The organism is Psittacicella hinzii, from assembly GCF_003585885.1.
In the GTDB taxonomy this organism is placed as follows: Bacteria; Pseudomonadota; Gammaproteobacteria; order Enterobacterales; family Psittacicellaceae; genus Psittacicella.
In genome coordinates this window covers 1-49,801 of sequence record NZ_NRHC01000030.1, presented here as the reverse complement: position 1 = coordinate 49,801, position 49,801 = coordinate 1, and the positions used below count along the sequence as shown (strand labels likewise).

Sequence of the window (49,801 nt, the reverse complement as noted above, 5' to 3'; positions counted from 1 at the left end):
AAAATTTCGGGAGAATAGGTAATATTAAAAATTTAGGATGCAAAACTTAACTAATAAATAAGAGCCTAAGTCTTAATTGACTCAGGCTCTTATTTATTAACGTAAATTCGTATTTTTCATAATACGTTGCTTTTGGATTTGCCATTCTCTGTCTTTAACTGTTTCGCGCTTATCGTGGAGTTTTTTACCACGTGCTAAACCTAGTTTAGCTTTAACATAAGAGCGTTGCCAGTAAAGTTCTAAACATACGAGAGTGTAACCTGCGCGATTTACTTTACCAAAGAGATTATCAATTTCTTTGCGATGTAAAAGGAGCTTACGCGTACGCGTAGGGTCGTTTAGAACATGGCTAGAAGCTTGATTTAAAGGCTGGATAGTTGCTCCAAATAAATAAGCTTCACCATTTTTAAAAGTTACATAAGAATCGGCAATATTAACTTTACCTTGGCGGAGAGATTTAACTTCCCAACCTTGTAAAGATAGTCCAGCTTCAACAGTTTCTTCAATAAAGTACTCAAAACGAGCGCGTTTATTTTGAGCAATTGAAGCGGATCCGGGTTTTTTATTTGCCATAGAGATACTTATCTTTTTCTTTAAATTCACAAAGATCTGCTACAGGGCAAACTTGGCACTTTGGCTTACGTGCTTGGCAAGTATACCTACCATGCAAGATTAACCAATGATGTACGTTGTACAAGTATTCTTTTGGCACTACCTTAAGTAATTTTGCTTCAACTTCATCAACATTTTTACCTGGAGCAAAATTCATACGGTTAGATACTCGAAAAATATGAGTATCTACCGCAACAGTAGGGTGCCCAAAGGCTGTATTACGTACCACGTTTGCAGTTTTATGTCCAACCCCTGGAAGAGACTCTAGAATAGCTTGATCATCAGGAACCTCACCATGATATTTAGTGGCTAGGATCTCGCTAGTCTTAATAACATTTTTAGCTTTATTGCGAAAAAAGTTTAAAGTTTTTATATACTCTCTTACTTTTTCTTCACCAAGCTCCCACATAGCTTGTGGGGTATTAGCTACAGCAAAAAGAGGAGCGGTAGCCTTATTAACTGAAGCATCTGTAGCTTGAGCAGAGAGAAGAACCGCAATTAGCAATTCAAAGTTATTGGAAAAGTTTAATTCCGTGGTTGGATTAGGATTTTGCTCAGCAAATCTTCGTAGAATTTCGGTTCGTTTTTCTTTATTCACTATTTGCTTAGGGTAATACGTTTAAATTTACGTTTACCTACTTGGTAAACTGCAGTAGTACCAGCAACTACACGTTGTTTCTTGTCAGTTACTTTAACGCCATCTACAGACACACCATTACCTTCAATGTTACGGTAAGCTTCTGAAGTTGAAGCAACCATACCAGCATCTTTAAGTAGGTTTGCTAATGGGTAATCTTCTTCACCAGCAGGTAAAGTAATAGTTAATTCCTCTAAGTCTGTAGGTAATTGACCTTTAGCAAAGCGGTTAGTAAATTCATCTTTAGCAGCTAAAGCTTGCTCTTGGCTATGGAAACGCGCAGTAATTTCTAAAGCTAATTCAACTTTAGCATCACGTGGATTCATACCGTTAGCTACTTTTTCTTTTAAAGCTGCAATTTCTTCTAAAGATTTAAATGATAGTAATGTGTACCAATCCCACATTAAATCATCAGAAATCGCCATTACTTTACCGTACATTTCATTAGGCTCATCAGTAACCCCGATGTAGTTACCTAAAGATTTAGACATTTTTTTCTCACCGTCTAAACCTACAAGTAAAGGTAAAGTAATACAAACTTGTTGTGGTTGGTTGTAAGCTTTTTGTAATTCACGACCCATTAAAAGGTTGAAAGTTTGGTCAGTACCACCTAACTCAATGTCTGCTTTCATAGCAACAGAATCGTAACCTTGGAATAATGGGTATAAGAATTCGTGAATAGCAATAGGTTGGTTATTGCTGTAACGTTTACTAAAGTCATCACGTTCAAGCATACGAGCTACCGTTGATTGTGAAGCTAAACGTAAAACGCCGTCAGTACCTAATGCACCTAACCAATCAGAGTTAAACTTGATCGTAGTTTTATTAGGATCTAAGATTTTAAAAATTTGTTCTTGGTAAGTTTTTGCGTTAGATAAAACTTGTTCACGAGTTAATGGAGGACGTGTTGCAGAACGACCAGAAGGATCACCAACTGTTGCAGTGTAGTCACCGATTAAGAAGTGTACATGGTGACCAAAGTTTTGTAAAGTACGTAATTTATTTAAAACAACTGTGTGACCTAAGTGAATATCTGGAGCTGTTGGGTCTGCACCTAATTTTACAATTAGAGGACGTTTTTCTAATAATTTTTTAATTAAATCTTGTTCTGAATAGATAGCTTCAGTTCCACGACGAATTTCTTCAAGCTGTTGTTGTAATTCAGGTGGTAAACTTAAAATATCAGTAGACATAATATAGTTCCTATAAATTTATAGTCGAAATTAAAAATTATCTTTGATTTTCTTAGCAAAGGCAGTAACATCCTGCCAATCAGTATAAACTTTATTAGTTTTTGGATCAGTATCACCCTTAGTTAGGAGCATAATAAAACGAATAATATTACGATCCCAAAAACTTAAAATACTATAGTTAAGCGCCCCTGCAAAAACGGCAGCTTCTTTAGGTTGCCAAGGAGATTTTTGCAAGAATTTTTGCATATAAAGGTTATTTTCTATACTACGCTTATTTTCTTTTCTTGCGGTTAAACAAACGCCAAAGAAGTAACTTGGAATCTCTTGTAGCTTTTGCAGATGTTTAGCAATAAAACTATAGAGTTCTTTCGGAAAATAACCGTAATGAATAGAAGCCCCAATTACTATAGCATGGTATGGGCTTAAGTCAAGTTGAGAATTATAAGCTTGGTTTAGGCTTAGATGATCAATTTCAACTTGTCCTAATTGTTGACCAATAAACTCATTAATTTTATGAGTATGACCTTCTCTTGAACCAGAGATTAATAGAATTCTTTTCATAAAGTGGATAAAGTAGCGACTAGGTCGCTACTTCTTTTTTTACATGTTGTCAAGATCACCAGTAAAGTTAACTAGTTGCTCTTCTTGAAGCATTACATTGTCTTCAACACGGATACCACCGTAAGGTTTTAAGCTAGCAATTAGTTCATTGTTTAAGAAAGAGCTAGTAGCACTATCTTCACTTAATTTATTAAGTAATTGATCAATGAAGTATAGTCCAGGCTCAACAGTCCAAACATTACCAACAGTTAAAGTATGAGTTGCACGTAAACCAGGAACTTGTGGAGTTTTTACACGACCACGTACGTCATGAGTGTTAATCCCTAAAGAGTGACCAAAACCATGTGGAACAAAGTGTTGTGGGATTTTTAACTCAAAAGCTTGCTCAATACTTACGCCTTTAATAATTTCTGCGTCTAAAAGTAATTCTGTTGTTTTATTTAACATTACTTCTTGTAAAGAAGCAGTTGAAATACCTGGACGAATGTTAGCAATAATTTCGTCTTTGATATTTACCACGCCAAGAATTAGATCAGAGAATAATTGGTTATCATCAAGACTATAAGTACGAGAGATATCAGCTTGGTAACCTTTGTATACCGCACCAGCGTCAATTAAAAAAGAGCGACGCTCTTTTGGAGCAACAAAATCTAGCTTATTGTAGTGAAGAATTGCTGCGTTTTCGTTAAATGCTAAAATGCTTGAGTAACCTTGAGCGTCATAAGGCATTTCTGCATTTTGCAGGTAAACACCTAATAATTGATTTTCTGAAAGGTTAGTTGAAGTAACAGCTGCTTTAATTGCACGATGAGCTTTAATAGCTAAGTATTGTGCTTGACAAAGCATTTCGTATTCATACTCAGTTTTACATAGACGTAAATCTTGTAAATCTAACACTAACTCTTCTTCGTTAATGTCTTGAGCATTAAAGCCAAGCTGTAAGTATTTTTGAGTATTAGGACCAATAACTACTGACGAGCTAGCTTCTGATTTAACTTTTGCTTCTAAGTCTTGTTCAAAGTCATAGAAGTCTACAACTTGGATTAAACCTGTGTTAGCAAAGAATGAAAAATCAATTGTTGTTGGTACATTCCAGAAACCATTGTCGATAAAGTTATATAAAGTAACTTCACCGTCTTTAGCAATACGAATGTAAGAACCTACTGCATTAGGTTCGTTAATTAAATGTACAGCATATGGATTTGCACGGAAAGCGATTTCTTGATCATCATCAAAATAAATTGAATGATCACCGTAATGTAACCAAGCCGCTGTTTTGTTATTTTTAGTTAAATAATCTGTATAGTAGTCAACTAAGCGCTTAAAGTGCTTAGTGTAGAGTTCTGTTAGCGACATATATCTATCCTTATAATTTATCTACCTTATTATACCTTAAGTTAGGTATTAGGTTCGTTTTTACTTTTTATTGTATTTACAACTTGTTGAGCTATAGATTTACTTAAGCCGGTTAAACTTGGACGGTGCTTTTTACTAAACGGTAAAGGACGACTAAATTCTAAACATTTAATCCCAAAACGAGCACTTAAAAAGCCCAGACTAATTCCTTGAGCGGTTTTAGTAGAAAGTTTAGCCAGAAGATTCGAAGAAATAAATGAACTTAAATCAAGATATTGATCTAAACTTTCAGTAATGCCGGCAACAAAAAGATTTAGTAAGAGGTGTTTAAACATTTTGAAGCGAGCATAGTAACCTAATTTAATGCCGTAGATTTTAGTAATCTCGGTCATTAAATTTAAATTGCGCCAAGTTATAAAGAAAAGATCGAGTAGCACAAAATGTGAAAAAGCAATAACTAAAGCATCAGTTGAAGCTCGTTTGTGAATTAGCTTAATCACTTCTTGATCAAAAGGCTCAAGTACGTAAAAAGAGAATAATTGTAGTACTTGCCCCGGAGACATATAGTTGTTTACTGCATTTTGCCAATGACTAATTGCTGGATGGTTCGGATTAATTTGCATTAGTTGAATTTGTGCTTGGCACCAGTCAATTGCTTCTTGGGCATTGCTAAAGAAAACTTTTCCGTGGTGATGAGTTAAAGAAGCTGAGCCATTTGTTGCTTCCTCCACTTGAGCATAAGAGCTTAGAACAATCTCCGCTTGCTTTTGTTTTTCAGCATGCTCTTGTAAGGCTTTAATGCTTTTGTACTCACGGCGTAGGAGGTAGATAATACCTCCAAACAGGAGAAGTAAACCAGACTGTACAGTTAACGAGGTTAAATGACTAATTAAGCTGGTAAAACTAAAGTCAGTTAGGTTAAAGAGTAAATAGACAATTGAACCTAATTGATAAAGAGTATTTAGCCCTAAAGCAAAGATAAATAAACTAAAGATTGTTAGAACTGCTTTAAAGAAAAAACCTGGAGTTAGATTAAAGCTTTTATCAGTTTGATAACTTAGTAAAGGAGTGGTTACCTCTTCTTGGTAAGCGCTTTCTTTACTTTCTTTAGCGCTATTAAGCTCTTGCTCACTAAAGTTAAATTCCTGTTTTGGGATAAAATCTTGTTCTTTAGTTTTTAAATCTTGGGGATCAAAAGTTTGTTTTTCTTGCATATTATTTAAACTTATCTCCTAATAAAATTTCAAAAACTCTATCCATTCCGAGAGAGGAAATCTTGCCTTGTGGAGAAATCGGTAAAGGAGCAAATTCTTCAAAAGCAAAGGTATGATTTTGCCAGAAGCTAGCTTCAGGTAAGTAAGGAGGTACTGAACCAGGGTAAATATACTTAAGTTCGTTATTCTCTTTACTTTTACCTTGTAATACTTTATAAACCTTGCCATCTTTTTCCACTTCAAGTTGCTGAGTAGCTCTAATAGAGGCTACAGGAACAAAATCGGTGGTAATGTTTTGATAAGAAGCTTGACGGTTATTATTTTGAGTAAGTTGTTTTAAAAGACTAGTTAAATTAGCCACTTGATCACTGGTAACGTGATCTGTTTTACTTGCAGCAAATACCAGTTTATCTATTTGTGGAGAAAATAGTCTGTTCCATAAGTTACGCGAACCATATTGGAAGTTCTGGAAAATTTGCTCAAGCGCTAGCTGGGTTTCATTGAAAGCTTGAGCTGAATGGTTTAAAGGAGTTAAACAATCAATTAAGATGATTTGACGATCAAAGCGCTCAAAGTGTTCTTTGTAAAAGTCTTTTACAAAAGTTTGTACATAAGTTTGATAGCGCTTTTGTAGAACCGCAATTGCTGATTCTGGATTATTGCGAGCAAATTTATTTAATTCTTGCCATTGTTCAGCTGTGTAGTTAACTAAAGGAAAGAATTGTAAAATAGGAGCATTTTGATAACTCCCAGGCAGAACAAAACGTCCAGGCTGGATGTACTCTAGACCTTGGGCTTTGCAAGCATGTAGAAAGTTTGTAAACTCTTTAGTAATCTGACGAATTTGTTCTTCGTCAGCCTTGGCTTTGGGATCAAAGTTCGCAAGAGCTTGTAGCCAGTCTTGAGCTAAAGTTTTACGTTGCTCACTTGCTACGAAGTAAGAGCTTGATGACCAAGCGTCATAACTTAGATTAAGTAAAGGTAAATCTAATAACCATTCTCCTGGGTAGTCAACAATATCAACGTAGAGGGTTTCTATATCTTTAAAGTTTATATCTTTAACACGATCCCATAAACTACGAGGCAATTGATATTTTATTGCTAGACGAATGGTACTAATATCAGTAGTTGCTTTTGGCCAAACTGGTGTTTGTCCTTTAAGGGAGTTAATATTTTCTAAATAAGGGAACGTAGGAACGGTTAGATCTTTTTGTGGGACAATTGCCACTCCTTTAATCCAGCCTTTAGCGGCTGGAGTAAAAAATGGTAATTGACTTTTATCACCGTCAAGAGTTAGAAGTTGATTGATAAAACTAGTTATAAAAGCAGTTTTACCACTACGACTAAGTCCAGTTACGGCAATACGTAACTGTTGGTCAAAAACTTGTTCGTACTTGTCTTGTAAATGATGAAATAAACTAGCCATGGGCATTTTTAGTTTGTTGAGTGAGAAAATAAACTTAGTAATTAAGTTACTAACTGAATGCAAATTGTAGTTAGAAATTCGGTAATTTACGCTTACCGCGCTCTTATCTATATAATACGGATTTAAAACGTAAATATCTACTTAAAAGTAGTTAATTTACTCATTTATTATTGATAAAAGTTAACAACTTTGCCATTTCTTGATTATTTTGTTATTTTCCTTATTTGGCAACAAGTATTTAATTTTTAATCAAAAATTTGCTAAGAAAAATATTTTTTCTCTAAAAGAACTCTATTTTTGTTAATAAATAATGTAAAGTTGTGATTTTTTCGAAGCTAAAGCTTATAATGAAAAAATCTTTTTTTCTTTTTTATAACTTTTGTTAGACAATTTTTATGTTTTTTGTTCACTTTGCTGTAGTGCTCTTATGTATTCTAGTGGGGGCACGTATAGGCGGTATTGGTCTAGGAGTTATGGGTGGTCTTGGGTTATTTATTTTAACCTTCGGCTTTGGTTTAGCTCCTGCACATATACCAATTGATGTAATGTTGATGATTCTGGCAGTAGTATCAGCAGCTGCAGCTATGCAAGCAGCTGGTGGTTTAGACTATATGGTGAAAATCGCCACTAGAATTATTCGTCGTCATCCAAAATATATTACGTTTATCGCTCCAGCGGTAACCTATACCTTTACTATTTTTGCTGGTACTGGGCATGTAGCTTACTCTGTTCTCCCAGTTATTGCTGAAGTTAGTCGCAAAAACGGCATTCGTCCAGAGCGCCCTCTATCTATGGCAGTAATAGCTTCGCAATTTGCGATTGTTGCTAGCCCAATAGCGGCCGCGGTTTTAGTGGTAGTTAAGTACCTAGAACCAAATGGCATTACCGTTAGCGATGTATTAAAAGTTACTATCCCAGCTACTTTCATTGGGTTATTCTTAGCTTGTTTTATTGTTAATAAACTTGGTAAAGAATTAAAAGATGACCCAATTTATTTAGCACGTTTACAGGATCCTGAATACAGTGTAGAGCTAAACGATGTTGAAACAGAACAAGTTGAAGAAGTAAAAACTTCTTGGCGTGCGAAGTTATCAGTATTAATTTTCGTAGTATCTGCTGTTTATGTGGTTTTACTAGGGGCAAAACCAGAGTTACGTCCTTTAGTTGGTGATAAACCTTTAGGTATGGTAAGCGCGATTGAGATTATCATGCTGTCAGCAGGGGCATTAATTATCCTTACTTGTAAACCAGATTATAATTTAATTACACGTGGTTCGGTGTTCCATGCGGGGATGCGTGCGGTAATTGCAATCTTTGGTATTGCTTGGTTGGGCGATACTTTAATGTCTGCGCATATTGAAGAGGTTAAACAAGTAGTAGCTACTTTAGTTGAAACTGCTCCTTGGACTTTTGCCTTAGCTTTATTTGCGCTTTCGGTTCTAGTTAATAGTCAATCAGCAACGGTAATCGTTCTTTTCCCAATTGGGTTAAGTATTGGTTTACCACCTGAAATCTTAATCGCAACTTTTGTAGCAGTAAACGGTTACTTCTTTATTCCAAATTATGGTCCGATTATTGCTGCTTGTGATTTTGATATTACCGGAACAACTAGAATTGGTAAATTTATTTTCAACCACAGCTTTATGCTTCCTGGTTTAATTAGTATGATCTTTAGTTTAATCATTGGTTTTGTGATGATAGAAATTTATTTCTAGCTAAAGATAATTTTTTAAGAGATTTAAAGGAAACTTTAGATCTCTTTTTTTATAATTATAGACAAAGAGTTTCTTGCTTGAGCTTGTAGAGGATTGGAGCTACATACTTTACGCTTTAAGTAGGAGTAAGAATTATACTGGGTAAAAGAATTAGTATTCATCTATTCGAGGTGAAAGATTTAAGGAGAGAAAATGAGTTGGATAGCATATGCTTTACTTTCTGCGGTTTTTGCAGCTTGTACAGCCATTTTTGCCAAAATTGGTTTAGTAGGAATTAATAGTGATCTCGCAACTTTTATTCGTACCTGTTTTATCGTGGCAATTACAGCAACTTGGGTAAGCTACTTAGGGAAATGGGAAAGTGTTTCAAGTATTGGGCTTAAACAGTGGATTTTTCTTTTCCTTTCTGCTACTGCTACAGGTTTGTCTTGGTTATTCTATTTTAAAGCTTTGCAGTCAGGTCCTGCTGCCCATGTAGCCTCTCTAGATAAACTGTCAGTTGTTTTTGTTGGTGTATTTGCTTTTATTTTCTTGGGCGAGAAGTTAACTTTAAGAGAATGTATCGGTTTAGCTTTAATGGTAATTGGTATTTTAATATTAACCCTAAAACCTATGGCTAAGTAAAGAAGAAAGCTCCAGTGTAAAAAAGAAAGCTCCAGTTGTATGTTGTAACAACTGGAGCTTTCTTTGCTCTTAGTTTATTTTTCTCTAGTTTATTTTTCTCTTTAGCTCTTTGCTAGAGAAACTTGAGAATTTGAGTTAGTTGTCGTTTAACTCTAACTAAGTTTATTAACCTGTAAAGTCGCCTAGCATATCTAAAGACGGAACGAAAAATAATGTTCCCGTAACTGCCGTACTAAAATCTAATAGACGGTCATAGTTACCTTTAGGGTTGCCGATAAACATGTTGCTTAACATGCGACGTACAGTTTTAAAAGTATTAGCGTAACAAATGAAGTAAGTACCCATTTGATTTGCGCCCATGCTTCCAAATGGCATGTTATCACGGATTACTTTGTCATCACCAACATTTGCTAAAGCTGTGTGTGAGTTAGCTGGTTTTACATCATCACTCATTTCAATATCATCAGCTTTAGAACGACCAATTACTTTTTCTTGTTCACTTACAGGTAAAGCACGCCAAGCTTGCATATCGTGGATGTATTTTTGTACAAAAAGGTAGCTTCCACCTTGGTATTCAGGATCTTCTTCACCAACTAAAGCAAATTGACGACGTTCTTCACCTTGAGGGTTCTCAGTACCATCAACAAAGCCAAGAATGCTACGACCATCCCAGTAACGGAAGCCATGTACTTCTTCGACACAGTCTGCAACTTCAGTTAAAACGTCAGCTAAATTAGCTGCTGCATCGATACAGTAGCTGTGTTGATTACTACGGATATGTAAGTGTAAATCACCGCGAGTTGAAGGAGCTGTATGTTTGTCACCTTTAATTTCACGGAAAGGGGCTAATTCTTTTGGTAAAGGTTTAGGTAAGTCTAATAATTCCCACGCTTGAGCACCAATCCCTAAAGTAACGCTTGCTTTAGCTTCTGGAAAACGAATGTTAGCTGTGTTATTCAGGTTGATTACCAGACCACATAAACGTTGGAAAGCGCTGGTTGGATCTACGCCTTCTTTAAAGTTCCAAACCATAAATACTGTATTATGATTTGGTTCATCTAAAACATTTTGTTCACGAACTGACATACTTAAATACCCTTTTATACATTTTCAATGCCTATATTATACTTTAGCTTGGCACTTAGATTCGCTGAAGTTTGACAAATAAAAGCAAATTTAGCTTAAGCTTGAGAAATATGAGAGCAATTTACATAAAAAAGCAACAGGTTGATCCTGTTGCTTTTTTGCTCAAATAATAACTTTAAGCACGAATTGCTTGCACTACTCCGGAGATTTTGCTGATTGAAACTAGCACTTTATTCATAGTATCAATACTATTAAAATCTACCTCAAAACGCATAGTTGAAAGCATAGTTTTTTGGTTAAGCGACGAGTTAAAGCTAACAATTGTTGCTTTAAATGAACTTAAAACCGCTGAGATATCTCTTAGCATACCTACTCGGTCTAAACCAATAACTTGCAGTCTGGTTCTTACTGCTTGGTTGCCACCTTTGAAATTAGCATTCCAGCTACAATTAACTATACGACCAGGGTGAGCTTGCATTAAGTGAGCAACGTGTTGACAGTCTGCGCGGTGCACAGAAACACCTCTTCCTTTAGTAATATAACCAATAATTGGATCGCCAGGAATAGGTTGACAACAACGAGCTAATTGATACATTACACTCGAAGTACCTTCAATAGTAATTTGGTTTTGACGGCGAGATTTTGGTTGAGCTTGTTCAGGTTTGTCGTTAATTTCATTTAAGCGTTCGTGTAGGATTTCATCGACTTCTTTCGCGCGACTATTATCCGAACCTGCAACCTTATGATTTTCTAAGAAAGTAATCAGGTTGTTAGCTTTTAAAGTACCATTACCAAAATTTAAACAAAGCTCTTCAAAGTTTTTTGCAAGCTTATAGCGTTTTAATAATGTTGGCGTAATGTTTTTGAGATTGTGTTTGGTTTGGTTACACGCGTTCTCAATAATTTGTAAACCTTCTTTGATGTACTTGTCACGATCAAGTTTACCAAAGTAAGCCATAATTTTATTTTTGGCACGTGGGGTGCGAACAAAGTTAATCCAGTCACGAGAAATATTAGGTTCTTTCTGTCCTAGGATTTCAACTTTATCACCTGTCTGTAACTCGTAACTAAAGTTGACAATACGGTTATTAACTTTAGCACCAACACAGTGGTTACCGACTTCGGTATGGATACTATAGGCAAAATCTAAAGGTGTAGCTCCTTTAGGTAAGTCACGTACTTCACCTCGTGGAGTAAAAATGTAAACGCGATCATCAAGTAATTGCTTACGAATTTCTTCACCTTGTTTTGGATCTGAAGAAATATCATTTCTCCACTCTAAGAGTTTACGTAACCAAGCAATCTTGTCTGTAGCTTTATTTGAAGATTTTTTCCCTTCTTTATATTGCCAGTGAGCTGCAACTCCAACTTCAGCATGACGATGCATTTCTTCAGTACGAATTTGTAATTCGAGAGTTAAACGCTCGTTAAGACGGACAATAGTATGAATGGATTGATAACCATTTGGTTTGGTATTAACAATGTAGTCAGTAAATTCAGAAGGAATAGTTTCGTAGTCTGATTGGATCATCGAGAGTACGGCATAACATTCTGACACGTTATTTACAATAATACGAGCAGCTAGTAAATCATATAGCTGTTCAAATGGTAAGTTCTTTTTACGCATTTTATTGTAAATAGAGTAGATATGCTTTGGTCGACCGTAAACTTCAAAATGTTTAATCCCGCATTCCTTGCGGATGCGTTCTTTGATCTCGTTGGTAAAGTTATCTACAACTTTTAAACGATCCATGCGACGCATGCCTAGCTTTTTCACAATTGAGTAGTAGGCATCTGGATTTGTAATCTTTAAGCAAAGATCTTCAATTTCCCATTTTAATTGCCCGATGCCTAGACGATTAGCTAGTGAAGCGTAAACATCTAGAATATTTGAAGCTATTTTAACCTTTTCTTGACTATCAATATTTTTATTAGAATCTAACGATCTTAAGAAAAGAATGCGCTCAGCTAGTTTGATAATAATTGAGCGATAGTCGTCTGCCATGGTTAGGAGCAGATGACGGATACTATTAATTTGATCATTCTTACTTGAATTAAAATTAATAATATCTATTTGAGCCATATTTAATGTACCTTTAAGGATTCGGTACATTAGCGAGGTTATCTTATCTGTTAGTTCTTTTAATTCTATCTGACCATTAGAAATTAAAGGAAAAAGAAAAGCGACTAGAAGAGTTTCGTCATCTAGATTTAAGCTGTCAAGAATCTCAACCAGTTCACAACTATGACTAAAAATAGTTAGTTTTACCTCATCGCGTAAGTTTTGGTTATCGATAAGATGTTGACAATATAAGTCATAAATTTGGTCTAAGCGTTCTTTAAATTTCTCATTCTGTATATTTTCTAACCAAGAGTGTAGGTTATTCGGGTTGAGAGATTGAAGGTGAGAAAATCTAACCTTAACCATTTGTAACCTCTTTAGTTCATTTTTTTCTACTGAGAAGTAAGCCAAATTCTAGTTACTTTAGTAAAGTAACCTTTGAATATTATAAAACAATTTTGATTTTTCTTATTTAATTTATCTATCTTAACATAGCGAGAAAAAAGATACAATAAAAGACGACTTCAAGCTGAAATCGTCTTTTATTTTGGCTAATTGTTAGATAGCGTAACCAGAAGCGTAGAAAGCAACTAAAGCAATAGCAATAATTACTGTTCCAACATTTAATTGTTTAGTTTCGCCTGCAACAATACGTCCAATAACTAGAGTTGCAAAACCAATCATAATTCCTGTTACGATGTTAGCAGCAAGAATAATGAAGATAGCCGTTACTAAACCTGACATAGCGCCAACAAAGTCTTGGAAGTCAAGTTTAGTTACATTAGATAACATTAATAAACCAACATACATTAATGCAGGTGCTGTTGCATAGCTAGGAACAATTGTAGCTAGAGGTTGGAAGAAAATAATAGCTAAGAATAATAAACCAACAACTACAGCAGTTAAACCTGTTTTACCACCAGCAGCAGCTCCTGAAGCTGATTCGATATACACAGCTGCAGGTGCAGTACCTAGAAGACCAGCTAAGATAGTTGAAGCCGAGTCTGTAGTTAAAGCACGGTTACCATTAATAATTTGTCCATTTTTATCAACTAGGTTAGCTTGTCCTGCTACTGCACGGATAGTACCAGTTGCGTCAAAAACAGAAGTCATTACTAAAGCAAAGATAATTGGAATTACAGCAGTATTTGCTAAAGATGAAAAGTCCATAGCAAAAACTAAATTATTTTCCCCAAATGATGGAAGAGCAAAAACACCGTTGAATTTAATAGATGGATCAAAGATGATGCCTACTACTGTCAGAGCAACGATAACAATTAAAATGCTCCCCATTACACGACGTTTTTCTAGAGCAATAATTAAAGCTAAACCAATTAACGTCATTAATGAAGGGAATGCTGTAAAGTCACCAAAAGTCACTGGCACTGAAGAGCTTGTATTTGGTACTACTAACTTAACTCCACCAGCAGCAATAATAAGTAGGAATAAACCGATACCTATACCAGTACCATGAGCAATACTAATAGGTAAGTTACGTAAAATCCAAGTACGGATACCTGTAACAGAGATTAAAGTAAAGATAACCCCCATTACAAAAATAGCAGCTAATGCTGTAGGTAATGGTAATTGTTGCCCAAGAACCATACTAAAAGCTGTATAAGCTGTTAACGAAATAGCACAGCCAATAGCCATAGGTAAGTTAGCCCAGAAGCCCATTAAAATTGAGCCAAGACCTGCAGTTAAGCAAGTTGCAATAAATACAGCTTTAGCATCAAATCCCGCAGCTGATAACATTCCTGGAACTACGATTACCGAGTAAACCATAGCTAAGAAAATAGTTAACCCAGCAATAATTTCTGTACGTAAGTTAGAACCGCGTTCTGAAATTTTAAAGAAACGATCAATACCTGATTTTTCCATAATTTTTATTAACCTATAGTTAGCTCGCCGTTTGAATAGTAATAGTCAAAGGTAATAATCGCACTAAATTTTAAAGAAAAAGGGACTATTACTATTCAGAAACGGAGAAAAAGGGAAAGGTATTAGATAGCAATACCAGAAATATAGAAAGTGAATAAGATTAGGGCAATAATTACGGTACCAATGTTTAATTTATCAAACTGACGCGCAACAACACGACCTAATACTAAACAAGTAAAGCCTAACATTAAACCAGTAACGATGTTTGCTGTAAAACCAATAAATACAGCAGTTACTAATGCAGAAGCACTACCAATTAAATCGTTAAAGTTAATATCTTTTAAGCCAGAAACCATTAATAGACCTACATACATTAAAGCTGGAGCTGTAGCGTAGAAAGGTACTAAGAAAGCTAAAGGTTTAAAGAAAAGGATACATAAGAAAGCTACACCGGCAACAACTGCAGTTAAACCAGTTTTACCACCAGCAGCTGTACCAGCACCTGACTCTAAGTATACAGCAGCTGGAGCTGTACCAATTAAACCAGCAAATACAGAAGAAACTGAATCTGCAGTTAAAGCACGATTACCATTTTTAATTTGTCCTTTAGCGTCAACTAATCCTGCGTTACCAGCTACTGCGCGTACTGTTGAAGTAGCGTCAAAAACAGTAGAAAGAATTAAAGCTAGTACAATTGGAATTAGAGTAGTGTTAAATACACCAGCTAAGTCAAATTTAAATAGGAGGTTACCATCACCAAAGCTTGGTAATTCAAAGAAACCTTTGTATTGAACATTAGGGTCTACAATTAGACCAATAATTGTAATTAGAACAATAACAATTAAGATCCCACCTTTAACACGCATAGCTTCTAAAGCAATGATTAGGAATAAACCAATAAATGAAGCTAGTACAGGGAAAGAGGTAAAGTCACCTAATTTAACTGGTAAGCTTGAAGCTGTGTTAGCAACAACGATTTGTACATTTGAACAAGCAACAAGAATTAGGAATAAACCGATACCTACCCCAGCTCCGTGAGCAATACTATGAGGTAAGTTACGAAGAATCCAAGCACGAATATCAGTTACGGAAATAATAGTAAAGGCAATACCCATAATTAGGATCATACCTAACGCAGTTTCAACTGGAACACCTTGACCAATTACAATAGAGAAAGCCACAAAAGCAGTTAAGGCAATATCTCCACCGATAGCCATAGGTAGCTTAGCCCAGAAGCCCATTAGTAAAGTACCTAAACCTGTCATTAAACAAGTTGCAATAAATACTGATTCAGCAGGGAAACCGGCTGCGCTTAACATTCCTGGAACGGTAATTGCAGAGTAAACCATTGCTAGGAAAGTTGTTAAACCTGCAGTAATTTCTGTACGAATGTTTGAACCTGATTTTGTAATCTCAAAATAGGTATCAAGGGGTGAACTATTTTTTTCTAACATTGTTACTAAAAAGAAATTATTAAGTGATGAAAAGTTCAAGGAGGCATTGCCTCCTTTGAATTAAGAAAACTTATTTGTTGATTTCAGCTACAACTTCAGCAGCATCTTCATTAACTTCTTTATCTGCAGGAAGAATTCTATCTAAGATAATTGCAAATAGAGAACCAGTTGTGATACCTGAAGAGAAAATTTCTTTAGACCAAGCTGGTAAGAAGTTAAATAACTCTGGACGTAGAGTTACTGCTAGGCATGAACCTAAAGAGATAGCGATGATTAAACCGTTTCTTCTCGAACGGGTAACACGGTCTAGCATTTGGATACCACCAACGATGATCATTGCGAACATCATTACGCCAGCACCACCTAAAACAGGGGAAGGAATTGACACGATTAAAGCACCAAATACTGGGAATAGACCAGCTAAGAATAATAAGATACCCGTCCACATAACTACGTAACGTGAAGCTACGCGAGTAATTGAGATAATTCCGATGTTTTGTGCAAATGATGAGAAAGGTAAAGTAGAGAAACATGCAGCTAAAGCTGAACCTAAACCGTCACATAGAACTCCACGTTTAACTTGTTCACCAGTTACTTTTGTGTTAGTTGCTTGACCAATTGCTAAGAAGTTACCGTTAGATTCAACGATCGTAACTAAGTAAGCAATTGACATACCAATAATACCAGCAATTGGGAATGATAAACCAAAGTGGAAAGGAGTAGGTACAGCAAAAACTTGAGCAGTTTTAACGCTTGAGAAATCTACCATGCCAAAACAAACTGCAACAATGTAGCCAATTAGCATTGCAAAGAAGATAGCGGCAGCAGAAAAAATGCCTTTACCCCATTGTACGAGGATAATAACTACTACTAAAACAAAGGTAGCCATTAATAAAGTAGAAGGTGCTGCATAGTTAGCGTCAGTTTTTTGTCCGCCAGCAAACCAGTCAACTGCTACTGAAATTAATGAAAGACCAATACTCATTACCACACAACCGGTAACCACTGGTGGGAAGTATTTACGAATGTAAGGCATTAAGTAAGCACCTACAATCATTACAAGAGAGGCTACTAGAGAAGAACCTAAAATTCCTGCTACACCTGCGTCTGAAAAACCGATAGCTAAAGCGGCAGCTACGAAAGTAAAGCTAGTTCCCATTACTGATGGTAAACGGATACCAACAGGACCAAGACCTCGAGATTGGATAAAAGTTACCACTCCTGAAATTAAGAGGGAAGCATTTACTAAGATAATAGTGTCAGTTGCAGATAAGTTTAAAACATTACCAACAACTAATGGTACCGCAATGATACCACCTAAAGCAGCTAATAAGTGTTGAGCTGCTAAGATTAAAGTCAAACCAATACCAGGTTTGTCTTCAACATTTAAAAGTAAACCACTAGATGGTTGAGGATTATTTTGCAAAGACATATTTTTGTGAAAAGAGATATAGTTGCAGGGAGGAATTGTATCTAGGTCAAGCTCTAGATTTACCCTAGAGGTAAAATTCCTTTCTTGTATGCGCATATTATTACCTAAGAGATTTTTATCTGCTCACTTTTTTGCACTTTTTTGCCATAAAAATGCTAAAAAATTGCAAAAACTAACAAAAGTAAATATTTATGCCTATTAAAAAGTATCAAATGTCAGGATTTTGTAAACTTGTGGTTTCTTAGTTGTTGATTTTTTGAGAGATGGACTTTGATAACAATGAAAAAATGTTAATTTTAATTAGAGTAATCTATCAAATGTAAGATTTAATTTAGATTTTTACCTATCATTTGACTGTTTGTTTTGACTAATTGCAATAGTCTTTACAATTTGCAAAAAATAAGGGAAGTTCGTAAAGAACTTCCCTATAGAATAAATATAATAAATTAATTTTCTTTATTCAGCTTCGCGAGCGATTCCACCTGGTAGGGTAGAACCATGTGCTTGGCTATATTTTTTTAGATAAACTAATAAAATAGAGATAGCCGCAGGGGTGATACCTGAAATACGTGAAGCTTGACCAATAGTTTGTGGTCTAAAGTTTTCTAGTTTAGAAATAACTTCATTTGATAAACCTGAAATTTCGCGATAAACGAAATCTGCTGGAATTTCAGTATTTTCATTACGTTCTAAACGAGCGATCTCTTCTAATTGACGGTCAATATAACCTTGATATTTACTATTGATCTCAACTTGTATAGCAGCTTGTTTGTCATCTAATTGTTCAGTCGCAAACTGTGCAATTTGACATAATTTTTCGTAATTCATGTCTGGACGTTTAAGCAGTTCAAGACCATTAGCTTCTTTAGTTAAAGGAGCGTCTAACAGAGCATTGATTTCAGCGATATTCTCAACATGAGGGTGAATCCAAATGTTTTTTAAACGTTCAGTTTCTTTACCTATGTTTGCTACTTTATCTTGGAAACGCTGCCAACGTTCAGCTGTAATTAAGCCTAACTCTTGTGCTTTAGGAGTTAAACGTAAATCTGCGTTGTCTTCACGTAATAATAAACGGTATTCAGCACGTGAAGTGAAAAGGCGATAAGGTTCGTTTGTTCCTAAAGTACAAAGATCATCAATTAACACTCCAAGGTAAGCTTCATTACGTTTAGGATACCAAGCATCTTTATTTTGACAACGAAGACCTGCATTAATACCAGCAAGTAAACCTTGAGCTGCAGCTTCTTCATAACCTGTAGTACCGTTAATTTGACCAGCCATAAATAGATTAGTGATTTTTTTACTTTCAAGTGAAAGTTTTAAATCACGAGGATCAAAATAATCATACTCAATAGCGTAACCTGGACGCATAATACGCGCATTTTCTAAGCCAGGCATAGAGTTAATAATTTTAACTTGTACGTCAAATGGTAATGAAGTTGAAACTCCATTAGGATAAATTTCTGTAGAGTTTAAACCTTCAGGTTCTAAGAAGATTTGGTGTTTGTCTTTGTCAGCAAAACGAACGATTTTATCTTCAATTGACGGACAGTATCTTGGACCAACACCTTCAATAACTCCAGCATACATAGGAGAACGATGTAAGTTATCACGAATAGCTTGGTGAGTTTCTTCGTTAGTGTAAGTCATGTAACAAGGGATTTGTTGAGGGTGTTGCTCTTGTGATCCCATGAAACTAAATACTGGTAATTCACCTTGATCACCTTCTTGAATACCTAGCTTACTAAAGTCAATTGTGCGGACGTCAATACGTGGAGGGGTACCAGTTTTTAAACGACCAACACGAAGATTTAAACTACGTAAACGCTCTGCTAGAGAAATTGAAGCTGGATCTCCAGCACGACCACCGGTATAGTTTTCCATGCCTACGTGGATTTTACCACCTAAGAAAGTACCAGTAGTTAAAACTGCAGTAGTAGTTTCGAACTCTAAACCGATTTTAGTAATAACACTTTTAACAGTATCATTTTCAATCTTGATATCAACAACTTCTTGTTGGAAAATATCTAGATTTTCTTGATTACATAGGTATTTACTTACAAAGTTACGGTATAAAGAACGATCGATTTGTGCACGTGTTGCACGTACTGCAGGACCTTTTGAAGAGTTCAGAGTTCTAAATTGAATTCCACAGTGGTCAGCAGCAATCCCCATTAAACCACCCATAGCATCGATTTCTTTAACAAGGTGACCTTTACCGATACCACCTATAGCTGGGTTACAAGACATTTGTCCTAAAGTATCAATGTTGTGAGTTAAAAGTAGAGTTTTTAACCCCATGCGGGCAGCAGCTAAACAAGCTTCTGTTCCAGCATGTCCACCACCAATTACAATAACATCATATTTTTTGTTGTAAATCATAGAGATGATTAAATTAATTAATAAATAAAATTAAAACGAAAAAATTTTAACCTAAATTGCGGTGACTTTTATACACTACAAAAATAAAGCGATTTAATTTTCAATATCTTAAATAAGAAAAATAACTTTTATTTAAGGTAGTGGTGTATAGAAATTTATACACTACTTTATGAAAAATTAACCTGCTATAGAAATAGTATTCGATTATAAAATCGCATTGTTAGATAAGAACTTATACTTGAATGTTAGCAAGTTACAGCTACAAAATTAACAATTTTACACTATTATAATAGTGGTTATGGTCTGTAGTGTATAAAAAGCACCGCAAATTAGGTTTTAAGCATTAGCTGGATAATTTCGTATAAATTATCTAACTAATGTTTAAAAATTGAAATTTACTAAGTAGAGTATTATACCATAAATCACAATTTTATCTTACTAACTATAAGAATTAAATCAGCTATAAGTTGCGAGCTTTTTGCAGGAGAAGCTTGATATTAGCTATTTAATGGTGGTAAAATAAACAAATATTTAACACATAAACTTTATATTTAGGGGTGGAAAGCCTAAATATTTGGATAGTGTTAAACTTTTTTAGTTTATGGAAGTAGGGGTGTCTTTGGCGCCTCTTTTTTTAATGCCGATTTTTTCAGCAAAAGTAAAGCCTAGGGAAACCCTAGGCTTTAAAAATATTATTTGTTTAGATATTGTGAAACTTTATCGTAAACTTTGTCTACTGTAAAGCCAAATAAATCAAATAATTGTGCAGCTGGAGCTGAATCACCGTAACGGTCAATACCAAGTACTAAACCATCTAAGCCAACATATTTGTACCAGCCAGAAGTAGAACCTACTTCTAGAACTACACGTTTACGTACGCTTGTTGGTAATACTGATTCACGGTAAGCTTGATCTTGTGCTTCGAAAGTATCAACTGAAGGCATAGATACTACACGAACAGCTTTACCTTCAGCAGTTAATTTTTCTGCTACTTTAACAGCTAAATCAACTTCAGAACCTGTAGCTACAAAAATCACTTCTGGATTTACAGCGTCTACTAATACATAACCACCTTTTTCAATATCAGCTACTTGTTGTGCTGTACGCTCTTGTTGTTCTAGATTTTGTCTAGTTAAGATTAGAGCAGTTGGTTTAGTGCGGTTAGCTAATAATGCTTGTTTCCAAGCTACAGCTGTTTCTACTTGGTCAGCTGGACGCCATACGCTTAAGTTAGGAATTAAGCGTAATTGTTCTGTATTTTCAATTGGTTGGTGAGTTGGACCATCTTCACCTACACCGATAGAATCGTGCGTAAACACGTATACAGTTTGTAGTTTCATTAATGCAGCCATACGAATAGCGTTCATTGCATAGCTTGAGAACATTAAGAAAGTGCCACCGTAAGGTAAGTGAGTACCGTGTAACGCTACCCCGTTCATAATTGCAGCCATACCGAACTCACGTACACCATAGTGAACGTAGTTACCAGCTACATCGTTAGGAGTAATTGACTTGCAACCTTTAAACATAGTTAAGTTTGAAGGAGCTAAGTCAGCAGAACCACCTAGGATTGAAGAAACGTGTGGAGCTAAAGCATTTAACGCGTTTTGTGAAGATGAACGAGTTGCTAAAGATTTAGGTTCAGCTTGTAATTGAGCGATGTATTGATCTGCTAATTCAGCTAAATTAGCTTCTAATTCACCATTGAAACGAGCTTCTAATTTTGCACCTAATTCAGGATATCTTTCTTTATAAGCAGCAAATAATTTATTCCACTCTTCTTCAACTTTTTGTCCTGTTGTACGAGCATTCCAAGCATTGTATGCTTCTTCAGGTACATAGAAAGGTTCTAATGAAGGCCATTGCATAGCTTCTTTAGAAGCTTTAATTTCATCAGCGCCTAGTGGAGCACCGTGAACGTGGTGAGTACCTTCTTTATTAGGTGCACCTTTACCAATTACAGTTTTACAAATAATTAAGCTTGGTTTGTTGCTTTCTTTTTTAGCAGCATCTAAAGCAGCTTGAATTTGTTCTGGGTTGTGACCATCTACATTTTCAATAACATTCCAACCGTAAGCTCTAAAACGCTCAGCTGTGTTATCTGTGAACCATCCTTCGATGTCACCGTCAATTGAGATGTTATTAGCATCGTAGAAAGCAATTAATTTATTTAAACCTAGAGTACCTGCTAAAGAACAAGCTTCGTGTGATACCCCTTCCATTAAACAACCATCACCTAAGAAAGCGTAAGTGTAGTGGTCAACTGGTTTTAGATCTTCTTGGTTGAATTCACGTGCAAGTAATTTTTCAGCTAAAGCCATACCTACAGCATTAGCGATACCTTGACCTAGAGGACCTGTAGTTGTTTCTACTCCTGGAGTGTGACCATATTCAGGGTGTCCTGGAGTTAATGAACCTAATTGACGGAAGTTCTTTAATTCTGCTAAAGATAGGTCGTAGCCTGTTAAGTGTAATAGGCTATAAATTAACATTGAACCGTGACCATTAGAAAGAACAAAGCGGTCTCTATTTGCCCATTTAGGATTTAATGGGTTGTGCTTTAAGTTACGGCGCCATAATACCTCAGCAATGTCAGCCATACCCATAGGAGCACCTGGGTGACCTGAGTTAGCTTTTTGGATTGCATCCATTGATAACACTCTAATAGCGTTAGCGCATAGTTGTCTTAATGTTGGAGTAGTCATCGAAAAATCCTATAATTAATTAGTTTAAAGCTTGGTAAAGTAAATTACTTAAGCACCTAAATTAAAATCTAAGAAGAAAGTAATTCAATCTAATAAGAAAGTGAGTAGTTTCACCCCGCTATATTATACTTTATTTTCAAAATTTAACTTTATAAAATTGTAAAAAGGTTTAATAGATCACATTTTTATAGCTAAGACTATGGCTTATGTTAAAATTATAGCTATCTATAAGCTAACTGAGACTTTAGATAAAGTTATATTTAATTAAATTTGTATATGGAGTTTAGCGATGAAGATCGCCAAAGTTTCAAATCTAAAAGAACTGCAAGCGACCAAAGATCTTTTAGATAAGATTGTTGCTTACCCAACCGAATCTGTGTTTGGTTTAGGTTGCCGCATCGACAAGCTTGAGGTTATTGAAAGAATTCTTGCTTTAAAAGAACGCGATGCTAATAAAGGTTTTGTTATTCTTGCAACTTCACTAGAGCAAGTAAGTGAAATAGTTGATTTAGACTTAATCCCTCAAAGTCTAAAAGAGTTACTTAAACATGTTAACCATCCACGTAAGCCATTTAAGCAAAACTCTCTTTTATCTAAGGACAAATATCCAGGGGTAAGTGAGAGTTACTTTAATAGTTTAGTGCAAGCTATCGGTAATATAAGATCAGAAGATAGTGATGCAAGAGTTAGAGATATTGGTGAAGAGGATAACATCCATATAATTTACTTAGAAAGAATTCTTTACATTCTAAAGAGCGCCTACCAGCAAGCTAAAGCGCATAATCTTCTAGCAATAGGAGAGGAGGCACAAGAGAACTTAAGCCAAGCGTTACATTTAGTTGCAGCTTTACATAGTACTGGACAAGGACTTACTTTCCTCCTTCCTGCAAAAAAAGATTGCCCAGAGGTTTTACGTGGTAAGTTTGCAACAGTTGCTGTGAGAATAACTCATGAACCGTTTTTAATGGACTTAATTAACACTTTTGGCGGGGCGATAGTTTCAACTTCTGCAAATTATTCAGGAAGCAATTCTTTAAGAACGGCAGAGCAAGTTGTTAAGATGTTAGAGAGTTCTTCTAATCTCTATGAGCAAGAACAGGTAGTAGTTTATGATCAACCTGTAATTTATGGTCAAGAGAAAGAAGTAAATGAAAGTATTTTATTAAATCTTCTTCCTAAAGAAAGTTTAGAAAAACTAGCTAGTATTGGTGAAGTCCCTAAATTTGGTGTCCTTAGAAATGCTAAAGATCTATTAGTTCCTAATTTAGAAGATGTGTTTTTGGCATTTGATGATGTATTAGTAAAACAACTAGCTGTTTTACGTCTATTAGTGGACTTAGATTTTACTTTAGCAAGCTATACGTCAGTGATTAATTTGGAATTAGGTCGTATAGGGCAAGAAGAGGTATTTGGTGACCAACAACCAGAGGGATTAGAACTAGACAAAGTACTGTCTTTTCCTCATCTAATTCCAGCATACAAAGAAATAGCTCGAGTATATGAAAAAGCTAAGGCTAGAGGTTAAGAAATATGCAAGTTGATCGTTTTTTAGTTTGGGGTAATCCTATTTCTCATAGTCTTTCGCCTCGTATTCATGAGATCTTTGCAAGTCAAAGAGGCACTTGCATTGATTATAATCGTAATGGTGAAGGAATGGATTTAGCTACTTTTATTGAAGCTTTTCTTGATTTTTTTGCAAATCAAGGAGGGAAAGGTTCTAATGTGACTTCTCCTTTTAAAAAAGTAGTCTATGATCTAATCAAAGATAGATCAGAAGTTTGTGAGATAGCTCAAGCATGTAATACAGTTATTAAGCGAGCTGACGGTAGCCTTTACGCAGAAAATACAGATGGCTATGGTCTTTCTTCAGATTTAAAATCTTTAGGCTGGCTTAATTTAAAAAGTAAAATTCTAATTCTTGGCGCAGGTGGTGCGGTTACTGGTGTGCTTTATCATCTTTTAAAAGAGGGAGCACAAGTAGATATCTTTAACCGTACACGTGAGCGTGCTCAAGAAGTAGCTTCAAGCTTTAGAAAGTACGGTAAAGTTGAGGCTGTAACAGAGTATGACTTTGATGATTACGATTTAGTAATCAATGCAGTAGCCTATAAAAAAGGTGAAGATGCGGTAAACTTACGTACCAGCCGTATTACTAACCCGAATACTAAGTTTTACGATATGCAGTATGCTGCTGTAGGTAAAACTCCGTTTCTAAGTTTTATCGAACAACTAGGTTGTAGTCAAAACTTAGCTGACGGTTTAGGTATGTTAGTGAGACAAGCAGCCTTATCTCATTACTACTGGTTTGGGGTTTTACCTGACGCTAATATAGCTTTAGCGCAATTAAGAGAAGAATTATCGCAAAATCTAGGGTAAAATATACTTAAAGGTTTACATTAGTAATGTTCGCTAGTTTTTAAATAGACGAGTTAAACAATTTTAGCTCGATATTATCTCCATGCTAGCTCAATACTCGTTTAAAAGTAACTAAGAAAGGTAAAGTAGGCTTGATTTGAATAAAATTAAGCTTAGTTTTATTATTTCTCTCTAAGAGGCAAGGTTATCTTTACTAATGTAAATTTTCTAGCTTATGCTTATCTTTCATTGAAGTTAAGTATGAGCTTTTGTTATTTTCTTCATGGATTTGCAGTTTTATTTAGTTTCATTATCGTCTTTTGAACAATAGGATTATTAATATGAGTAAACCAGTTATTTTAAGTGGTATTCAACCATCAGGTACTTTAAGTTTAGGAAACTATTTAGGCTCTTTACGTAACTGGGTTAAAATGCAAGACGATTACGAATGTTTTTATTGTGTGGTTGATCTACATGCAATAACTGTACGTCAAGATCCTGAAGCCCTACGCAAAGCAAGCCTTGATATGGTTGCTTTATACTTAGCTGCCGGAATTGATCCAGAGAAAAGTACAATTTTTATTCAAAGTCATGTACACCAACATGCGGAATTAGGTTGGTTATTAAACTGTTATACAGGTTTTGGTGAACTAAGTCGTATGACGCAGTTTAAAGATAAATCATCACGTTATGAGCAAAATGTAACTGCTGGTTTATTTGATTACCCTGTGTTAATGGCAGCGGATATTCTCCTTTATCAAGCTGACCAAGTACCAGTTGGTGCTGACCAAAAACAACATTTAGAGTTATGTCGTGATGTCGCTGCCCGTGTTAATAAAATTTACGGTGAAGATACTTTCAAAATTCCAGAACCGTTTATTGCCCCTGTAGGTGCGCGTATTATGTCATTACAAGATCCAAGTAAGAAAATGTCTAAATCAGACGACAACGCTAACAATGTTATTTTCTTATTAGAAGATCTTAAAAAAGTAGCTAAGAAAATTAAATCAGCAGTTACTGATGGTGAAGATCCACCACGTGTAGCTTATGATTTAGAAAACAAAGCTGGAATTTCTAACCTGCTTGATATCGCTTCAGCAGTAACAGGTAAATCAATTAAAGAACTAGAAGAAGAATTTAAAGATTCTATGTATGGTAACTTTAAAAAATATGTTGCTGAAGAAGTATGTAAACTGTTAGAAGATTTACAAACTAAATTTAATCACTATCGTAATAATGAAGAACTTTTAAATAAAATTATTCGCGAAGGTGCTGCTAAAGCTGCAAGTCGTGCAGAGGTTACTTTAGCAAGATTTAAAGATAGAATTGGTTTTGTTCCAGTTAAATAAAGATTAATTAAAGCGTAACTTATGGTTACGCTTTTCCTCATATTTGTATGATTAGTTTGAATATGCAACTTAGCGACAATCAGTGGAAACGTGAGCTTGCCCAAGCATTTAAACAGCCACATGAATTGTTAGAATATTTGCAAATAGATAGCCACCTAGAGAGTAAAATCGCGGGTAAACCTTTACTAGAGAAAAACTCTTTTCCTATGCTAGTTCCTAAGCACTTTGCAGACTTAATGAGTAAAGGTAATATTGATGATCCTTTACTCCTGCAGGTACTACCTTTTAGCCAAGAGTTGGTTGAAAAAGATGGGTTTGTTTTACAACCTTTGGATGAGCAAGATAACTTTATTCCTGTTAAAAATGTAGTTCATAAGTATCAGGATCGCTTACTCTTTTTACCTAAAGGTGGGTGTGCAGTAAATTGTCGCTACTGTTTTCGTCGTAACTTCCCTTATCACGATTTAGCTTCAAGTAGAGAGGAGTGGCAAAAATCCCTTGATTATGCTTATAGCCAAGAAATTTCTGAATTAATTTTGTCCGGAGGAGATCCTCTAATGATGACTGATAAAGAGTTTTTTTGGTTAGCAGAGGAGCTGATTAAACGTAATCAAGAGGCAAAGGTGAAAATTGATAGATTAAGAATTCATTCGCGTCTACCAATAGTTCTTCCTAATAGAATTACAGAAGGCTTTGTACAGATTTGCCAGTTTCTTGCACAAGCAAAAATTAGAGTGATCTGGGTAAGTCATATAAATCACCCTTCAGAAATTAGTGAACTTTTACAAGAAAAACTAGCTTCTCTGGCGCAAGCAGGAGTTTTACTGTTAAATCAATCGGTCTTACTAAAAGGGGTAAATAACTCGGTTGAGGTTTTAGCTCAACTCTCTCATAAGCTCTTTCAAGCTGGTATTCTCCCTTACTACTTGCATCTACTTGATAAAGTAACTGGTGCAAGTCATTTTTATGTCAGTGATGAAGAAGCTTTAGCTCTTTACAGAGAGCTGCAAGAGCAAACTTCAGGTTATTTGATTCCTAAATTAGCTCGTGAAGAAGTAGGTAAGAAGAATAAAACTCTATACACTACGGTATAGTGACAAGTACAGCTTGCCCCTATTAGATTAGAGGAAGTCTTCCAAGTTTTCACCTTTAAAATCATTTCTTGATCATTTCTTGTAAAATTATCTTCTTACAAGACAAGTAAGAAATAGGTCAAGGAAAAAGCAAGCTGGTAACAGAGAATAAATAGCTAAAAAAATAGTCTAAAAAGTTACAAAAATTTATCGAAACGTGCAAAATCTATTAGATTTTTTAAAAGATCCTTAGATTAAATTATCTTAAAAATCAATAATTTGTAAATTAATTTTTGCAATAATAGTTTGCAACTTTTACGTAATTTTTGTTTACTATATTCACGTAAAGTATTGATTTTTAGCTTTTTATAAAAAAGAGGTTTAGTGTTTTTTGCTTAAAAAAGCGAGATTATAGTGCTTTTTTTGCAAAAATAGTGCTAAAATTGCCCTGCTTGCAATAAAAAAGTTTATTATGTAAAATTTAAGTTATCAGCCGAATGAGAATTAATTAAATGGATAACATAGAAATAAAAGGTTTGAACCTGTTTTATGGTCAAACACAAGCTTTGTTTGATGTAAATTGCGCCTTACCATTAGGTAAAGTTTCAGTTCTATTAGGTAAGTCAGGCGCAGGTAAGTCGACTTTTATAAGAACGTTAAATTTATTAGAGTTACCTTCAAGCGGTACTTTAAAAATTGATAATCAAGTAATTGATTTTAATAACAAGGTTTCAGAAAAAACTGCACAACTTTTACGACGTAAAGTTGGTATGGTTTTCCAGAACTATAATTTATGGCCTCATAAAACAGTGCTGGAGAATTTAACTTATGCTCCTGTAACTTTAAAGTTAACTTCAAAAGAAGAAGCAAAAACTAGAGCACAAAAGTTACTTGAGGTATTACAAATTGCCGAGCACGCAAATAAATATCCTTTACAACTTTCTGGTGGTCAGCAACAAAGAGTGGCAATTTGTCGTGCTTTAATGATGCAACCAGAAGTACTTCTTTATGACGAGCCAACAGCAGCTCTAGACCCAAATATCACCGGTCAAGTTGCACGTATTGTTAAAGATTTAGCAAGTACTGGGGTAACGCAGATAATCGTTACCCATGATGTAGGTTTTGCTCGTCAAATAGCGGATAGAGTTTATTATTTTGAAAGTGGACGTTTAGTTGAACAAGGAGAAGCTGAACAAATGTTCAATAATCCTCAAACTAAAGAGTTTAAAGAATATCTTGCATATTCTAAATAGGAGTGTAAGATGGAGCAAATAAACTTATCTCTGCTAGAGATAGTTTTAAAAGGAGCAGGCTGGACGGTAGTTGTTTCGGTACTTTCTATGCTTTTAGGTATGGTACTGTCAACTATCTTCTTAGGTTTACAAAAAACTCCTTTAAAAATTATTTCAGCACCGTTTGAAGTATTATTAATGATGCTTCGTGGTTTACCGGAAATTGTCTTAATCTTCTTAGTTTACTACGGGGGGAGCCAATTTTTAAGTAACTTTGGGATTAACTTAAATGCTTTTGCTGCCGGAATTTTTGCTTTAGCTTTAATCTTTGCCTCTTATGGTTCGCAAACTTTGAGAGGAGCTATTGAGTCTATTCCGCAAGGACAATGGTTAGCAGCTAAAGCTTTAGGTTTAGGAAGAATGAAAATCTTCTTTGATATTATTCTTCCACAAATGTGGCGTCAAGCTATTCCTGGTTTAACTAACCAGTGGTTGTCTTTATTAAAAGATTCATCATTAGTTTCTACTATTGGTATTAGTGAAATTATCTTTACAACAAGCTCAGTAATTAAAGTAACTCATCAACCATTTACTTGGTACATTATTGCAGCGTGTTTATACTTAATTATTACGATAATTTCAAACGCATTAATAAAACGTTTAGATCGTCATTTCAATGCTTATTTAATCACCAATAATAACTAGGATATGCCATGTTAGAAACTTATCTTGATGCTCTATCAACGATAGTAAAAGGTGTGCCAACTACGCTATACATTACTTTTGGTGGTTTGATTTTAGCTTTTTTTCTTGCGCTAACTTTAACAACAATAAAAAGTATTGCAGCCAAACCTTTTGCTAAATTAGTTGATTTATACGTATTACTTTTTTCAGGTACGCCTCTTCTGTTTCAGTACTTTATTTTTTATTACAGCCCAACGCAATTTGCGTTCTTAGAGGGAACTTGGGTGCTAGAGTTATTTAGCAATACTTGGTTTGTTGCTTTTTTAACTTGTGGTTTAAACTCGGGTGCCTATACAACTATTATTTTTAGTGGGGCAATTAAAAATATTGATAAAGGTCAATGGGAAGTTTGTCGTTCGATGGGATTATCTAAATTCCAAACTTACAAATTACTTTTCCCTTATGCTCTTAGAAGAGTTTTGCCTACCTATTCAAATGAAGTAATTCTTCTTTTTAAAGGTACTTCTTTAGTAAGTATGATTACGGTAACTGATATCTTCGGTTATGCGAAAAACTACTATGGGGAGACCTATGATGCGATTACTGCCTTTGTGTCTGCAGGTATTATCTATTTAGTAATCAGTACCATCTTAACTTTAATTTTAAGAGTAGTAGAAAAACACTGGCTTAAATACGCTATTTAGTTCATTTAACAATTTACGATTTACGATTTAATAATTTACAACTTTAAAAGGATAGCTATGAAAAAATTATTTGCTTTAGGCTTAATTGCCTCTACATTTTTTGCTGGTTTTACAACTTCAGCTTTTGCTTTAGATAAAAATAAAACTTACGTAGTTGGTACTGAAGCTACTTATGCACCTTACGAGTATTTAAATGAAAAAGGTGAATTAGTGGGCTTTGATATTGATCTAATTAACTATGTATGTGCACAAATTGGGATTAAATGTACAGTAGAAAATCAAGCTTTTGATAGTTTATTTTCGAATTTAAACTTTAGAAAAATCGACTTAGTCATTGCTGGTGTTCATCCTACTGAAGCAAGATTAAAAGTTGTTGCTTTTTCTGACGAGTACTTACCAAAAGAGAACAATGTTTATTTAGTTAGTAAAGCAAGTGGCTTAACTACAGTTGAACAATTAAAAACAGTAGGTACACAAGCTGGTACTTCTCAAGCTAAATATCTTGATGAAAAGACTAAATTTAAGATTGTAAGATACCAAACAAATGACCTAGCATTACTTGATTTAAAAGCTAAGAGAATCGACGCTTTTTTAATTACGGAAGAAATTGCTAAACCTTTATTAGAGGATAGTAATGACTTTACCGTAGCAGGTACTCCATTTTCTGATCCATTATTCGGCTTAACCGGACCAGCAATTGGCGTAAATAAAAAAGATAAGGAGTTACTTGAAGCTGTAAATCAAGCTTTAGCACAGGCTAAAGAGAGTGGCTTTATTGACAGCCTTAAAGCAAAATATAAAATGAACTAAATTGAAAAAAAGAACCCTAAAAATATTTTTAGGGTTCTTTTTTACTCTGCAAATTCTTCTGTGGAGGAGTAAAATATAGGGGTATTTTTTAGTCGTTCAGGTTTTTGTAGATTTATGGCAACTAAATTTAAATCCATTATTAAGTATCAATGGGTTAATATTCTACCTACTTTCATTTCTACGAGTATGGTACTAACATTTTTAAGTACTTTAGGACTATACTCACTATATTTACCTATGTGTTTAGGGCTAATTGCCGGTGGTTTGGTAGATATAGATAATAAATTTTCAGGTAAGGTGAAAAATGCTTTTCTCATTTTTCTTACCTTTTTAATTGCGGAAGCTTTAGTACTTTATACTTTCCATAATCTTTATCTTATGTGGGGAGTGGCTCTCGTAGCCTCCTTTGTGTTTGTGATGTCGGGGGTATTTAGTAATAGCTTAAAGACCGTAGGCTTTGGTGGAGTATTAATACTTTGTTATAGTATTTTCCTTTGCTTTGGCGCTTCAGATTTTACAGAAGCCGTAGAAAATCTGCTTTTTATGTTGTTTGCTGCAATGTTCTATACAGGGACTTCCCTTTTAGTGCATGTGCTCTTTCCAAATCGTGGGATTAAGAACAACGTTTCAGATTTATATAACTCTTTAAGTGAGTTCTTAACAATCAAGTCAAGCTTTTTCGATCCAGATGATGAAATAGATCGACGTGCTTTCACGGCAACAGAGCAAGAAAGTAGTGGAGAGTTTTCAGAAAACACCTACTACAATCGTAGCTATGAAAAAGCACGTAATAGTTTGATTGAACAATTTGAAATAGGTAAGTCAGCCTTACTTATTCGTATTAAATCTTTCGGTAAGCGTAAAACAACCAGCGACATGCTTCGTTATTACCTTACTGCGGATAATATTTTTAAAACCTTAGACTTTAATCTGCAAGATTATCAAGCGTTAAAAGATCGTCTGCAAGATAGCGATATAATGTTTAGAATTCAAAGAATTTTAATGTTGTACGCTTCTGCTGCAGCGCAATTTTCGTACGATCTCAAAACAGATCGTATTGCGGTGCTAGATAAGAGAATTCTTATTTCTATTGAACGCTTAGAAGCTTCAATTAGTAAACAACGTTCATTACACTACTATCATGTTGATAGTCTGCAATTACTCTTAACTAAACTTAAAAAAGTATACTGGTTATTACAAAATATTAATAACAATGATACGTTTAAACAGAGTATTCAGCAGTTCACTCCAGAAAAAGGTGCTAAAGTTGGGCTTAAATTTAGAATTCAAGCTCTGCTTGATAACTTTACTTTAACTTCGCCAACATTTCGCCATGCAATACGTGTAGGCTTAATGATTCTAATGTCTGCTTTTGTCTTCCATGTGGTTGACGTGCAGTTTGCTTTCTGGTTTATGATGGCTGGGGTTTTAGTTATTCAACCTCGTTACTCTCTAACTAAGTTACGCGTAAAACACAGGGTATATGGATCTATTTTCGGGGCATTGTTAGGTGCTTGCTTAGCTTTCCCTGTAGAAACTATGCCATTAGAACTTTGTTTAGCCGCAGTAATTACTTTAACTCTTTTCCAAGTTACCAAAGTACTAAACTATGGTTATTCAACTATGTTCTTAACCATGTCGGTTTTCTGTACTTTCCGCTTAGCAGGACTAGAGTTAACTCCAGTGGTAGTAATTGAGCGTATCTTAGCAAATACCATGGGTGCAGGACTTTGTTATCTTGTAATGAACTATGTTTTCCCAGAGTGGAAATACTTAAGTCTAGATAAGAATGTCCGTCAGGTGTATGCTGATAACAAAGGTTTACTCTTATCCTTAGTTGGCGTGTTATTAAAACACCCAATTACTCCGTTTGATTTAAACAAACGTTATCTAAGAGCGCAAAACTCTCATTTAGCTTTACAAAGTGTTGTTTCAAACATTGTTAGCGAACCTAAAATCTATAGCCTTTATATAACCCCGTCAATTAAATTCATGGCTTTAAATGACTATATAGTGTCAAACATGAGTTTAATCAATCAGTTAATTATTGAAGCTTATGAAAATGATAAGCTTGAACAAATTGACGATCAAACTATAGTACAACTTGAAAGATTAGCTTTAATTTTTGCTAAACTCTATAATTATGGCGATCAAGAACTAAGGGACACTATAGGGGAGTTTGTTAAAGAGGCTAATGAATTGGCTAATAATAGCGGTTTTGAAGAAGACTTTGATTTAAACTTCTATCTCAATGAAAAAATAGTAGGGATTGCGGTATCTTTAATTAACTATCGTCGTGAACTAGCACAAATTTATCAAGTGTGCAAAGTTGACCAAAGAATTGAAGAGCAATCAGCTAGTGAAAATAATGATAAGGCTAAAGCTGGCGCTCTGGCTGAAAATAACCAAGAGCAAGCTCCTACAGAACAAGATGATAAAGTTGAAGTGGTTAAAGCTAACTCTAGCGAAGAGAAAGCAGAGCGTGAAGCGCAAACTTCAGACTTTATTCGTCAAGCTGCACAACACTCGATTAACGATATCCGTAAAGGAGTTAATAGTGAACAAGTTGAACAAATTGTTGCTCATCATTTAGGGCAAGAAGTTGTTAATGCTGATAGTGAAGAAGATAAGAAAGAGGAAGAAGTTACCTCTAACAAAAAATCTTCTCTAGAGGATAACGAGCTATTAACAGATGTTAACTATGATCGTAAGCAAACAGATAAGTTAGTTAATCAAGAACTCAAACAAACTCCGCAAACCGAGGAAGATGAGTTAATTGATTATTTAACTGTTCAAGAAGCTAAACTTGCAAAACAAATTGATCAAGATGTGCAAAACAACCTTAACGATGAGTTAACTCGTATCGAAGAAAACGAGCAAAATAATAAATAGAGCTTTTAAACCAATACTAAGTGTTCCTTAGTATTGGTTTATTTTATTATGTTAAAATAATAGTCTAAAAAACTATAGATCTATATAACTTTATGACAAGAATTCCTCAAGAGCAAATATTTTCTGCTTTTATCTTTGATCCAAATAATCCAAGAAGAAACTTAGTTAGTCTTAATAACACTTTACCTGATGGGATCTTTGATCGTAACTCAATTATTGAAGTAATGACCAAGCAAGAGGGAGCAATTCCTGAAGAATATACCTATGAGGTATATGACACTCCGGAGTGCTTACTTTTAAGAAATGGTTTACTGGTAAAGGTATATAAGCATGAGTTTGTTAAACTATACCAAGTAAAAGTTTATAAGTTTAACTATGCTAATGTCTTTCAAGAACCAGTGCTAGTTGAAGAGTTAACTTTTCCTTTAGAGCAAAAGTTAGAACTAGGCAAAGCTCTATATTTTGATCATTATGGATTACCATTTTTAACTAAACTATTAGCGCCGAATTTTCCTTTAATTGCGAGTAACGATAAAATCTTACAAATAAAGCCTTTATTAAGATTTAGCGCTAAAATTTATGATAATACTCCTTTTATTAGTGAGGGGAGTATAGATCCATTTTCGCAACCACTTGAATTAAGAGATTATAGTTTTGAGTTAGTTGGTGAGCAAGATCTTTTTAGTTCTTTATGTAACAACAATGGTTGTACTTTATTTGAACTGCATGATCCAAGCTTAGTTAATGGCTTGCCTGCATTAAGTGATTACGTAGTTCCGTTAGAGAATAAGGTAGAGCCAGAGAAAGTAACACCAGCTTCTTGGCGATTAAGTTACACTGAACATGTGCTTTCTTATGAAATTGAAGAAGAAAGTGAAGAAGAGGCTGGAGAAAAAGACTTTCCAATTATGATTTATGATAGTCCATTTGTTCGACCTAAGAAACTAAATTATTACTTAACTAAGTTTCATAATCGTAAAAACTGTTTTTATCAAAACTTTACTCAAGCTCTGTCAAGTAACTGGTCGCATGAAACTTTTAAATTTGTTCCAGATCAAGAGCATATTCATCTCTTAAATTATTTACATCTATTTAATCCGTTAAAAAACTTTGAAGCTAAAGTAATACAACGCGAATTAGACTACTATACTAAAGATATTACAATCTACGATATCAGGGATAAAATCCTGAAAGCGCAAGAGTATTGGTTTGTTTTATATCTTTGCTCAAATTTTGCGCCGAATGATTACACTAAGGAAATGCTAGAAGAATATAGTTTACTGTTAAAGAATATAGAATCTTATATTCGTCGTCTTAGTGTTAAACCTGATGGTGAGTTTTTAGAGAGAGCTATGGGAGCTTGTGCTGAAATACGCCAGGAGATTGCTTATTTAGAGAAATACCCTGTAAATGATCAAGATGTTGGGCGAATAAGTATTCGTCATCTCGAGGCTGGTGTCTCGTTTGTTAGAGCTCTAGTAGCGCTTAGAACTCTATACTTAGCTAGGTTTGGTACCAATACGGAAATTCTTTACGATTAAATATGACCAATAAAAAAACAAAAACGGTTTATGTTTGTAATAACTGTGGATTTGATTATCCAAAATGGGAAGGCAAATGTAGATCATGTGGAGAGTATAATACTTTTCAAGAATTTAAACTTGAAGCTCCAGCAACTACTGGAGCGCAAGTTGTCAACAAACTAAAATCCCGCGAAGCTACTTCGAAAGGTGGTTATGCCGGTTTATTCAATGATGGGGTAAAACGCATTAGCCAAATTGAAGTACAAAAGATTGATCGCACAAAAACAGGCTTTTCTGAATTTGATCGCGTGCTTGGAGGTGGTTTAGTTCCTGGATCTGCAATTTTAGTAGGTGGACATCCAGGGGCAGGGAAATCAACGATTTTATTACAAGTGGTAACTAAGTTAAGTGACCACAATAAAATTCTGTATGTTACAGGGGAAGAGTCTCTTGAACAAGTGAAAATGCGTGCTGAACGTGTTGGCTTGCCTGCTAAAGATGATAATCTTTTAATGCTTTCAGAAACTTCAATTGAGAGTATTATTAGCGTTTGTGAGGAAGAAAGACCAGATCTCTTAATTATAGACTCGATACAGGTTATGTCTTTAGATGGTATTAGTTCAAGTCCAGGTTCGGTTTCTCAAGTACGTGAATCAGCAGCAGCTTTAACTCGTTATGCTAAGCAAACGCATACTTCGGTAATTATGGTTGGGCACGTAACTAAAGAGGGAGCTCTGGCTGGTCCTAAAGTACTAGAACACGTAATTGACTGTTCTCTGATGATTGAAACCGCTGAAGATTCTCGTTACCGTATTATTCGTTCAACAAAGAACCGTTTTGGTGCTGTCAATGAAATCGGGGTGTTTGTGATGGATTCTTATGGTTTACATGAGGTAAAAAATCCATCAGCTATCTTTTTATCTCGCACCGATGAACCGGCTCCAGGCTCTTCAATAGTAGTTTTATGGGAGGGTTCTCGTCCTCTAATTGTTGAGATCCAAGCTTTAGTTGATAACTCTAATAAAGAATCATCACGTCGCATTTCGAATGGTTTTGACGGTAATCGTTTACAAATGTTGTTAGCGATTATGGCAAAACATGGTAGTACGCAAATGTACAATCATGAAGTTTATGTTAACGTGGTGGGAGGGATTAAAGTACAAGAGACTTCTGCTGACCTAGCTGTAGTTTTAGCTATTTTAAGCTCATTCTTAAATAAAGTAATTCCGCGTAACTTAATAGTTTTAGGGGAGTTAGGTTTAAGTGGGGAATTGCGACCAGTGCCTATGGGACAAGAGCGTTTAGCTGAAGCAGCTAAACATGGCTTTAACATGGCAATTGTGCCTGCAAGTAATAAAGTAAATATTGATATTCCAAATTTACAAATTTACCACGTAAAAAACCTTAAACAAGCCTTTGCTGTACTGCGAGAAATTTTAAATCAAGAATAAAATATGTATGGAAGCTTACATGGGATTTTACTTGATAAAAGTACTAATACCATTTTAATCGATTGTCATGGGGTTGGTTATGAAGTAACTGTCCCTTTAACCACCTTTCAACGCCTACCACAGGTAGGAAATAAAGTATTTCTTTTTGTTTACCATAAAGTTGGGGAAGATTTTCAACAACTATATGGTTTTGCGCATGCAATCGAAAAGAAACTTTTTGAAGAACTAATAAAATTAAATAAAATTGGTCCACGCATTGGTTTAGCGGTTCTTGGAATGTATGACTTTTCTTATCTTTTAAATATTATTAAACAAAAGGATGTAAAAGCCCTACAAGCAGTTCCTGGGATAGGGAAAACCACAGCTGAACGTATGCTCTTAGAGCTAAATAATCGCATGGAAACCTTAAAAGAACTAGTGTCTTTAGGTAAACAACAAATGCAAATGCTTCAACAAGCTTATAAAAAGCTTGAAATCGCTCCAGAAACAGATGATGAACCTTTAACTAAGGTTATAGTGCCAGAGTTTAATGAGCATGAAGAAGATGATGACCAAGATGTGATTAGCTACTCAGCAATGCAGGCTTTAGTAAGCCTAGGACTAAAAGAAGATCAAGCGCAACAGCTTATTAAGAAAGTATACACCCCTGAAATGACTGTAGAAAAATTAATAAAAGCTTGCCTTGATTTTTATAAAGGTAAATGATTATGAGAGAAGATAATCGTCTAATTTCAGCTCAAGAAGCACAAGGGGAAAGACAGCCCGATCGTGCTTTACGTCCTCTAGCTTTAGATGACTATATTGGGCAAAAGTCAATTGTTGAATTACTCTCAGTAGGAATTCAAGCTTCCAAAAGAAGGGGAGATCCTCTAGATCACACTTTAATTTTTGGACCGCCTGGTTTAGGAAAAACGACCTTAGCTAATATTATTGCTAATGAGATGGGAGTTAATATAGTAACAACTACCGGACCGGTGTTAGAAAAAGCTGTGGACTTAGCTGCTATTCTTAATAGTTTACAAGCTAATGATATTCTATTTATTGACGAGATTCACCGTTTACCGGCTAAGGTAGAGGAAGTGCTTTATAGCGCCATGGAGGATTACGAGATAGATATCCTGATTGGTGAGGGCGCAGGAGCTAATACTATGCGTTTACCTCTGTCTCCTTTTACTTTAGTTGGAGCGACCACTAGAGCGGGAAGCCTAACAGGACCTTTATATGCTCGTTTTGGTAATCACTTTAATTTAACCTTCTATGAAGTTGAAGAGTTAGCACAAATTATTATCAATTCAGCTAATAAATTGCACATTGACATAGATACAAGTTCTGCAGTTGAAATCGCAAAACGTTCAAGAGGAACCCCTCGTATTGCTAACCGCCTCTTACGTCGTGTACGTGATTTTGCAGAGGTTTACAATGGTGGCGTAGTATCGCATGATTTAACTTGTTTAACGCTCGATAAGTTAAATATTGATAGTAGTGGCTTAGATAGATTAGACTATCGTCTGCTAGATACTTTGATTAAGCAGTTTAATGGTATTGCTGGGATTGAAGCCTTAGCTTCTTCTTTAGGTGAAGATAAATTAACTATCGAAGACGTTGTTGAGCCTTACTTAATCCAACAAGGTTTTCTTATTCGTACTCCTCGCGGTCGTATGGCAACAGATAAAGCAAAGCGTTACATGCTTAGCATTGAATTAAAATAGGAATTTCTAATGTTAAAAAAACTAATTACAGTTGTAAGTTCTTTAGCGTTAGCTAGTATGAGTCAAGCTTTAACTTGTCAGCTAGAGGTTAAAAGCCAAGAAGATTATTATAATTATCAGTTTGTGCATGTTCCATCATGCAATTTAAACATTGCGACTAGAGATTATGTAGTTTTTCCTGCTTATAAAGGTTTTGACTTGAACCTTAGTACTGGAGTGGTAATGCAAGACCAAGTTGCTCGCCAGTTTTTTACTCCTCTTTTAGTTGCTAAGGAAAACGATTTAGGTGCTCTGAAAAATTTTGCTTCAGATTACTACAACACCTACTTAGCTTATGCTCCACAAGCTAAATATGCTTTTGTCATCGCTGATTACCTTGATTATGGACAACAAGCAGATTTAAATGACTTTACAACGACTTCTTTATTCATTAACCAAAAGGATCAAGTAAGTTTTACAACAAACCATGTAAAAGCATTAACAGTAGCAGATGGTGATCTATGGTTAGCTCCTGAAAAAACAGTAGCAATTTTAGTAGTTGACTATCTGGGGGTTACAAACCAATCAGGTTTTACTATTCTATTGCATAATCAAAACAAAGAGCAAAAAGTAAAAATTTCAACTTCCCTAAATACTTATATGGACGCTTTACTAGCGCATGCCCAAGAGCAATCTAACAAAGGGAATGGTAGTAGTGTAAGTATTACTAACGGTAAGGGGGATGTCGTTATTAGTGGTGGGACAATTAAGGCAGGTAATGTTAACATTTCTGGAGGGAATGTAAGCATCTCTAACACCAATATTAATGCCGATCAAGAAATTAACCTAACTGCTAATGAGCGCCTTGAGGTAAGAAAATCTGAACTAAACGCTCCAGAGGTAAATAGTCAAGCTCCGCAAATAGTAGACGATGGTTCTTTATCTGGTTTAATGAGCCAATATCAAATTCCTCGTATTGTAGGTATTTTCCCATACTTCGAAGAAATTTTAAGCTTGGATAAAGTTAATGCTAGTCGTCCTCTTATAGACCCATTTTTAGCGCAAGGTAAAGCTTTTGATTTAACTTCTCAAGAGCAAGTTGAAAAAGCTATTAGCGCTTATGTAAGTAATTATAGTGACAATAGCTATTTATTAACTATTCTTCCTAGTTATAGTAAAGAGGTATTAAGCTTTTATAACTATCAAAAGAATAATCCAATAGAACAAGAGTAGGCACTCACTAGAGCAATAATTTGCTATAGAGATTTGCGGGAAAACAAAGTATAATATAACAAGCTTTAACCAGATAGGTATTATTTACTAAGTAATACTGATTCTATTTTAAATTTACTTAACCATTTTAAAAATCATCATGACTGAAATGAGAAAAATAGAATGGCTACGTAGAAATCCAACATTCTTTGCTGAAGGGTTAGAAAAGTCGGTAAGTCGCTTTACTAACAATGAAACGAGTAGCCTTTTGCATAAATTGGCTTTTAATGATTTTTACTTAAGTGGCTATGCTTATGCGATAGAGCACGCTTTTGATGACACAAGATATATTTGTGCGTTTTCAGTTCTAGAGCAGTATATATATAATTATTTTGGCGTGGTAAATCATGAGAATGATTTATTAGCTTTATATTTAGTTGACAATAATGTCTCCAAAGTAAATCTTCATAGTCTACTTAAAAGACAGATAGCTGAACACTTTGATAACAACTTAAAAGGTAATTTACCTGTTTATACTTCGGTAGAGGCAATTAACTCTGCTGGGCTTGGAGTTGCGATCTTAACTTTAGATGAGCTACCTGATTTTTTAGTAAAATTTGAAGGTTTAGTAAATAGAAGAAAAGTTGCTTTACAAAAATATCTAGAAATCACGAAAAAGATTTTAGAGAACAATCAGGGCAAAGATATTAAGCTAAATGACCCAAGCGTATCTCCTGAATTAAAAGAGCAACTAATTGCTTTAGCTCAAGAAGAGAACTTAACTTTTCTTTTCCCATATGGGCAGTTACAAACAGCAACCAACCTATCGCTCTATAGCTTAAATGCTAAAGCGCAGTCTCTTTTAGACTTCTTCACAGAAAACTCAACTTCATACGAAACGAGTAAAACTGTGTATGGGAAAATGGAAGATGGGACAGATGTAGAAATTTCGGATAAAACTTATCGTTACACTACAGCTCCTCTTGGTTTACTGTATGTCTTAGATGGTTATCTGTACAACTTACCTAAGTACTATGCTAAACGAGCTGGTTTAATTCCGTTTATGCGTGCCTTAAATCCACAAACTATGTTTTGGTGTGATTTATTCCGTCAAACACAACGCTTAAACTTAGAAGATTTAACTAGTTTAGTAGTACGTAAAATCTATCCTAAGATTTTAGATACTCTAGTACCTTACTATGCTCGCCTCGATAATATTGGTGGGAATAAAGATCGCGTAAACCTTACTCTCTTGAATGAATATCAAGATTTACGTAACTTTGTAAATGGTAGTGGGGTAAGTACTTCTGGACCTTATACAATTCGTTTATCTCCTAGTAAATTCTTAAGTAGAATTAAAGGAATTGATGGGCAGCTTTTAACAGCTTTCTCTTTTGCGGTAAGACAACGTAAAACTTTAATCGTTACTGATAATATGGAAAGAACGGTTGAAGAAGTTGAAGCTTTATTTGAGCAAGCTCCAGAGTTACGCAATCACCTAAACTTTTTAAATATTATCTCTGCTGAAGATTTAACTCTATTTAGAACACAATATGAAGTTATTGTTATTTTAAAAGAGGTTAAATTAGATCAAGATTTATTACCTTTAATCAATAGCTCAGCTTGGCGTCACCAAGAAGTAGCTTCTCCGCTAATTATTTATGGTACAGACGTTAATAAACTAGAAGCGAGTTATCGCGGTGATCAGGATAGTTTAGAAAAAGTACAAGAGAACTTATTTGAACAACAAAAAGCAGTGTTAGATTTCTTACGTAACCGTCGTATGGTACGTAGAAACAATTTACCAGTAGATGTAAACTTTTACTACACGCCAACGTTATCAGCAACTGATACGGTATTTAGTAATTATTTTGACCACCAAGAACAAAGAAATTGGAATAGCCAATTATCAAGTGATAAGTTCTTAACTGTGCGTTTAAATAATTTAGAAATCTCTTACTATCCAAATTTAAATGGTAACTTGTTTGCGCTAGCAGGCGTTAATCGTAATTTCTTTACAACGCCAATAAGTGGCAAACAAAATCTAAGTGATGAAAATATTTCTGGCAATATATATCATCTAAACTTAGACTCTGGTGATTTAATTAGCAACCTTTCAATAGCTATCCACCGCTTAATTAGTTTATTTACCGAGAGAAAGAAAAAAGTTTCGCATATGCGTAACGTTTCTGCTTTCTGGGTTGTAAGTGATAGTCAAGCAGCTTTATTACCGGTTTACGCTAAATTATTTACTAATATCTTTAATAAAGAAGAAAATGCTGGAGTAGTGGTAAAACAATTTGCTGAGATTAAAGATCAGCCACTTTCACCAACATCAATTCTTGCAGTAGATAGTAAATACGATCAAGTGCGTAATGAAGCTTATGATAATGTTGTAGCTGTAGTTGAGCAAATCAAAAATAACTTTGTTGCAAATTTACTAGAGCAAAGTTATCACGATGACTCAAAACCAGGCTTTTCTTCAGAAGACTCTACAATTGTTGATCAGATTTTAAATCAAGACATAGATAGTGATATCTTATTAGCTGTAAATTACATTAGTCAGTTAAAAGTAACTAATCCTAAATTAGTAAATGCTGATTTAGAGCTAGTTCTTGATTTCTATGAAAACAATAAAGAGTATTTTGGTGAGACAGAGTTAATTTTATTAACGCGTTCAGACTACTTACAATATTGCCGTGAAGCAAATCCAGACGTAATTGTAATTGAAAACTGTCTTGATCTGTATAAGCGTGAGACTGCAAGTGAATTTGCAGAATTTGTAAAAAATCTCTTTATTGAAAAACGCTCATCTTTAGTGTTTATTAGTTCTCCAGAGCCTGCAACTGATGGCGTGGTAAAATTAGCAGATATTACGGGACAACGTATCCCAACTCAGCATTTAATCTGCGATTTACCAACAAGTGATCGTTATGCTTACGGGATTAACTTTAACGCTATGGAGTTTAAAACTTTAAGCGATAAAGAGTTTAAAGCAGATGGTGATCCTCAAGCTTTAGCAGCTTATTTAAAAGAGAATTTAGCTAAAGCAAAAGTAGCACGCCTTGAAGCTTTTGATTTACCTATCTCCGCTTATAATCTGCCACAAAATCCTAATCCAGACTATTATTTAGTAGATAAGGGGCAGTTAGAAGCTAAGCGCCGTTATGGTTATATCCCTGCTTTAGGGGAAAAAGCTTTAGATATTTACGTCCCATATTTAGATGTAACTAAATCTAAAGTGGTAAACGCAGCTTTAAGTATTTTATTACAACCGCGTAATAACAAAACTCGTGGCTTAGTAGTAGTTAATAATGCTAAAGCTAAAGAGTTCTTAGCTGCTCTAGCACCTGAATTTGGTTTTGTGGTTCATGACTACAAATCTATTGAGTTAGAGCGTGCAGTCTTTAGTCATGCGGTAGTGATAGCTGATCCAGAAAGAGAAATTCCTCAAGCTGTAATTCAACAAGCAACTTTATTAGCTAGAGGCTTTAAATCTACAGGTAGCGTATTCTTATTAGCCAATATGCAAGAAATAGCGCCTACTTTAGGTTTTCTTGCTTTAGATAGTACTGTTTTTAGTGGTGGGTTACTGATGAACTATTATCCACCGATTTCTCAATTACTGGAAAACCCAACAGCTACTTATAAGATGTTACGCGTAGATTTCTTCTCGCCATACTATTATTTAGAGCATAACAAGGATACTTATTCATTTGTAAATACTCCTTCGCTCAATGAATTAATGAAATTTTTTGGCAGTAAACCAGCGCGCTCATCTGGTAACTAAGAGAGCTTAAAGGTTTATTTTTCTAAGAATATTTCGAATTTATAATTTTATTTGAAAATGGATTTCCATAAAAAAATGGAAATCCATTTTTTTATGCTGTATAAACGGATTTATTTGGTAAAATAAAATTAACCTACTGATATAAAAATTAGAATAAAAGAATTATTAAAAAGATATTGTTAGCTCTTGAAATATTTATAAAATCATAGTAGGATAAATAAGTATTTGAAATATTTATACTTCATTAAAGAGCGAAAACTTCGATGAAGTTAAGTTTGTTTTTAGTTTACTAACAAAAGTTAGTTGTTGTTTATTGTTGTTATCTTAATTAATATTGTCGTTAGGTCATTTTTAAGATAACGAAATTAGAGTGACCTTTATGTATAAGTATATTTTTCGAAGAATTTTAGAAGCAATTCCTACATTGCTAATACTTATCGCAATAACTTTCTTCTTAATGCGTTTAGCACCAGGTAGTCCATTTACATCTGAACGTGCTTATCCGCCTGAAATTATTGCTAACATTGAAGCGAAATATCACTTAAATGAACCTATATGGAAGCAGTTTATTATTTATCTAAATAATCTTCTCCATGGTGACCTAGGACCTTCATTTAAGTATAAAGACTTTACTGTAAACCAATTAGTAGGACAATCTTTTGGAGCTTCTTTAAAACTAGGTTCGATTGCTTTCTTAATCGTGTTAGTTTTAGGGATTACAGTTGGGATTATTGCTGCACTTTATCAAAACACTTGGATTGACTACTCAGTAATCAGTCTTTTAGTTGTTGGTTCGGTTATACCAACAATCGTGGCTGCTCCTGTTTTAATCTATATATTTGCCGTTAAGTTAGGTTGGCTTCCTTCCGGAGGTTGGAACGGTGGGGCTACAAGGAATATGATCCTACCGATCATTATTTACGTTTACGGTAGTATGACTTTCTTAGCTCGTATTACACGTGGTAATATGATCGAAGTTCTAACCAATAACTACATTCGTACCGCTAAGGCAAAAGGTTTAAGTACACGTTACATTATCGTACACCATACTTTAAGAGCTGTGGCTGTACCAGTTGTACAAGTACTAACTTTATCTTTTGTTGGTTTTATTACTGGTTCTATTATCGTTGAACAAATCTTTGGTATCCCTGGTTTAGGGCAACTATATGTTCAAGGGGCAACTAACCGTGACTATGGTCTGGTATTAAGTATTACTATCCTGTCAGGGGTATTAATTGTTGTTGCTAATATTGTTAACGATATCCTTATGGCTGTGGTTGATCCACGTATTAAGTTCTAAGACCTTAGGAGATTGGTATGTCAACAGAAACTCTAAATAAAAATAATGGAGCACCTAAGGCAAACGAAGTCGAAGAATTAGAAATTGATTCTCGTTCTTATTGGCAAGATGCTTTAATTCGTTTTATGCGTAATAAAGCAGCGGTAGCTTCAACAGTTGTTTTATTGGCAATTTTACTATTTGTAATTTTTGCACCATTTTTTACACATTGGAACTATGAAGATATTGACTGGGATAACATTTCTTCAGGTCCTTCATCTCTTCACTTATTAGGAACAGATGAAAATGGTCGTGACGTGTTAGCTCGTATTGCTTACGGCGGTCGAATTTCCTTTACTATCGGTTTCCTAACTGCAATTTTCTCAATTATCATTGGGGTAACATACGGAGCTATTTCTGGTTACTTTGGTGGTCTAGTAGATAGCTTAATGATGCGTACTTTGGAAGTACTAGATTCATTACCTAGTCTATTTGTAATTATCATGGCTTTAGTGTTCTTTGGTAATTCATTAGTAACCCTAATTGGTTTAATGTCAATTACAGGTTGGTATGGTAAAGCTCGTATGATCCGTAGTTTAACTATTGCGGTAAAAAATCGTGAGTATATCGACGCTGCTAAAGTAATTGGGGTAAGCAATCCAAAAATAGTATTAAAACACATCGTTCCAAACTTAATGTCGACGATTGTTATTTACTTATCTTTCTCAATTCCAGGCGCAATTGCTGGTGAGTCAGCACTTTCATACTTAGGTCTAGGGGTTCAAGAGCCATTAGCTTCTTGGGGTTCTCTAATTGCTGACGGTTCATCTGTGATGCAAGTAGCACCTTGGTTACTTTTCTTCCCATCGTTATTCTTATCGACAACCATCTTCTGTTTCACATTTATCGGTGATGGTTTACGTGATGCTCTAGATCCAAAAGATCGTTAAGAATAATTTCAAAGGTATAAGATCTTTAGCAAAGTCTATTTGCTAAAGGAGATAAAAGGATAAAATGATGTCTAAGTTACTATTAGATGTTCAAGACTTAGAAGTAAACTTCAGAACCAATGATGGGGTAGTAACCGCTGTAAATAAATTAAATTTCCAGCTACGTGAAGGTGAAACTCTTGGTATTGTAGGTGAATCAGGTTCTGGTAAATCGCAAGCATCTTTTTCTTTAATTGGTTTATTAGCTTCAAATGGCTTTACCAATGGTAAAGCTATGTATGAATCTAATTTTGGGAAAGTAGATCTTCTAAGTATTGATGATAAACAATTAAACCGTATTCGTGGTAATGAAATCTCAATGATCTTCCAAGATCCAATGACTTCATTAAACCCTTACTTAACTATCGGTGACCAATTATCTGAAGTTTTAGTAATCCACAAAAGAATGTCAAAACGTGATGCTTTAAAAGCTTCAAAAGACATTTTAGACGCGGTTAAAATGCCAGAAGCGGAAAAACGTTTAGCTATGTTCCCGCATGAATTTTCTGGTGGTATGAGACAACGTGTAGTAATTGCTATGTCTCTACTCTGTAAACCAAAAGTAATTATTGCTGATGAACCAACAACCGCACTTGATGTAACGGTTCAGGCGCAAATAATGAATCTTCTCCGTGAATTACAAAAAGATTTTAAAACTTCAGTAATTCTTATTACCCACGACTTAGGGGTAGTTGCAGGCTTTTGTGAAAAAGTGCTTGTAATGTATGGTGGTAGAACCATGGAGTATGGGGCAACAGATGACATTTTCTATGATCCTACACACCCATATACGCAAGGTTTATTAAAATCAATTCCACGTATTGATAAAGATGACATCAAGTTATCTTCAATCCCTGGTAACCCGCCTAACTTACTAAATCTACCAAAAGGTTGTCCGTTTATGCCTCGTTGTGAGCACGCTGTAGAAGCTTGTAACGGTTTAGCGGCTTTAACTCCATTTGGTAATGATAGACGTCGTGCGTGTCATATTCCAGAAGAGGAAATGACAAGACGTTATCATAAGTTACATGAAGAATTAACAGGTGAGAAATATACCGAGGTTCACGCGCATTATTTCAACAATCGTGATGTAATTGTGGATCACAATGGTATAGCTCTTAACAAGTAAAAGAGGTTAGGCAAGTGACTAAAGAACTTAAAAAAGGCGATCTGCTTTTAAGTGTGCGTAACCTTGATGTTAAATTCAAGATTAAACGTTCAGGTGGGCTGTTTTTTAATAAATATAACACTCTAAAAGCGGTTAAAAATGTAAACTTTGATTTACACGTAGGGGAAACCTTAGGTGTAGTCGGGGAATCAGGTTGTGGTAAATCAACCCTTTCTCGTGCTATTGTAGGTCTAGTTGAAGGTGAAGGTAGTGTTAAATTCTTAGGTGAAGAATTAATTGGTATTAGTCAGCGCAAACGCCGTAAATACAAAAAAGATATCCAAATGATCTTCCAAGATCCTTCGGCTTCTTTAAATCCACGTATTACTGTTGGTGAGCTAATTGCCGAGCCTCTACAAATTCACTTCCCTAAAATGTCTAAAAGTGAAATTCGTGCGGAAGTATTATCAACGATGAAAAAAGTTGGTTTACTACCAAACATGATTAACCGTTATCCGCATGAATTCTCTGGTGGACAAGCGCAACGTATCGGTATTGCTCGAGCTTTAATTACTCGTCCAAAAATTATTATTTGTGATGAGCCTGTATCAGCTCTAGACGTATCTATCCAAGCGCAGGTAGTTAACCTACTAAAAGATTTACAAAAAGAATATGGGATTAGTTTAATTTTTATTGCCCACGACTTATCGGTTGTTCGTCATATTTCAGACCGTGTACTAGTAATGTACCTTGGTTCTGTATTTGAATTATCAAGCTCAAAAGAGATTTTTGATAATACCAAACACCCTTATACTCGTGCATTAATGTCGGCAGTACCTATCCCAGATCCACATCTAGAAAGAGATAAGAAAATTGAGTTCTTAGATGGTGATTTACCATCACCGATAAACCCTCCTTCGGGCTGTGTATTTAGAACTCGTTGTAAATATGCAAGTGAAGGGTGTGCGACTAAAGCGCCATCTCTTGATAATGTTTCAGAAAATGGTGTAGAACCGCATTTTGTAGCTTGTTACAATCTCATAAATGTAAAAAATGTTTAATAAAAAAGTGCCGACGTTTGTCGGCATTTTTTTATTAAATTTATATAATTAGCTAAAAAAAATTATATAATATCAGTTATAAAAGTAGATAAGGTTAGTTTAAAATGTCCGTTTATAAATACGATGATCTAGATGCGTATATTTTGCTCCAATTATCACGTGACCCTAATATCTCATATCGTTCAATTGCTAAAGCCTATGGCATTAGTGTAGGTACGATTCATGTGCGTTTGGATAAAATGCGTAGCGCTGGCGTAATTGAAAAAGCTAAAATTCATATAGTATCTGAAAAGCTAGGCTACGAGATTATGTGTTTTATAGGCATAACCTTAAATTCAGCACATAGTTACCGTAGCGTAATTGACCGTTTACGTGACATCAATGAAGTTACAGAGGCTTACTATACTACAGGACGCTACTCTATTTTTATAAAACTATTAGTAGATAGTATTAGTTCATTGCATCGAATTTTAACCGAAAAAATTCAAAGTATTGAAGAGATACAATCTACTGATACAATCATATCTATGGATAGACCTATTAGTCGCCAAATAAATCTCTATGAAGGCAACCTTGAACTTGCTATAAATGAGAAGGATAACGGGGAGACTTAGCTAGATGCGCAATATTTATTTAATTGGCCATATGGCCTCAGGAAAGACAAAGGTTGGGCAATTATTAGCAGAGATGCTAAACATTAACTTCGTTGATACTGACACTAATATTGAAAGACTTTTTGGTAAATCAATCAATGCTATATTTAAAGACGAAGGAGAAACACAGTTTCGTATTTTTGAAACTGCTGTTTTGCAACAAACTACTTTAATTGATAGCACCGTGATTTCTACTGGTGGTGGGATCTTAACCAGAATGCGTAATGGTCTTTACATGAAAGACTTTGGTTTTGTTATCTACTTAAAAATAGATATCAATACGCAAATGACTCGCCTCTTAACTGATGAAGAATTAAGCAAACGACCTATAGTAAAAAATTGTAAAGATGAAGCAGAATTACATGCTAAATTAGTTGATTTACATGAAAAGCGTAATTTAACTTATGAATATTTTGCTGACTATACGGTTGCGGTGAAAAACAAAAGTCCTATGGCAATTGTTGAAGAAATTATTGCTTTCTTAAATAACAACAAAATCATTTCTCAACGAGATTTTCTTGATAGTTTTGCGGGACGTGTACAACACAACCCTTATAAACGTATTCGCCGAGCTAAAGTTGAAAAAGATGGTGAAAGCTCCGGTGAAGAAAAAGAATATCAATTCCTAGATAATGAGTAATTTTTTACTTCTTAGGAATGCAATAATATAGCAAAGCAATTGATAGTTCTAAGCTTTGTTGTACAAAAACTATTTTACATAAACTCATAAATGCTTAGCTTCTTCAAGAGGTCTAAGCATTTATGAGTTTATAGATGACTTGCAGTGGGCTGATTGCTTAAAGAGTAATTAGAGCCTATAAAAATAATTTGCTAAGATCTTGCTTTTTACTTTAAAAACATGTATAATATGCAAGCCGAAAGAAGACTGTTTGATTGTTTAGAAATCGAATGGTATAACTACTTGCTTTCTACCCATGTATAAGTTTTTAATTTATAAACTTAAGAATTTGGTAGAAGGTTAAACGTTTAGCGAAGAAAATAAGCACACTTAATTAAAACGTTTAAGCAAATGTTTAACTTAACATTTGTTAAAGTAGCTTCTTAGGTTTAATATAATTCAGTAAAAGTATTAAGGAACTAAAATGGAATTCTTAAGCTATATCGATGTTAGCATTACTGGTAAAAAATACAAATAATATTTTTTACTTTTGCTAAATAGTTTAGTGAAAGGATTTAATTAAAACACATAGTGTTTTAATTAATTTTTTAGGTAATACTTTTTTTGCGAGAGATCTTGCATAAAGTTACCCTTAATAACACACTATAAACGTTATTAAGCCGGTGTATTTTCGTACCTATGAAATCTAATGCCATCATTTGGTACAACAAAAAATCTAGTGAACTTATTTTACAAATATCGTTTGTTTTAAATATAAGCTAGTCTATCAGGTATTTGAGCTTACCATTTGAAGTGATAAATTACCTGCCTGTATAAGGAAAACTTAAGAATTTGCCCGTTTTATTGGCTAGTATAAGAGTAATATCTTATATTTGCATATTACGGTTTAATTATTATTTTTATAAGTTAAAGGTTTGGCTAGTTAGAGCAATCTGACTAGCTTTTTATCCTGAAATCCGTACTTTTGT

Annotated in this window: 36 protein-coding genes and 1 pseudogene; 23 read left to right on the top strand and 14 right to left on the bottom strand. The window is 34.8% G+C overall.

What is annotated here, in order from left to right; genetic code table 11:
* Nucleotides 1-96 precede the first annotated feature (96 nt).
* The 7 genes from smpB to CKF54_RS02725 are packed head-to-tail and all read right to left on the bottom strand — an operon-like array spanning nucleotide 97 to nucleotide 6,999.
* Entirely contained in the window at nucleotides 97-573 is a 477-nt protein-coding gene (gene smpB, locus CKF54_RS02755; protein ID WP_119524755.1) for an SsrA-binding protein SmpB, read from the bottom strand.
* Nucleotides 563-1,210: an endonuclease III gene (nth, locus tag CKF54_RS02750; RefSeq protein WP_119524754.1), complete on the bottom strand. Its 648-nt coding sequence runs from the start codon at nucleotides 1,208-1,210 to the stop codon at nucleotides 563-565. Before nth ends, smpB begins: the two co-directional genes overlap by 11 nt.
* Nucleotides 1,210-2,442, bottom strand: coding sequence for a tyrosine--tRNA ligase (gene tyrS / locus CKF54_RS02745; RefSeq protein ID WP_119524753.1), 1,233 nt, complete (start codon nucleotides 2,440-2,442; stop codon nucleotides 1,210-1,212). The genes nth and tyrS overlap by 1 nt, the downstream gene beginning before the upstream one ends.
* A 30-nt stretch (nucleotides 2,443-2,472) precedes the next feature.
* Nucleotides 2,473-3,003, bottom strand: a complete 531-nt coding sequence (gene hemG, locus CKF54_RS02740; protein ID WP_119524752.1) for a menaquinone-dependent protoporphyrinogen IX dehydrogenase — start codon at nucleotides 3,001-3,003, stop codon at nucleotides 2,473-2,475.
* 39 nt (nucleotides 3,004-3,042) lie between these two features.
* Nucleotides 3,043-4,359 carry a M24 family metallopeptidase gene (locus CKF54_RS02735; protein WP_119524751.1) on the bottom strand — a complete coding sequence of 439 codons (1,317 nt, stop codon included), beginning with the start codon at nucleotides 4,357-4,359 and terminating at the stop codon, nucleotides 3,043-3,045.
* A gap of 41 nt (nucleotides 4,360-4,400) precedes the next feature.
* The gene (locus CKF54_RS02730; RefSeq protein ID WP_119524750.1) at nucleotides 4,401-5,573 is read right to left on the bottom strand and encodes a TIGR01620 family protein; all 1,173 of its coding nucleotides are present in this window, start codon (nucleotides 5,571-5,573) and stop codon (nucleotides 4,401-4,403) included.
* 1 nt (nucleotide 5,574) lies between these two features.
* Entirely contained in the window at nucleotides 5,575-6,999 is a 1,425-nt protein-coding gene (locus tag CKF54_RS02725; protein WP_119524749.1) for a YcjX family protein, read from the bottom strand.
* 395 nt (nucleotides 7,000-7,394) lie between these two features.
* On the opposite strand from CKF54_RS02725, the gene CKF54_RS02720 reads away from it, so the two are divergent.
* Together CKF54_RS02720 and CKF54_RS02715 are read left to right on the top strand one after the other, a co-directional pair.
* Nucleotides 7,395-8,714, top strand: a complete 1,320-nt coding sequence (locus CKF54_RS02720) for an anaerobic C4-dicarboxylate transporter (RefSeq protein WP_119524748.1) — start codon at nucleotides 7,395-7,397, stop codon at nucleotides 8,712-8,714.
* A 192-nt stretch (nucleotides 8,715-8,906) separates the two neighbouring features.
* Nucleotides 8,907-9,338 (top strand): EamA family transporter, encoded by a 432-nt coding sequence (locus tag CKF54_RS02715; RefSeq protein ID WP_119524747.1) that lies wholly within the window; start codon nucleotides 8,907-8,909, stop codon nucleotides 9,336-9,338.
* A 165-nt stretch (nucleotides 9,339-9,503) separates the two neighbouring features.
* On the opposite strand, the gene CKF54_RS02710 is transcribed toward CKF54_RS02715, so the two are convergent.
* The 7 genes from CKF54_RS02710 to tkt form a co-directional block, all read right to left on the bottom strand.
* Entirely contained in the window at nucleotides 9,504-10,424 is a 921-nt protein-coding gene (locus tag CKF54_RS02710) for a Dyp-type peroxidase (protein WP_119524746.1), read from the bottom strand.
* A 175-nt stretch (nucleotides 10,425-10,599) separates the two neighbouring features.
* Nucleotides 10,600-12,852, bottom strand: coding sequence for a RelA/SpoT family protein (locus CKF54_RS02705; RefSeq protein WP_119524745.1), 2,253 nt, complete (start codon nucleotides 12,850-12,852; stop codon nucleotides 10,600-10,602).
* 192 nt (nucleotides 12,853-13,044) lie between these two features.
* Entirely contained in the window at nucleotides 13,045-14,367 is a 1,323-nt protein-coding gene (locus CKF54_RS02700) for an NCS2 family permease (RefSeq protein WP_119524744.1), read from the bottom strand.
* Between the two features lie 122 nt (nucleotides 14,368-14,489).
* The gene (locus tag CKF54_RS02695; protein WP_119524757.1) at nucleotides 14,490-15,821 is read right to left on the bottom strand and encodes an NCS2 family permease; all 1,332 of its coding nucleotides are present in this window, start codon (nucleotides 15,819-15,821) and stop codon (nucleotides 14,490-14,492) included.
* Nucleotides 15,822-15,891: 70 nt separating this feature from the next.
* Nucleotides 15,892-17,253 carry a nucleobase:cation symporter-2 family protein gene (locus tag CKF54_RS02690; RefSeq protein ID WP_119524756.1) on the bottom strand — a complete coding sequence of 454 codons (1,362 nt, stop codon included), beginning with the start codon at nucleotides 17,251-17,253 and terminating at the stop codon, nucleotides 15,892-15,894.
* Between the two features lie 456 nt (nucleotides 17,254-17,709).
* The gene (mnmG, locus tag CKF54_RS02685; protein ID WP_119524743.1) at nucleotides 17,710-19,635 is read right to left on the bottom strand and encodes a tRNA uridine-5-carboxymethylaminomethyl(34) synthesis enzyme MnmG; all 1,926 of its coding nucleotides are present in this window, start codon (nucleotides 19,633-19,635) and stop codon (nucleotides 17,710-17,712) included.
* 692 nt (nucleotides 19,636-20,327) lie between these two features.
* Nucleotides 20,328-22,340, bottom strand: coding sequence for a transketolase (tkt, locus tag CKF54_RS02680; RefSeq protein ID WP_119524742.1), 2,013 nt, complete (start codon nucleotides 22,338-22,340; stop codon nucleotides 20,328-20,330).
* Nucleotides 22,341-22,629: 289 nt separating this feature from the next.
* Between tkt and CKF54_RS02675 the strand changes: the two genes are divergently transcribed.
* From CKF54_RS02675 to CKF54_RS02575, 21 genes and pseudogenes are all read left to right on the top strand, one after another.
* Entirely contained in the window at nucleotides 22,630-23,865 is a 1,236-nt protein-coding gene (locus CKF54_RS02675) for an L-threonylcarbamoyladenylate synthase (RefSeq protein ID WP_119524741.1), read from the top strand.
* Between the two features lie 5 nt (nucleotides 23,866-23,870).
* Nucleotides 23,871-24,716 (top strand): shikimate dehydrogenase, encoded by an 846-nt coding sequence (gene aroE, locus CKF54_RS02670; RefSeq protein WP_119524740.1) that lies wholly within the window; start codon nucleotides 23,871-23,873, stop codon nucleotides 24,714-24,716.
* 320 nt (nucleotides 24,717-25,036) lie between these two features.
* Nucleotides 25,037-26,044 carry a tryptophan--tRNA ligase gene (trpS, locus tag CKF54_RS02665; protein ID WP_119524739.1) on the top strand — a complete coding sequence of 336 codons (1,008 nt, stop codon included), beginning with the start codon at nucleotides 25,037-25,039 and terminating at the stop codon, nucleotides 26,042-26,044.
* A gap of 47 nt (nucleotides 26,045-26,091) precedes the next feature.
* The gene (gene epmB, locus CKF54_RS02660; protein WP_119524738.1) at nucleotides 26,092-27,138 is read left to right on the top strand and encodes an EF-P beta-lysylation protein EpmB; all 1,047 of its coding nucleotides are present in this window, start codon (nucleotides 26,092-26,094) and stop codon (nucleotides 27,136-27,138) included.
* 491 nt (nucleotides 27,139-27,629) lie between these two features.
* Nucleotides 27,630-28,370: an ATP-binding cassette domain-containing protein gene (locus CKF54_RS02655; protein ID WP_119524737.1), complete on the top strand. Its 741-nt coding sequence runs from the start codon at nucleotides 27,630-27,632 to the stop codon at nucleotides 28,368-28,370.
* Nucleotides 28,371-28,379: 9 nt separating this feature from the next.
* Nucleotides 28,380-29,054 (top strand): ABC transporter permease subunit, encoded by a 675-nt coding sequence (locus tag CKF54_RS02650; protein ID WP_119524736.1) that lies wholly within the window; start codon nucleotides 28,380-28,382, stop codon nucleotides 29,052-29,054.
* 8 nt (nucleotides 29,055-29,062) lie between these two features.
* Nucleotides 29,063-29,737, top strand: coding sequence for an ABC transporter permease (locus CKF54_RS02645; RefSeq protein WP_119524735.1), 675 nt, complete (start codon nucleotides 29,063-29,065; stop codon nucleotides 29,735-29,737).
* A 57-nt stretch (nucleotides 29,738-29,794) separates the two neighbouring features.
* Nucleotides 29,795-30,547 carry a substrate-binding periplasmic protein gene (locus CKF54_RS02640; RefSeq protein WP_119524734.1) on the top strand — a complete coding sequence of 251 codons (753 nt, stop codon included), beginning with the start codon at nucleotides 29,795-29,797 and terminating at the stop codon, nucleotides 30,545-30,547.
* A 114-nt stretch (nucleotides 30,548-30,661) separates the two neighbouring features.
* Nucleotides 30,662-33,439: an FUSC family membrane protein gene (locus CKF54_RS02635; protein WP_119524733.1), complete on the top strand. Its 2,778-nt coding sequence runs from the start codon at nucleotides 30,662-30,664 to the stop codon at nucleotides 33,437-33,439.
* Between the two features lie 92 nt (nucleotides 33,440-33,531).
* A complete protein-coding gene (locus CKF54_RS02630; RefSeq protein WP_119524732.1) occupies nucleotides 33,532-34,980 on the top strand; it encodes a hypothetical protein in 1,449 nt (482 codons plus the stop codon).
* 2 nt (nucleotides 34,981-34,982) lie between these two features.
* Nucleotides 34,983-36,413 (top strand): DNA repair protein RadA, encoded by a 1,431-nt coding sequence (gene radA / locus CKF54_RS02625; protein ID WP_119524731.1) that lies wholly within the window; start codon nucleotides 34,983-34,985, stop codon nucleotides 36,411-36,413.
* Between the two features lie 3 nt (nucleotides 36,414-36,416).
* Nucleotides 36,417-37,118 carry a Holliday junction branch migration protein RuvA gene (gene ruvA / locus CKF54_RS02620; protein WP_119524730.1) on the top strand — a complete coding sequence of 234 codons (702 nt, stop codon included), beginning with the start codon at nucleotides 36,417-36,419 and terminating at the stop codon, nucleotides 37,116-37,118.
* Nucleotides 37,119-37,120: 2 nt separating this feature from the next.
* On the top strand, nucleotides 37,121-38,122 hold the full coding sequence (ruvB, locus tag CKF54_RS02615) for a Holliday junction branch migration DNA helicase RuvB (protein WP_119524729.1): 1,002 nt from the start codon (nucleotides 37,121-37,123) through the stop codon (nucleotides 38,120-38,122).
* A gap of 9 nt (nucleotides 38,123-38,131) precedes the next feature.
* On the top strand, nucleotides 38,132-39,334 hold the full coding sequence (locus CKF54_RS02610) for a hypothetical protein (protein WP_119524728.1): 1,203 nt from the start codon (nucleotides 38,132-38,134) through the stop codon (nucleotides 39,332-39,334).
* A gap of 148 nt (nucleotides 39,335-39,482) precedes the next feature.
* Nucleotides 39,483-43,103, top strand: coding sequence for a hypothetical protein (locus CKF54_RS02605; protein WP_147396807.1), 3,621 nt, complete (start codon nucleotides 39,483-39,485; stop codon nucleotides 43,101-43,103).
* Nucleotides 43,104-43,482: 379 nt separating this feature from the next.
* The gene (gene oppB, locus CKF54_RS02600; protein ID WP_119524726.1) at nucleotides 43,483-44,403 is read left to right on the top strand and encodes an oligopeptide ABC transporter permease OppB; all 921 of its coding nucleotides are present in this window, start codon (nucleotides 43,483-43,485) and stop codon (nucleotides 44,401-44,403) included.
* Nucleotides 44,404-44,420: 17 nt separating this feature from the next.
* Nucleotides 44,421-45,332: an ABC transporter permease gene (locus CKF54_RS02595; protein ID WP_119524725.1), complete on the top strand. Its 912-nt coding sequence runs from the start codon at nucleotides 44,421-44,423 to the stop codon at nucleotides 45,330-45,332.
* Nucleotides 45,333-45,399: 67 nt separating this feature from the next.
* A pseudogene (locus CKF54_RS02590) lies at nucleotides 45,400-46,374 on the top strand (oligopeptide/dipeptide ABC transporter ATP-binding protein); the annotation flags it as partial.
* 140 nt (nucleotides 46,375-46,514) lie between these two features.
* A complete protein-coding gene (locus CKF54_RS02585; protein WP_119524723.1) occupies nucleotides 46,515-47,540 on the top strand; it encodes an oligopeptide/dipeptide ABC transporter ATP-binding protein in 1,026 nt (341 codons plus the stop codon).
* Nucleotides 47,541-47,644: 104 nt separating this feature from the next.
* Complete coding sequence (locus tag CKF54_RS02580; protein ID WP_119524722.1) at nucleotides 47,645-48,154, top strand: Lrp/AsnC ligand binding domain-containing protein; 510 nt, start codon at nucleotides 47,645-47,647, stop codon at nucleotides 48,152-48,154.
* A gap of 4 nt (nucleotides 48,155-48,158) precedes the next feature.
* Entirely contained in the window at nucleotides 48,159-48,833 is a 675-nt protein-coding gene (locus tag CKF54_RS02575) for a shikimate kinase (protein ID WP_119524721.1), read from the top strand.
* The last annotated feature ends 968 nt before the right edge of the window (nucleotides 48,834-49,801 follow it).

What these genes read in the sequence shown, in the direction of transcription:
- CKF54_RS02650 (WP_119524736.1), top strand. Translation starts at nt 28,380, where the DNA reads ATGGAGCAAATAAACTTATCTCTGCTAGAGATAGTTTTAAAAGGAGCA.
- CKF54_RS02730 (WP_119524750.1), bottom strand. Translation starts at nt 5,573, where the DNA reads ATGCAAGAAAAACAAACTTTTGATCCCCAAGATTTAAAAACTAAAGAA.
- CKF54_RS02705 (WP_119524745.1), bottom strand. Translation starts at nt 12,852, where the DNA reads ATGGTTAAGGTTAGATTTTCTCACCTTCAATCTCTCAACCCGAATAAC.
- CKF54_RS02695 (WP_119524757.1), bottom strand. Translation starts at nt 15,821, where the DNA reads ATGTTAGAAAAAAATAGTTCACCCCTTGATACCTATTTTGAGATTACA.
- CKF54_RS02595 (WP_119524725.1), top strand. Translation starts at nt 44,421, where the DNA reads ATGTCAACAGAAACTCTAAATAAAAATAATGGAGCACCTAAGGCAAAC.
- CKF54_RS02700 (WP_119524744.1), bottom strand. Translation starts at nt 14,367, where the DNA reads ATGGAAAAATCAGGTATTGATCGTTTCTTTAAAATTTCAGAACGCGGT.
- ruvB (WP_119524729.1), top strand. Translation starts at nt 37,121, where the DNA reads ATGAGAGAAGATAATCGTCTAATTTCAGCTCAAGAAGCACAAGGGGAA.
- tkt (WP_119524742.1), bottom strand. Translation starts at nt 22,340, where the DNA reads ATGACTACTCCAACATTAAGACAACTATGCGCTAACGCTATTAGAGTG.
- CKF54_RS02635 (WP_119524733.1), top strand. Translation starts at nt 30,662, where the DNA reads ATGGCAACTAAATTTAAATCCATTATTAAGTATCAATGGGTTAATATT.
- CKF54_RS02645 (WP_119524735.1), top strand. Translation starts at nt 29,063, where the DNA reads ATGTTAGAAACTTATCTTGATGCTCTATCAACGATAGTAAAAGGTGTG.
- CKF54_RS02710 (WP_119524746.1), bottom strand. Translation starts at nt 10,424, where the DNA reads ATGTCAGTTCGTGAACAAAATGTTTTAGATGAACCAAATCATAATACA.
- smpB (WP_119524755.1), bottom strand. Translation starts at nt 573, where the DNA reads ATGGCAAATAAAAAACCCGGATCCGCTTCAATTGCTCAAAATAAACGC.
- CKF54_RS02610 (WP_119524728.1), top strand. Translation starts at nt 38,132, where the DNA reads ATGTTAAAAAAACTAATTACAGTTGTAAGTTCTTTAGCGTTAGCTAGT.
- oppB (WP_119524726.1), top strand. Translation starts at nt 43,483, where the DNA reads ATGTATAAGTATATTTTTCGAAGAATTTTAGAAGCAATTCCTACATTG.
- CKF54_RS02735 (WP_119524751.1), bottom strand. Translation starts at nt 4,359, where the DNA reads ATGTCGCTAACAGAACTCTACACTAAGCACTTTAAGCGCTTAGTTGAC.
- mnmG (WP_119524743.1), bottom strand. Translation starts at nt 19,635, where the DNA reads ATGATTTACAACAAAAAATATGATGTTATTGTAATTGGTGGTGGACAT.
- CKF54_RS02715 (WP_119524747.1), top strand. Translation starts at nt 8,907, where the DNA reads ATGAGTTGGATAGCATATGCTTTACTTTCTGCGGTTTTTGCAGCTTGT.
- tyrS (WP_119524753.1), bottom strand. Translation starts at nt 2,442, where the DNA reads ATGTCTACTGATATTTTAAGTTTACCACCTGAATTACAACAACAGCTT.
- epmB (WP_119524738.1), top strand. Translation starts at nt 26,092, where the DNA reads ATGATTAGTTTGAATATGCAACTTAGCGACAATCAGTGGAAACGTGAG.
- CKF54_RS02655 (WP_119524737.1), top strand. Translation starts at nt 27,630, where the DNA reads ATGGATAACATAGAAATAAAAGGTTTGAACCTGTTTTATGGTCAAACA.
- CKF54_RS02580 (WP_119524722.1), top strand. Translation starts at nt 47,645, where the DNA reads ATGTCCGTTTATAAATACGATGATCTAGATGCGTATATTTTGCTCCAA.
- hemG (WP_119524752.1), bottom strand. Translation starts at nt 3,003, where the DNA reads ATGAAAAGAATTCTATTAATCTCTGGTTCAAGAGAAGGTCATACTCAT.
- trpS (WP_119524739.1), top strand. Translation starts at nt 25,037, where the DNA reads ATGAGTAAACCAGTTATTTTAAGTGGTATTCAACCATCAGGTACTTTA.
- CKF54_RS02630 (WP_119524732.1), top strand. Translation starts at nt 33,532, where the DNA reads ATGACAAGAATTCCTCAAGAGCAAATATTTTCTGCTTTTATCTTTGAT.
- CKF54_RS02640 (WP_119524734.1), top strand. Translation starts at nt 29,795, where the DNA reads ATGAAAAAATTATTTGCTTTAGGCTTAATTGCCTCTACATTTTTTGCT.
- aroE (WP_119524740.1), top strand. Translation starts at nt 23,871, where the DNA reads ATGCAAGTTGATCGTTTTTTAGTTTGGGGTAATCCTATTTCTCATAGT.
- CKF54_RS02720 (WP_119524748.1), top strand. Translation starts at nt 7,395, where the DNA reads ATGTTTTTTGTTCACTTTGCTGTAGTGCTCTTATGTATTCTAGTGGGG.
- CKF54_RS02690 (WP_119524756.1), bottom strand. Translation starts at nt 17,253, where the DNA reads ATGTCTTTGCAAAATAATCCTCAACCATCTAGTGGTTTACTTTTAAAT.
- CKF54_RS02675 (WP_119524741.1), top strand. Translation starts at nt 22,630, where the DNA reads ATGAAGATCGCCAAAGTTTCAAATCTAAAAGAACTGCAAGCGACCAAA.
- CKF54_RS02725 (WP_119524749.1), bottom strand. Translation starts at nt 6,999, where the DNA reads ATGGCTAGTTTATTTCATCATTTACAAGACAAGTACGAACAAGTTTTT.
- CKF54_RS02605 (WP_147396807.1), top strand. Translation starts at nt 39,483, where the DNA reads ATGAGAAAAATAGAATGGCTACGTAGAAATCCAACATTCTTTGCTGAA.
- ruvA (WP_119524730.1), top strand. Translation starts at nt 36,417, where the DNA reads ATGTATGGAAGCTTACATGGGATTTTACTTGATAAAAGTACTAATACC.
- CKF54_RS02575 (WP_119524721.1), top strand. Translation starts at nt 48,159, where the DNA reads ATGCGCAATATTTATTTAATTGGCCATATGGCCTCAGGAAAGACAAAG.
- radA (WP_119524731.1), top strand. Translation starts at nt 34,983, where the DNA reads ATGACCAATAAAAAAACAAAAACGGTTTATGTTTGTAATAACTGTGGA.